Genomic DNA, 57671 nt, shown 5'->3' with positions numbered 1-57671 from the left:
TTTTTGGAGAATTGCTATTTTAATAGTATTATTCGCATCTTTAGCCACTCCAATGTGGTATATCGGTAGTTTGATAGTCTCCATAGCGGGAACTTCTTAAGGATAAAGGAGACCATTTTAGTAAATAAATGTGTGTTTTTCAAGAAAAAGACATTTTAATTAAAATAAAAGTGTAAGATCTAATGCTATCTTATTTTTTAAGAACAGCAATTAATGTTTATAGTTTCTTAATTTTGGTATATATTCTAGCATCTTGGGTTTCGGATTGGCAGTATACTTCGTGGTATCGGTGTATTTTTTCGTGTGTGGATCCCTATTTGCGTCTTTTTAGAAGGTTTATCCCTAGAATCGGATTTATTGATATTAGTCCAATGATAGCACTTTTTTGCTTAGAGGCTGTGCCATTTGTTGTATTAAGAACTCTACGTTTTATTATTCTTAATATTTTTCAGTCTCCATGGCTTCTCCAGTATATATAAGGGATCTGCTACTTAAGTCTCCTGTAGTTTATGCTCCTTTAGCGGGCTTTTCTGATTATCCCTATAGGAGAATGTCGGCTCTTTATGCTCCTGCGCTAATGTTTTGTGAAATGGTGAAGGTAGAGGGGCTTCTTTATTCTCCCCAAAGGACAATGAAGCTTTTAGAGTATTCTGAGGAAATGCGTCCCATTGGGGGACAGTTGTGCTGTAGCAATCCTGAGATTGTTGGAGAGGGGGCGAAGATTTTAGAAGATTTGGGTTTTGATCTGATAGATTTAAACTGTGGATGCCCTACGGATAAAATTACAAAAGACGGCAGTGGCTCTGGGTTGTTGAAAACCCCTTCTTTGATAGGAGTCCTTGTAGAAAAAATTGTCAATACAGTTTCTGTCCCCGTCACGGTAAAGATTCGTTCTGGCTGGGACTCGGAGCATATTAATGTGGAAGAAATTGTTAAGATCCTTCGGGAGGCAGGAGCGAGTGCAGTTTTTGTCCACGGAAGAACCCGAGCGCAAGGATACCACGGTCCAAGCAATCGAGAATATATCGCGAGAGCCAAAGTTGTAGCCGGAGAGGCTTTCCCTGTGTTTGGCAATGGCGATATTTTTTCTCCAGAGGCGGCAAAAGAGATGTTCGCGACAGGGTGCGATGGGCTTTTAGTAGCACGGGGGACAATGGGAGCTCCATGGATTGGAAAGCAAATAGAGGAATATCTTACCACAGGAAGTTACCAACCTGTACCATTTACTATGCGCAAACAAGCTTTTGTTCAGCATTTACAATGGGTTGAAGAGTATTACCAAAGTGAAGCAAAGTTTTTATCAGAAACGCGCAAGCTTTGTGGACACTACCTTATCTGTGCTTCTAAAGTGCGCTTTCTTCGCGCATCTTTAGCAAGGGCGTCTTCATATCATGAAGTGTATCAACTTATAGAAGCTTACGAAGAAGAAGATCCCGCCTAGCCCTCTTTCTTTTTTAGATGCGCACTTAAAAGCTTAGGAAGCGCAAACATATCGATGGGGGCGTTTCCAATGATTGCTGAAAACTTCTCATCCGGAAGCAGTAACTTTTTGTTTTCTGGGGATTGGAGATTGTGAGCTTTGATATATTCCCAGACTTTCTTTGTTGCCTCTCCTCTAGAAAGGGGGGCGTCTCCGATCATGCTAGCTAGAGCCGGAGAAGGCACAAGCAGAGGGGAGTTTTTTGTGGAGGCGGAGGCCTTTTTAACAGCAGGGGCTTTTTTTATTGTTTTTGTGGATTTCTTTGCCTCTTTCTTAGAAGGCTTTTTTTCATAGGGAGTTTTAGGGGTGCCTGTATATTTCGTTAGTACTGCATCTATGGAGTTCCCAATCACGCTACAGTGAGGATACTCAGAACAGGAATAAAAATTCTTGTTATAACGAGAGCGCTTTTTAAGGAGCTTCCCAGAGCACCCCAGGGCAGGACAGGGAACGGGATCCTCTTGCTCTGCTTCTTCTCCATGTTTGCGCAAGGTAATAGTCCCCCGACATGTTGGATAGTTTTCACAACCTAAGAAGCTTCCATAGCGGCCATGGCGGACTTTCATAGGACTTTGACAAATAGGACAGGGGCTGTCCCAGGGGGTGTCTGCAGCATAATCTTCCTTTTTAAAGGAGAGCTCTTCCTCTGAGGTGCGGTGATCGCAATCAGGATAGGCAGAACATCCATAAAAGTAGCCGTTTTTCGACCAGATCTTTATTAATTTACCTTGATGACATTTGGGGCACTCAATATCTGTGGTGATTCTTGGAATTACAGCTTCTTTTTCTGCTGTAGTGACTACAGGGAGAAATTGCTCCCAGAACTCTTTAAGAAGCAGCTTCCAAGATTTCTTATTATCTGCAATGAGCTCCAGCTCATCTTCCATAAGAGCTGTGAAACCAATATCCATAATTCTAGGGAAGTTAGTTTCTAAAAATTGAGAAATAATTTTTCCTAATTCTGTAGGGCGGAGGCGTTGGTTTTCCTTTGTTGTATATTCGCGACTTTGGATTTTATTCATAATCGTCGCATACGTAGAAGGGCGGCCAATCCCAGATTTCTCCAGTTCTTTCACTAAGGATGCTTCCGTGAACCTAGGAAGAGGACGAGTAAATGCTTGCTCTGCAGAAACGCGTTCTTTATTTAAGAGGTCTTGAGCATGTAAAGGAGGAAGAGGATGGAGATCCTCTTGATCATTCTCATCATCGCTTTTCTCTTCATAGACTACCAGGAAACCTTTAAACTTTAATAAGGACCCTGAGGCACGTAAATCTATATGGACATCTGTAGAGATCTGTACTGCCAGAGTATCATAAATGGCTGGAGCCATTTGTGAAGCGACAAAGCGCTTCCAAATCAAGCTGTACAGTTTATGTTGATCTTCTGAAAGCTTACCTGCAAGACTCTCTGGAGAGAGATGGATATCCGTAGGGCGGATCGCTTCGTGAGCATCTTGCGTCATTTTCTTCGTAGAATATACATTAGCTTTTTCTGGTAAATATTCTGAACCAAAGGCAGTGTGAATATAGCTTCTTACGCTATGGAGGGCTTCAGGATCAACACGCACAGAATCCGTACGCATATATGTAATTAACCCTACAGTGTCTTCATTGATGTCAATGCCTTCATATAGCGTCTGCGCTATCGACATCGTTCTCGATGCAGAAAAACGAAAATGCCTGCTAGCTTCTTGCTGTAGCGTGGAGGTAATAAAAGGAGGAAGAGCATGGCGGCGTTTTTCTTTAGCTTCTATGCGGACTACTTTATAGGAAGCAGACTCTAGAAGATCCGCGTATTTTTGTGCTCTTTCCTTAGAGTTAATCAAGAGCACATCATTTTCTGTTTTTTCTTTAGGGAGCTCTTTTTCTAATTTTTTCCCCTCTACAGAGTAGAGATGCGCCCAAAAGCTTTTCTTGGTTTTAGGATCTTGGAGAAGAACTTGAATGTTCCAATATTCCGTAGGAACAAAAGCTTCTATGGCTTTTTCTCGGTCCACAACAAGCTTAAGAGCAACAGATTGGACTCTACCGGCAGAGATCCCTGAGCGTTGTTGTAACTTGCGGCTAAGAATAGGGGAGATTTTGTAGCCCACAATGCGATCTAATAACCTTCGGGCTTGCTGGGCATTCACAAGCGCCATATCAATTTCTCTAGGGTGCTTTAAAGCCTCTGTTACGGCTCTTTTTGTAATCGCATTAAAAGACACTCTTTGTACAGAAAGATGTGCAGGGAGCTGATTAGCAATGTGCCAGGCAATTGCTTCTCCCTCTCTATCTGGGTCTGGGGAAAGGTAGACTTTATCACATTGTTCCGCAAGTTTTTGGATTTGGCGAATGACCTCTTGTTTTTCAGGAAGCACTTGATATAAAGGCTCGAAATCATGGTCTACATCAATGCCAAATTCTTTTGCGGGAAGATCAACAACATGTCCTATGGATGATGCAAAAACAAAATTCCCACCCAAAAATTTTTTTAGGGTTTTGATTTTTGCAGGAGATTCCACAATGATTAAGGACTTCTTCATGAATTGTATTTGGCGTGACACTTCGATTTTTTATTTCGGAGAGACGACGCGACTCCTTTTTATGAATTTTAACGCTAATATCTAAAAGTTTTTCTCATGCAAACAAATATTATTTAATGCAAGCTTTCGCTAGTGTGAGAGATTTATATGCTTCTATTAAAAAATTAAACCCAATAAGTTTGGCAGGATGAAATCATGAAAAAGATGCCGGATTTTATCCTATTTTTATGATAGAGCTAAAAATTTCTGAGCAAATTAGAATTAAATGTGTACAGCGCCATGTTTTCAGGCGAGGCTTCCAAAAAAATACTCACATGCCCCTATGGTTATTGAGTATGATGAGAATTCTTTTCAAGGGAATAATAAGACATTAAAAAGCTTAGGCATGAGTTTTTTAAGCTTTTTTATTTTTTCTTGTGAATGATTTGCGAGTACTTTAACAAGGAAAAACGTACTGCTTGTGTAGAACTTCATTTGAAGAGAAACATTTATGGGAAAACTAGAATTCACCTTACCCTCCGTAGATGTGAATGAGGATATCATAGAGCTCAATAAACAAGGTATGATTGCTGGCCCTCAGGAAGAGAAATATTCGTTTTTTTCGCGTGTAGCAGATATTTTAGAAGAGCAGCTAGACACCTCGACATATTTCCCCCCGCGTTTGCAAGAGCTCTTTGATATTTCCCCTACGCATCTTAAAGTATTATATACAAATGAAGGCTTAGATGTATGGGAGGCGGGGTGTACATGGATCCAAAATAATCGCGTCACGATTCAACTACGCAAGCCCTTATATAAAACCTCGCGATGGCTTATGTATTCTCGAGATGAAATTCTTGCTCATGAGGCTGTACATGCTGTAAGAATGAAGTTTTACGAGCCTATATTTGAAGAGGTCCTTGCGTATCAAACCTCTTCTTGGGGATGGCGAAGATTTTGGGGGCCTCTATTTCGAACTCCTGGAGAAAGCTATTGCTTTTTGTTGTTTGTTGTTATGGGTTTGGGCCTTTCTTTGTGGCAGCCTTTATTAGGATGTGCTGTGATGCTTTCTACGCCGCTATATTTTTCTGCTCGTCTGTGTATTGTCCAAAGTTATTTCCATCGTGCCAAAAATAAAATCAGAAAAATGTTAGGAGTTCCCCCTTTATGGATTATGTTGCGCTTAACAGATAGAGAAATCAAAATGTTTGCTACGCAACCCATTCCGGTCTTAGAGCATTACGCCAAAAAACGAAAGCTCGATAATATCCGCTGGAGACAAATCTACCTTTCCTATTTTGTGTAATGTAAAGCTGCTTTACATCTGCAGGATTTTGCGTTTATGCGCAGGAGGGATTTTCAATTGAGAGCGGTATTTCGCCACGGTTCTTCTCGCACAGGGGATTCCTTTTTCTGCAATTTTTTCACTAAGGCTCTGATCGGAAAGAGGAGAGGTTTCTGTTGCGATCCATTGGCGGATCCAGTGCAAAATAGTTTCTTTGGATAGGGGAGACTCTTCGGTCACCACAGCACGTGGAAAGAGGAGCTTTAAGGGAAGGATCCCAATAGGGGAAGCTAGGCTCTTATTTTGCACAGCCCGGAAAATTGTTGTTTCATGACATTCAAGCTCCTCTGCTATCTTTTTAATCGTAAGTGGGCGTGGAGAAGAGACTCTTCCTAGGAGAAACTCCTCTTGGTAAGGCAAAAGTTTTTGTACAAGGGAAAATAATGTGTGCTCGCGTTTCATAAGATTTTTGATGAGCCATTTTGCAGACAAGATTTGCTGGGTAAGGAGCTTTTTGTCTTCTTTAGGGAGGTCGTCGTACAGTTGAATAGCCTGCGTGTTGAGCTTAATGGCAGGAAGACCTCTGGAGTTAACTCTGATTTCCCAGCCTTGAGAATACGTGACATATATATCAGGAGGAGGAGGAGAGGGGAGATGAGAGGATGCGTGATATCCTGCAGCAGGGCACCAAGGGATACTCCCCAAGGCTTGTTTTAGTATTTCTCGTAGCTCTTTAAAAGTTATGCCAAACCGTTTCATAATAACGGGAAAATTGCATTCCGTTAGTGCGGAATAACATTGGCTGATGATTTGGTAGGCTTTTTGGTGAGGGGTATCCTGTAATCTCATGAGCCAGTAGCTTCTTAATGAGGGGGAGCAGATTCCTGGGGGGTGGAATTTTTGCATGTTTCCCCAAACAGTATAGATGCGATTTTCGGAGACGTGAAGTTGCTCAGCAAGAAGATCTACAGGTTCTAAAAATAGCCCTTCGTCAGAAAGGTTCCCCGCGATGTGGTAGGCAATGCGGATATCTTCTTGGGTATGGAATGCTTGATGAATTTGAGAGAGAATATGGGAGATCAGGGATTCAGGTTGTGAAGGCGAGGATTCTAGATCTGCAAAGGAAGAGCTGTATTGTGATCTCTCTTCTTCTTCCAAAGAAGAGAGATCAAAGAAAGGATTATCGATAAGTTCTTGAATTACATACGAAGAGAGTTCGGCAATCGGTGCTTGTAGCATATGTAACCCCTGCTGCATCCGCAGTAAGGGGAGGGGACGTACAGATATTTGTTGCCTTTGTTGAAACATAACTTAATGCACGTGAATCAAGTAGTCCCTGGGGATTTCCTTTAGAAATCTGCTAGGTTTCATTACTCGAACGGTCCCCCAAAGAAGTCGGGTTTGTGCAGCTGTGAGGTACAGGAGGTCTTGAGCTCGTGTGATCCCTACATAGCATAGCCTTCGTTCTTCTTCAAGATTTTCATAGTTTCCTTTGGAGTTTGCGTGGGGAAAAAGATTTTCTTCCAAACCTACGACAAAAGCAATGCGGAATTCCAAGCCTTTCCCATTATGGAGAGTCATTAAGTTCACGCGATCAGAAATGAGATCTTCTTCATCTGTAGAGCTTTTCAATGCAAGATCATCTAAAAATGCTTCTAGAGATCCCTCAGGATTTTGCTGTTCCCATTCAAAAGTTTTAGAAATGAGCTCATCAAGGTTGTTTTTGCGATCTTCAAAAGAGTCCGGGTCTTCCTTAAGGATGTTCAGGTATTGGGTGATTCTTAAAAGAGAGATCATAAACTCGCTTAGGGGTTGTGTCTCATAGGCAACTTCCATTTGCTGGAAGATGCTAAGGTAGTCTTTCAGCCCTTCTTGCTGTTTTTTTGACAGCTTTACATCTTGGGTTTTAAGAGTTTTTTTGCATGCTTCTAGTAAGGAGAGTCCTTCTGTTAGGGCATAGTGATTAAGAGAAGAGATTGCTGCGGGACCTAAACCTCGCTTGGGAAGATTCAGAGTTCTTTCAAAAGCGATAAGATCATTTTTTGCTGAAAACATTCTTAGGAAGGCAAGAATATCTTGGATTTCTCGGCGTTTATAAAAAGATAACCCTCCCAGAATTTCATAGGGGATTCGCCGACGCAATAGCGCATCTTCAAACGTTCTAGATTGGAAGTTCGTCCTGTAAAAAATACAAAAGTTTCTCAAGGCAATTTGAGATTTCCGATGGATCTTAAGAATCTCCTCTGCCACAAAATCTGCTTCTTCTCTATCTGTTTTTCCTAGGAAAAGGCGGATTTTTTCTCCAGGTCCCCTTACGCTGCGTAGCTCTTTTTTTAACCGTGAAGCGTTATTCTGGATAAGAGCATTTGCTGCGTTTAAAATGTTTCCATAGCTGCGGTAATTCTCTTCCAAGCGCAAAACTTGCGCTTGGGGATAATCCTGCTCAAAGTTCAAAATATTGTGGATATTAGCTCCTCGCCAAGAATAGATTGATTGGTCGGGATCTCCAACTGCAAAGATATTTCGATGTTGATCAGAGATGATTTGCGCCATAGTATACTGTGCATGGTTTGTATCTTGGTACTCATCTATAAGTAGGGCTTTCCATAATTCCTGATACTCTTGGCGTGCTTCTGCGCAAGTTTTAAAAAGTTTTACCGTTAGAAATAGTAAATCATCAAAATCTAACGCATTGGTTTCTTCCAGTTTCTTTTGGTATTCTTTATAGATAGTCACTACGGGATCGACATAATCTTGAGGATCTAAATCCTCTGGGGAAAGTAGGCGATTTTTCGCTTGAGAGATGTGGTATTGCATGCTGTCAACAAGATTTTGTTTGAGGTTGTGTTGTTGTAGACAGCGTTTTATAAGTTTTTCAGCATCTCCCTGATCATAGATAATAAAATTATTTTCCCGATTTAAGAGATGGAGAGAGCGTCTAAGGATAAATACTCCGAGGCTATGGAAGGTGCAGACCATAGGGAGATCGTATTGCGCTTGGGGACATTGATGCATAATACGCTCTTTGAGTTCTTTTGCGGCTTTGTTAGTAAATGTTACTGCTAAAATTTCTCTGGGGGCGATTCCTTGATGGATCAAGTGAAGAATGCGATAAATCACCACACGAGTTTTCCCAGCACCAGCACCTGCAAGTACCAAGACGGGACGTAATGGGGAAGTAACAGCAGAGAGTTGGGCGTCATTTAATTCAGCAGAAATTATCATAGAGTCCTAATTGTTAATTGTTATCCTTTGGGGGAATCTTAAAGTTTGCATAATATAAAGGTGGGGGATTTCCCCGAATAAAGAAATCAAGGTTGTTGTTATGCAGAGAGTTCCCACTATAGACCAGATCCCTAAGACTTGGCAAGATCAGCTTCCTTCTTGTTGGCAAGAGCAACTGAAAGAGGAATGGTCGCAGCCGTACATGCTGAAGCTGAAGCATTTTTTAGAAACAGAATATGCGCAACATACGGTCTATCCCAAGCAAGAATACATATTCTCTGCATTGAAAAGTACCCCTTTTGCTAAGGTGCGTGTGGTCATCTTAGGTCAGGATCCTTATCCTGGAGAAGGGCAAGCTCATGGATTGAGTTTTAGCGTTCCTCCTGGGATGTGTCTTCCTCCCTCTCTTAAAAATATTTTCTTGGAGCTGAAAGCGGACCTAGGCATAGAGAATCACTCCGGGTGTTTGCAGGCATGGGCGGATCAGGGTGTGCTTCTTTTAAATACTGTTCTTACAGTTCGTGCGGGTCAGCCATTTTCTCACGCAGGCCAAGGGTGGGAGAAATTTACAGACGCCATTGTGCATAAGTTAATCCAGGAAAGAACGCATCTTATTTTTGTTTTGTGGGGAGCGGCTGCAAGGAAAAAATGTGACATTCTTTTTCATTCCACACACAAACATGCGATTTTATCTTCTCCCCATCCTTCACCTTTAGCTGCACATCGGGGATTTTTTGGGTGTTCGCACTTTTCAAAAATTAATTACCTGCTTAATACGTTGAATCAACCGATGATTAACTGGAAGCTCCCATGAGTGGCCATGAGTGATAGTATTCAAACTGTTGTTTTTAATAAAACACACCGATTAACTGCAAAGCCTTTGGTAAGTTTAGAGATGCCTTTGGCAATTCAGCAATTTCAACCCAATGAAGGGATGCCTGCAGTCGCTCGGCTCGAGGAGGATTTTCTTCGGGCAGAAGCTCTCCTTGTAGAGATGAGAGAGATTCGTGAGTGTTTAGAAAGCTCCCTGCATAAGTTAACTCCGAGAAGCTGAAGATTTCTCCTCGAGATTTTGCAAGTAGGGGATAAGTTTTTGCAAAGCCTTTGCTTTGTGAGAAACTTGGTTTTTGATTTCTTCTGAGAGCTCTGCAAATGTCTGCTTGTAGTCAAATTTCAAAAAAATAGCGTCATAACCAAATCCTGAAGACCCTTTTTCTTGATGGCTGATATAGCCTTCGCAGATTCCTTGTGTGATATGCACCTCCCCGTGGGGGGAAGCTAATACTACGGAACATTCAAAATACGCAGAGCGATCTACAGGAGACTCCAAAGCAGACATGCTCTTCAACAACTTTTCTCGATGCTCTTTATCGTAAGCGTGTTCTCCCGCAAAGACTGCAGACTTTGGGCCTGGAAGACCATGAAGAGCAGGAACGCGCAACATAGTATCATCGGCAATTGCCCAAGCATTGAGCTGTTGCGCGGCATGCACAGCTTTTGCTAGGGCATTTTTTTCTGTGGTCTCTCCTGATTCTTGCGGGGGGTGGTAGTGGGGGAAGTCTACTAAGGAGAAGATATCAAAGAAGGGAAAACGTTTTAAAAAAGCTTTTGTTTCTCTAATTTTATAACCGTGAGAACTGGCAATAATAATGTCCACAACTTCCTCCTAAACACGCCTATGAGGTTTTCTATGAAACCACGAATCTTCCGTTACGTAGTGTCAGGGAATCCTTAGCTTATCGTATCTTGGGGAAAATTCTCGAGTTATTTGTATTCATCATGTATCAAAAAGTCATGAGATTGTGGTTTTTATTTTTGTTTTTAGGATTTAGCTTCTCCCCTATGAGCTTTGCTCAGGTTCTCGTAGGTTTGGATCGCCTATTTGTTGAAGAGTGCTTTACACAGCATATTGCTGGGAAAACAATCGTTTTAATATCGCATCATGCAGCAATTAACGCTCAGGGGGAAGATGCTCTTTCTCTTTTCCTCGCAAAGCGATCTCTCTGTTCTTTGGTGCGCTTGTGTACGTTAGAACACGGCTATTATGGTTCTTCTCCAGCCGATACAATTACTCGTCTAGAACCCCAGGGGATCCCGGTGACGTCGCTCTATAATATGCAAGATATCCCTCCTGAGGTAGTCCAAGATAGTGATCTCTTGGTTTATGATGTGCAAGATATCGGAGTGCGTTCGTATACTTTTATTTCTGTGCTGTTTCGTTTAGTTAAGGCCTCAGAAACCTATCATAAGCGTTTATTAGTTCTAGACCGGCCAAACCCTATGGGAGGGGAGATTATTGATGGCCCTATAGCGAAGTTTGGAGATCATGATGCTCCTGCAATTCCCTATTGCTATGGAATGACCCCTGGAGAGCTGGCATTGTTTTTTCAGCGTGTTTATGCTCCAAAAGCTGACGTATGTGTTGTCCCTATGAAGGGCTGGAAACGTTCAATGTCCTTTGAAGATACAGGCTGTATTTGGATCCCCCCTAGTCCACAAATTCCTGATGCACAGTCAGCTTTTTTTTATGCAACCACGGGAATTCTTGGAGCATTGTCTATAACAAGCATCGGTGTGGGGTATACATTGCCTTTTAAGGTCCTAGGTGCCCCTTGGATGGATGGGGAGCGTGTTGCAAGGGAGCTGAACCGCCACAAGCTTCCTGGAGTGGTGTTTCTACCTTTTTATTATGAGCCTTTCTTTGGAAAGTATAAGATGGAACTATGCTCAGGGGTGCTTCTTGTCCTTAAAAACCCCAGGGTATTTCTTCCTGTTGAAACCCAATGCACGATTTTAGGAGTGCTGAAGAACCTTTATCCCAAGGAAATCGCCGCAGCATTTCTAGCGATAAATAAAATTCCTGTAAGAAGAACTTCTATTTGCCGGATTATTGGAGACGAGAGATTCTTGCATATATGCCAAAATGAACGCTATATTATGTGGCCTTTACGTAAGCTTTGTGTAGAAGCTAGAACAGCGTTTCATTCTTTGCGCGCTCCCTCTTTAATTGCGGATTATGCTGAGGAATAAAGACTCAGCGCGATTTGACAGGAAAGATTGTTGTTCCTAAGATGACTTTTTTGTAGATCGGCTGCAGTTGCTAGAAAAATTCTATGGCTAAACTATCGCGTCAGATTGAAGGGTTGCGAGCGTTGCATCGTGGAGTGAGCTGTTTAGCCAGAGCCGTGCAAGGCACTTTAGGAGGAGGCCATGTTGTGGTCTCTCGCCTTTATGAAAAACCGATAATTACCAATGATGCCCTAACAGTTGTTAAAGAGCTTGCTCTTGAAGATCCTTTTGAGAACTTGGGCATAAAAATCCTTAGAGATGCTGCTATGCGCGTTGTCAGTCATGTAGGCGATGGCGTAGCAACAACAATACTTCTTGCCGAGGCGATTTTTTCCATGGGCATGGAAGGGATCCTTTCTGGGATGGATCCTCAAGAAATCACCCAGGGGATCCTTCTGGCGTCTCAGAGCATAAGTCAAAAGCTTGAAATGCTCTCTACTCCTGTGAGCTTTGAGGAGATAGCACATCTTGCGATCTCTACAGCTCAGGACGAAGTTTTGGGAACAATGATTAGCCATGCCATAGATAAGATTGGCCCCGAAGGGATGTTTGTCGTGGCAGAGAGTCAAAATGCAGAGTCTTCTTTAGAGCTCATTTCAGGGATGAGCTTAAATACAGGATACCTTTCTTCCTATTTTGTGACGCGTCCCGACACAATGGATATCTTTTGGGAAGAAGCCTATCTGCTGCTTTTAGACTGTAAAATCCATACAATATCTTCCTCCTGCATGGGCTTTTTAGATTTTGTCCTTAGGGAAAAAGCTTTCCCTCTAATTCTAATCGCTAGGGACTTTAGTAAAGATGTTTTGAATACGCTGGTTCTCAATAAGTTGAAGCGGGGGTTCCCCATGTGTGCATTGAAAATCCCCGAATCGGGAGAAAGTGCTCAAGCTTTTTTGGAGGATCTTGCGATTTTCTCCGGAGCTTCTGTAATTCATGAACCAGAGACAGCCTTTCAAAACATTTCTTTGGATGCCTTGGGGAAAGTTCACGGTGTGAGTATACAACATGATGCTGCGGTGTTTTTACATGGCTGTGGTGAGATAAAAGCTAAGGAGTCCCGAATTCGCTACTTTCGCTCCGCCATCTCTCAGAGCAAATCGTGTGAGGAAGCGCATACTTTAAAAGAACGCCTCTCACGATTTCTTGGGGGTGTGGCAAAGATTTCCCTGGGAGCAGAGACAGAAACCGAACTGAGAGAAAAGAAGGTTAAGATAGAGAACGCCTTACAGGTTGTGCGATCTGCGTGTATACGAGGTGTAGTTGCTGATAGAGAGGAGGCGCTACTTCGAGCTGCAAGAGAGATCTCTGTGCCTAAAGGGCTTTCTTTAGGCGCAGATTTTGGGTTTCAGGGGGTGTTGCGAGCAGTATTGTCTCCATTGAGGGCGTTGGCAACACATTGCGAGTATGATCCCGAGCAGGTAATAGAAGCGCTCTCCCATCCCGAGGGGGGAGATCAGGATTATAGAAGAAAAGACTCCTTTGAAAATCTTTTTTTATCTAGGGGATGTACTCCTCTTGAGGTAACAACTTCTTCATTAAAATATGCAGTTTCTGTATCATCCCTTCTTCTCACGAGTTCTTTTTTCGTTGCAAATTCCCCCGTGGAAATAAAGGATGTGTCCTCAAAGAAAGAGGGCCGCTTTCGTCAATTGCGCAATGAAGATGAAGGGTAAGTGTGAAGTAGTTATAAAGATTTAAAGCTCTTGCTTTGGTAAGAGCTTTTGGGATGAGCACCAGTAGCTCAGTGGATAGAGTGCCTGGCTACGAACCAGGTGGTCAGAGGTTCAAGTCCTCTCTGGTGCGTTATTAAGGAGAAAACATGTCAGCATTTTTAATTGGAAAATCTGCCCCTGATTTTGTTGTTCAAGCTGTTGTTGATGGCGAGGAAACCACAATTTCCCTGAAGGATTACTTAGGGAAATACGTTGTTCTTTTCTTTTATCCTAAAGATTTTACTTATGTATGTCCTACCGAGCTACACGCGTTTCAAGAGGCTTTGGAAGCTTTTCAGGAGCGTGGGGCTGTAGTTCTTGGCTGTTCCGTAGATGATATAGAGACCCACAAACGCTGGTTGAATACAGAAAAGCGAGCAGGAGGGGTCGCAGGAATTACCTATCCTTTACTGTCTGATGTGGAGAAGACCATGTCTGCAGATTATGGTGTGTTGCTCCCTAAAGAGGAGTTATCATTACGTGGGGTATTCTTAATAGATAAGGAAGGAATTGTTCGTCATTTAACTATAAATGATCTTCCGCTTGGGCGTTCTATAGAAGAAGAGCTTCGTGTTTTGGATGCATTAATTTTCTTTGAGGCTCATGGTCTTGTCTGTCCTGCAAACTGGCGTGTAGGAGAAAAAGCTATGGCTCCTAATGAAGCAGGGTTGCAGAGCTATTTTGAAACTTTGGATTAAAATAGCACATTAAAAGTGAGCAGATCGTAGAAGTCTTGATCGGAAAAGAGCAGAAGGCTCTTGTGCTTTTGGCATAGGGATAGAGAGGCTTCTATGATGTGTTGATCTCCGACCCCGGGCAAAGCAATTGCAATGATGTTATTTAAGGTGGTCTGGGTATTTAGGAAATGCAGGCCGAATAAGTAGCTATCAATGCAGTAACCTTCTTCTTTTACTCTGAAATATACCACATTAAAGTCATGCAAGAGTGTTTTAATGGCTAATGTCATTCCTATGCCATTGATATCGCCTAAGTAGTGATGTAAATCTACTAAACAACGACAGTAATAGGCTGTATCATAGCTTCCTTTTTCTGCTTCACCAAATAAAGCAACTGCTGGTTTCATTAGGGAATAGAAGGGCTAGCATTTATTTCGCATCCTACAAAAGATATTTTTTATTATCTAGAAAAGTATTTGTGAATAAAAAATAAAAAAACCTATTTATTGCGTGTTCATTGGTAAACATAGCCTTTGGCCAGTATAAATAAGGTCGGAGTTTAATTTATTAATTTTTTTTAATTCATTAACTGAAATTTTATATTTTTTTGCTATGGAGCTTAAATTGTCCCCGGGAGAGACGATATAGATATGGCTGGGGACGGGATCAGAGAAGTCTGGGAAAGCTCCTGGAGTGGAGCCGTCAACCAAAGCTTGTAGGGAGCGACGAAAAAACTTCAGATCTTGAGAAAGGAGTTTATAGTCTTTTTGGAGGTCTTGAAGCTTGCTCTGCAAGGAGTTTTGCATTTCTTTTAGAGAGCTCGTTAATGTTGCTAGCGTTTTTGCGAGTACCTTTTGGTCTTTTTCCAATTGTTGGATCTTTTGTGAGAGCTCTTCAGGCTTTGCCGAAAGTAGCTTATGCAAGCGTGTGTCATATTCATCTAAGCGCTCTGTAAGTAAGAGAAGCTCAGATTCATGAGAGTGAAGTTTTGCTGCAGCATCCTCAACTTCAGCGAGAACAGCCTGCAATGAAGGTGTTCTTGCTGAGGCGCTTATGGCTCCAAATAAGGCGTAGCAAAGCACGGCATAAAAATTAACGCGCATAAATCTTAAACTCTGTTCTGCGGTTTTGCTGCCAAGCGAGCTCATCATGACCAGGGTTGCGAGGGTGTTCTTTCCCATAGGAGATAGTAAATAAACGCTCTGCAGAAATTCCCTGTTTGATAAGGTAGTTTTTCACGGCATTTGCCCGACGGGAGCCTAAAGCAAGATTATACGATGCCGCCCCACGCTCATCCGTATGTCCTTCAATATATAGCGTAACCTTTGGGGACTTTTTCATGTGGTGGACAAGAGTAGTTAAAATAGACAGGTTTTCTTCTCCTTTAATCGAGTAGCTATCAGTTTCAAAGGTGATATTACGAAATGTTGGTGTAGAGGCACTCTTATAATTTTGCTCTTCCTGAGAGTCTACAGCTTTTAAGGAGAAGGGCTGGTTGAGCTCTTCATCAGTATATAGAGGAACAAATCCAAAGGAGCAGTTCTTCTTTTTTGTATGGCATTCTCGGCATGTATCTTCCCAATAGTCATAAGGCCGACTACATGAAGAGAGCATTAATACAGGCAAAAATACACACAACTTAAGTAGAGAACAAATCTTCATAAATACATCTTATTTGTTGTGGAGGAAAGCTCCCCATGAAGGAAAACGCTTTTCTCCTGATCCTATAACAATTTTTTTAGTTTTTTTAGTAATCAGACTTAACAGGTACAGCTCTGACTCTTCTGCATTCCCAGAACTAAAGACTAAATGGCGGCTATCTGCAGCCCACGAAGGTCCTTCTTTATCTTGTGGGGAGGTGGTTAACTGGGAGCCTTCTCCAGAAGTTAGATCATAAACACAGATCTGCCGTGTCCCCTTGATGACAGAACAGAAGGCTATTTTTTTACCATCAGGAGACCATGTTGGGCAACTGCAATTTCGATATTTTTTTGTCAGCAGTCGAGGTGATTGAGGTTCGGGATCGAGGTTCATGATGTAAAGGCGAGGGCGCCCATCACGATTTGAGACAAAAACAAGCTGAGAGCCTTGAGGATTAAAGCTAGGGGAGCCTTGCGTCCCGAAGGTTTCATTTAGAAGCCTCCGAGGTCTCCCTAGAAATCCAGAATATGGAGAAAATGCCTGAATAAATAGATCTGGATTTCCATAGGTATCTGCAATAAATGCGAGGAGTTTCTTTTTTGGAGAATATACCGGCATGAGCTGATTCCCCGTGAGAGAAAGGGCTTTTTTCCCCTCTGTGTTCTTTAGGGAACCTAAGAAGATCTTTGGCACGCCTAGTTTGTAGGATACATAAAAGTAGGGAGAATCTGCAGAGAGGTCAGCCCATTTTGGTGTAACGGATAGGGAGGCTTCTTTAGTAAGTGGCACAAGATTGCCTCCATCGTAATCTACTGCCCAGAGCTCTCCCTGCTTTAGTTCTTGAGTTTTCCCTCCTTTGCTTCGGGAAAAAATAATACGTCCAGAGCTAATCCCTGGAATTCCCGTGAGGGCATGATGGACAATATCTGCAGCTTGGTGAATTTGCTGTCGGTCATGGGAAAGGTCTTGAGAAAGGGTCAGGGAATGTAGTGTTTGAGGGGATTGTTTGGGGCGGAGCAAGATTACTGAGAGGGTAGGATAGCGAAGATGCAAGGAGAGTTGTAATTCTGAAGAAGGCGGTGGGGAGGGGACAAGTTGTGGCAGCAGGCGATCTCCTAGGGCTAAATCGCTTTGGAAAATGTCTATAAGGGAGCGGAGATATTTTTGGTGTTTAGTATCTTCTACACTGTAGGAAATCTTTAGAGGAAGGAGGGCAGACTCTGTAGCGACGACAACTTCTAAATCATGGGCGTGAAGATGAGAGAAGCATAGAAATACTCCCAAACATAGCCTTCGCAGCATACGAAAACCTCCTTTTAATGAAAAGAAGCTCTAGATCTCGTTACTGAGGAGTTTAATATGAAAAGAGATATTTTTCGAGAGTTTGTATTTTGAGAAAAACTTTTGAAAAGGAAGCGAGTGGATTCTTTGCATGAGGATGTGTTTATCTGCAGGGCTTATAGGGGAGAGGAAGATACATTCTTCAATACTTCCTGAGGGGGAAAGAGTAATTTTGATGCGCACTTCTCCAGGAGAGGGGAGAGTCAGGTATTTACGGAATACCTCGCACAATTCGTTTTCTTGAGTTTCTTCGAGGGAAGAGCTCATAGTAAGTTGGGATGGCGTACACAATGAGAATGTCTCCAGGGAGGATTCTGTTTTCTCTATGCGTTGTGATAGCGTCTCAGCAAGCTGTGCTAAGGCATGGAGTTGCTCAAAAGAAGAGGGTTTTTGCGGGGAAGTCTGTACCTTAGGTTTTGGAGGAGCTTTTGGTTTATGCTGGATTTTTTGTGTTTTTGGCTTTGGTTTGGGGGCTAGTTTGTATTGCGAAGGGGGTTGTGGTTGGAGAATAGGCTGGGAAATGTGAGTGGAGATAGTCTGTGGAGATGTAGAAGAAGGTAAGGGGGCGACGAATTTTTCTTTAAAGGGGACTTTGCTTTGGGATTGTTTAGGTTGATGAGGGGAAATACAGACCCCGAGGAGGATAGCAGTATGCAGGAATAGGGAGAAGAGAAGATAACGCAGATATCTGTGCATAAGCTTAATTTTGTAGGGCGACATGAAGCTCATGAAACCCTGCGGATTCTATTGCTGTTTTTACTTGCTGGTAGAGTTTGAACGGCGTTTCTCCATCTTGAAGGAGTAGGGGGATATGTTCAGGGTGGTGTTTATGCACAAGGGCAAGTTGTGAGGCGAGCTCATTTAAGGAGAGCGTACGATCATTTAACGTTATCGTATGGTTTGCGAAGACTTTAATCACAGTAGCAGTATGCTCTTCAGTTTCGAGTTTTTTCTGAGCATTTCCCGAAGCTAAGGCTATGGAATCCAATCTAACCATAGGCACAGCAATCATAAATGTCATCAAGATGACAAAGACAATATCGATTAATGGAGTGAGGTTTACCGAGGCATCTTCCTCGGGATCTTCAGCGAAACTGCGTTTCATAAACTATTTTGCCGATATTTGACTTCTATAGAATTTAATAGCAAGTACGCCGTCTGCTCAATTTCTGAAATGAGTTGGGAAGAGTATGCTTTAAGATAGTTAAACATGATTAATGAAGGGATCGCAACAAATAGCCCCGCAATCGTTGTGCCTAGAGCTGTCGCTAGTCCCTCCATTAGCATAGAGTTTCCTGCATTCCCAGAGCTAATTTGCGAAAATGCTACCAGAATTCCCCAGACTGTCCCTAAAAGTCCTAAAAATGGCGCCAAACTAATTGTTGTTGCAGGGATAAAATTATTTTTATGTAAAAGCGCGCGGTATTTTGGCATCACGGCCCCTAAAAGGGTCTCTAAAGATGAAATATCTTCGGGAGCCAATACGGGACCACGATCAGGAGCGCGTTGGCGATTCTTATCCAAAAGCTCCAAAGTTCCCCTCTTGATCGTGAAATACAAATCCGCAAAAGGACTTGGCTCTGGAGTGACATCTAAAGATAAAGGCGCATGCCGATTTTTTATTAAGAATTCTTTAAGATTCTTCCCTGATTTTAAAAATTTTTTTTGTATGGCAAGTTTTTGGTGGAGTACTGTCCAGGTGCATAGGGACAGAAGGAGGAGGCTAAAAAAAATTCCCTTACCGAAGATATCGGCTTCCCTGTAAGCCTGAATGATGGGGTTTTGCGCAAGTCGTAACATCGTAAAGTTTTTTACTAATACACGTGAGGGAGGTTTGAAAAATGATCCTAGCAAATTTTTAGTATAGAGCCAAGCAGCTTTTGTTAAAGAGATTTACTTAAGCAATTATAAAATTATATTGATAAATAGTGTATAATTATTGCCTTAATGTAGAAATGCATGGAGTTATTTTGAATAAAATCAAAACGTGTTTTCATACAGTACTTATTGCGTTGCTTTTTTCCTTTCCAGTCCTTTCTGGGAAGTTCTCGCCTCTTCATGCTGAGGAGGCGCATGTAGAAAACTTCTCTTCTGAGGCGGAACTTCTTTCTGAAGTCTCGCATCTTGCTCCGGGGGAAAAGACGTTGCGCGTAGGGGTAAGGATCACAACGAGCAGAGGAAATCATATCTACTGGAAAAACCCTGGGGATATGGGGAGTCCTTTGAGCATTTCTTGGAAGCTGCCGGAAGGCTTTAAGGTTCTTGAGGAGCACTGGCCTGCTCCTAAGGTTTTCGAAGATAATGGCATGACCTTTTTTGGTTATGAAGATTCTGTTCTTATTGTTGCAGATGTATCTGTTCCGGAATATCTCTCTGTAGATGAGGAGATTGTTTTAGGGGCTCAGGTAGAGTGGCTTGCCTGTGGTAGGGAGAGTTGTCTTCCGGGATTTGCAGAGTTGAACTTGATCTTGCCTTATAAACAAGGGGGAGCAGAGGTTTTTCCTGAGAGGAGTCGGGAGTTTACAGAAACCTTGTTTTTGCAGCCGCGTCTTATAGAGAATCAGGAAGCGGTTCGTGTAGCTCGAGGAAAGGGAAATGAAATTATTGTGAATCTTTCTGAAAAGCTCAAAGAGCCTACAGATAGGGTATGGTTTATCTCAGAAACAGAAGACTTAGCGTTTTCTCTAGCAAAACGCATGGATTCTCCTAAAGGGGGCTTCGCGTGGAAATTGGCTTCTTTCCCGAAGCTCCGGGAGATTCGTGGGGTGTTACTATTTGCGGATTCTTCAGGAGCTCCTGTGGAGTCTTTAGAGATTCGTAGTGAGATCTTGACTGATGAAGAGGGGACTTCGTTATGGCAGTTTGCTGCGCTGCTTGCTATGGCGCTTCTTGGGGGAGTTCTTCTTAATGTGATGCCTTGTGTTCTTCCCTTGGTGACTTTAAAGGTTTATGGGTTAATCAAGTCTGCTGGGGAACAAAAGTCCTCGGTAATTGCTCATGGTTTGTGGTTTACGTTTGGGGTGGTTGGTTGCTTCTGGGGATTGGCGGGAGTGGCGTTTCTCTTAAAATTTTTGGGCCACAACATTGGCTGGGGATTTCAGCTTCAAGAGCCGATGTTTGTCGCAACATTGATTCTGATTTTTTTCCTCTTTTCCTTGAGTTCCCTTGGGTTGTTTGAAGTAGGAACAATGTTTTCTAACCTTGGAGGAAAACTGCATTCCTCGGGGATGCGCTCCTCTTCGGGCTCTTCGGCATCATTTTTTAATGGGGTGTTGGCAACTCTTGTCACGACTCCTTGTACGGGGCCGTTTTTAGGTTCAATTTTGGGATTGGTGATGTCGTTGTCTTTTCTTGAGCAGCTCTTGGTGTTTTCATCTATCGGCTTAGGCATGGCAGCACCTTATCTTTTCTTTTCGATTTTTCCTAAGATGCTTTCGCTATTACCAAAGCCGGGAAGTTGGATGCATACCTTTAAGCAAGTCACTGGCTTTATGCTTTTGGGGACAGTGATGTGGTTACTGTGGATATTTGGGGCAGAAACGAGCACGAATGCTGTTGTTCTTCTTTTGGTTGGGTTATGGTTGGCTGGCATTGGCGCATGGATGTTTGGACAATGGGGGACACCTGTAAGCCCTAGAAAACAAAGAACTGTGATCTCTTTAGTTTTTCTCTCTTCAATTTTGGGAGCATTAACTTTGAGCTTTGCAGCGACACGTTTTTCTTCCTCCTCAACTGTCGTAAGTGAAGGATGGGAGCAATTTTCTTCACAGCGGTTGGAGGAATTACGCAGTCAGGGGAGAGCTATCTTTGTAAACTTTACTGCAAAATGGTGTGTGACATGCCAAATGAACAAGCCTCTTTTGCACAGTGCAGGCGTACGCAAGATGTTCGAAGAGCAGGGGGTTATCTTATTAGAAGCCGATTGGACTCGTAAGGATCCAGGAATTACCGAGGAGCTTGCTCGTTTAGGCCGTGCGAGTGTCCCTTCTTATGTTTTTTATCCTAAGTATGGGGACCCTGTTGTTCTTCCTGAGAAGCTCTCTGTACAAGTGTTAGAAAAAGCTGTAGCGGGGGCTCTCCTTCCTTAATCCAGAAGTTTACAAGGAGAGACGAAAACAATAGTTTTTGTCTCTCCTTGGTAGAAGATATTCCTCATAGGGAGTAACTTTAAAGGCAGCATTATTCATGTATTTAAGGAAAAGGAACTATGTCTTTAACTGATGCCCACACTCACCTTGCTGACGAGGTTTTTTGTGACAATATTGATGACGTCTTAGGTCGTGCTCAAGATTCTGAAGTGTCATTACTTGTGAACGTCTCCTCCACGGTTGAAGAGTTGGGAAGATCTTTTGCTTATGCAGAAAAGTTTCCCAATATACGCTTTTTCCATGTCGGTGGAACCCCTCCCCAGGATGCCCAGGAAGATATTGAAGCTATGGTGAGTTATGTCCGAGATCTTGCCCTCGGGGGAAAGCTCGCTGCTGTTGGCGAAGTAGGGTTAGATTATAGCCCAAGAGAGACCGATGCTACAATCCGTAGGCAACATGAGGTTCTCAGGAGGTATTTCGAAATTGCTTTAGAAGCTCGGCTTCCTTTGGTTGTACATTGTAGAGGGGCGTTTCGGGATTTCTTCCAAGCTTTAGATGCTTACTATATCAATGACCCTAGAGCGCTTCCTGGGATGCTGCATTGTTTCACAGGATCTTTGGAAGAAGCTCAGGAGTTAATATCTCGGGGATGGTTTATTTCAATAAGCGGAATAGTCACATTTAAAAATGCTCAAAATCTTCGGGATCTTGTTACACAGATTCCTGAAGAGCATTTGCTGATAGAAACTGACGCGCCGTTTTTGGCCCCCACACCGTATCGGGGAAAAAGAAACGAGCCTGCATATATTGTGCATACTCTTCAGGTTCTTGCAAATCTTAAGGGGGAATCTGAAGAGGAACTAGCTGCGATTCTACGTAGGAATACCTTGCGTTTTTTGCAACATACGTAGGATTGATTTCTTTGAAAAAGCACTTTCCAGAATAGTGTGAGAATCTCTATTTTAAGTCGAAAAGGGTTCTAACGAAAATCTTGCTCATGTCTCACAAAAAAGAGAGTTCTTACGAAGATCTTCCCTCGTGGTCGTATTATCTTCCGTTTATTTTGCGGTGTGTGCACTCACTTTCGGGATTGGCATTTACGTTATTTTTATGTGAACATCTTCTTACAAACCAGCTTGCAGCATCTTATTGGGGTTGGGGGAAAGGCTTTATCGCCATGGTGGATCGTTTCCATACCATCCCAGGACTGAAGGTTATCGAGATAACGTGTTTAGCGCTGCCCTTTCTTTGCCATGCCATTATTGGGATTGTCTATCTTTTACAGGGAAAGAGTAATTCTTCCAGAGGGGATGGGAGTGTCCCCTCCCTTCCTTTCGCAAGAAATTATGCTTATACCTGGCAACGAGTGACAGCATGGATCATCCTGTTCGGATTGCTTTTTCACATTGTGCATTTGCGTTTTGTGCGCTACCCTCTGCATATTCATACTTATGGGCAGTCATACTATGTTGTAGGCATAGAGCCCTCACACTATTCTAAAGTCATTCAGGGCACGAAAGATTTTTTCGTATTGTATGAAAAAGATCTTCCTGTGCCCCAAATAGGTAAGAGTGATCTTTCAGAGCAAGATCTTGCTATGCTTCCCGAAGGGAAGGTCTATCTGTTTACTCGTAGTGCGGGACAAGCATTTCTTTATGTTGTAAGGGACTCTTTAAGTTCCTTTTGGATGGCGGCTCTGTATACACTTTTAGTATTGGCGTCGGCATATCACGGCTTTAATGGTTTATGGACATTGTGTTGCCGCTGGGGAGTCGTGGTTTCTTTTCGGGCTCAGTTACGTCTGCGGTATATCTGTTATGGGATGATGGTAGGAGTCGCTGCTTTGGGAGTGAGTGTGATTTGGGACCTATATCGAGTGATGTGATGGGAAATCGTAGAGTTATTGTTGTCGGTGGAGGATTGGCAGGGTTGGCTGCAGCAATTCAGCTGGCAGATCGTGGTGTTCTTGTAGAGCTTGTTTCTCTCACAAAAGTAAAGCGTTCCCATTCTGTGTGTGCTCAGGGAGGGATTAACGCAGCACTCAATCTCAAGTCAGAAGAGGAAGACTCTCCCTATATACATGCTTACGATACAATAAAAGGAGGGGATTTCCTTGCAGATCAACCTCCTGTTTTGGAGATGTGCCTCACAGCTCCAAGGATTATCCGCATGTTGGCGAACTTTGGCTGTCCCTTTAATCGTAGTGCTTCTGGGGATTTAGATGTCCGTAGGTTTGGAGGGACTTTATATCACCGTACAGTCTTTTGTGGTGCCTCTACGGGCCAGCAGCTGATGTATACCTTAGATGAACAAGTGCGCAGGAGAGAAAGTGCAGGGAAAATCATAAAAAGAGAAAACCATGAGTTTCTTCGTCTTGTGACTAATGCCGAGGGAAGGGCTTGTGGGATCATCTTGATGAACCTGTTTAACAACCGCTTAGAGGTGCTTAAGGGAGACGCTGTGATTGTTGCTACAGGAGGACCTGGAGTTATCTTTAAGATGTCTACGAACTCCACGTTTTGTACAGGTGCAGCGAACGGGAGGCTCTTTTTACAAGGCATGACTTATGCAAACCCTGAGTTTATTCAGATTCATCCTACAGCTATCCCTGGTCGGGATAAGCTTCGGTTAATCTCTGAGTCGGTTCGTGGAGAAGGAGGGCGCGTGTGGGTCCCTGGAGATGCTTCTAAGAAGATCCTCTTCCCTGATGGCTCAGAAAGACCATGTGGAAAGAGTGGAGAGCCTTGGTATTTCCTTGAGGAGATGTATCCAGCTTATGGGAACCTCGTCAGTAGAGACGTTGGAGCACGGGCGATTTTGCAAGTTTGCGAGGCCGGATTAGGCGTGGATGGCAAAATGGAGGTCTTTTTGGATGTGACGCATTTGCCTAAAGAAACTCTGCACAAACTAGAAGTCGTTTTAGATATTTATAAGAAGTTTACAGGTGACGATCCCGTCACAACTCCTATGAGGATTTTCCCTGCGGTACATTATTCGATGGGAGGGGCTTGGGTAGATTGGCCTGCTGCTGATGATCCTGATCGAGAAGGGCGGTTCCGACAGATGACTAATCTCCCAGGTTGTTTTAACTGTGGGGAGTCTGATTTCCAATATCATGGAGCGAATCGTCTAGGGGCGAATTCTTTATTATCATGTATTTTTGCTGGGCTTGTTGCTGGAGATGAAGCTGCACGCTATATAGAGGTGTTTGGTCCTGCTTTAGGGAGCTCTAGAGTATATGAAGAGGCTTTACATATAGAGAAAGAAGAAAATGCCAAGATCCTTTCGAGAAAAGGAAAGGAAAATATCTTTGTATTACACGAGGAAATTGCCGCTATAATGGTGCGGAACGTGACAGTAAAGCGTAATAACCATGATCTTCAAAAAACTTTAGAGCATCTTAAGGAGTTTCGTGAGAGGCTTTCTCGTGTTTCTGTTCATGACTCTTCGAAGTTTGCAAACAAGTCTTTTCATTTCATCCGTCAGATGCGGCCGATGTTAGAGCTTTCTTTAGCGATTACCAAGGGAGCTCTCTTGCGTAATGAATTTCGAGGTTCCCATTATAAGCCGGAGTTCCCTAAGCGTGATGATGAACATTGGCTAAAAACGACCTTAGCGTCTTATCATCCTGAAGAGCCTGAGATTACCTATTGTCCAGTGGATACACGCCATGTCGCTCCCTCTTTGAGGGACTACACTAAATCTTCAACAGGAAAGATTGTTTTAGACAACCTTCCCAAAAACATTCGCCTGCCCATATAAGGAAGAGACTTATGGAGCCTAAAAATACGTTTATTTTGAAGATTTATCGTGGCATGCCTGGAAACCAGTATTGGGAAAGCTTCGAGCTTCCCCTACATCCTGGGGAAAACGTGATTAGCGCCCTTATGGAAATCGAAAAACGCCCGATAAATACCCAAGGAGAAGTAGTAGATCCTGTAGTGTGGGAACAGGGATGCCTCGAGGAGGTTTGTGGTTCGTGTGCGATGTTGGTTAATGGTGTTCCTCGTCAGGCATGTACTGCATTGATAAAAGAATATATAGATACTACACAGTCTCGAGAGATTACCCTAGCGCCTCTGACGAAGTTCCCCCTTGTGCGGGATCTTATCGTGGATCGTTCTGTAATGTTTGAGAACCTTCAGGAGATCCAAGGGTGGGTAGCTGCAGACGTTGATGGGGAGACCTTTGGCCCTAAGGTCACTCCTGAGCAGCAGGAGCTTCTCTATACGTTATCTATGTGCATGACATGTGGGTGTTGTGCTGAGGCCTGTCCCCAGGTAAATGCACATAATGATTTTATCGGCCCTGCAGCGATTTCCCAAGTCCGTTATTTTAATTCTTACCCTGGGGATAAGCGCTCTGAAGAGCGCTTGCGTAGGCTCATGGGGAAAGACGGTATTCGCGGTTGTGGGCAAGCATATAATTGCGTAAGGGTCTGCCCTAAAAAGCTCCCTTTAACAGAGAGCATTTCTATTATGGGGAGGGAAACCTCGAGATTTTCTTTAAGGAAGGTTTTCTCTTCACTCTTTGGGAAAAAGAAAAAAACCTAAGGGGACTTAGAAAAACCCTTTTGGCATTTGGCTGCGGTATCCTGGAGGGGGAGGCATGCCGTAATCTATAGGGTTGGCATAAAGAGTCCATGGACGAGTTACAGCAAGAATTTCCTGGAGATTTTCCAAAGGAGAGGCTTTTAGCCCTGCGTAGTTACATTGCCATAAGTCGATATGACCGGTTCCCGGATGGAGCAGGAAGCCGAAGTAGCTGTAAGGCCAATTGCTATCACCGAAGAGCAAAGGTGCAGGGTAGGCAAGTTTATGATGTCTCATAGCACTGGCTACGCGCATATAGAGATCTTCCTCAACATAGACCTTTTGGTAACTTTGCATAAGCAAGCCTAGGTAAAGATGCCGCAGATCAGAAGAGGACAGTAGAGAGAGTTTGGGGATGTGGCGTTCTATAAGCTCTTGAAATTTAGGAAATGCCATGCGGGAGGAAATTCCCAAGTAGGAGGAAATCATCTCTAGGGTTTCTGGAAGCTGTTGTTCTGAGACATAGGGGGGTTCCTGAACGAGGTGGCGCGCGAGCCTACGTTGGTAGAGCTCTAGGGAATGGGCATCTTGGAGGGCTCCTTGTAGAAAGCGAGAACTTTTTTCGTAAAGCTCTGGGAGAGACTGGGAGGGTTCTGCACAAAAATCATATAGTTCTTGAGTTAGAGAATTTAGAGAGTATTTCGAACAGAAACTCCCTAAACAGGCATACACTTCCGGTTGTGAAAGTAAGGTGTTTTCTAAAAAAGTCTTGTGCTGCTTTACCCAGACATCTCGTAGCCATGTGTAGCTGTACCAATCATTATCCCAGGCTTCTCGAAATAAAGGAGAGCCTGCTGTTAAGGAAAATACGTGTGTTGGAGAGGCTGTCAGGAGGGAGTGGTCCCCTTCTTCTAAATAGCTTTTTATGCCTTCGGGGAGGTCTTTGAGGGCGTCTGAGAAAAAAGCAGCGAGCTCATGAGCATTTTCGGGGCGCTTTTGTATTGTCGTGATGGGAGTTGTAAGTTCAAAGTAATCCGTAAGTAGGGATTCTACAGAGCCTCCTGAAATGTAGACCCATGGGGTGATGACAAGCGTGTCTAAGTGATCAAAGAGGGGGGAGGGGACAGGAAGGTTGTAGGTATTTAGGATGCGAGTAAGTGCGGCCTCTTGAAAGTGCTCTGTGTGTAACAGAGAAATGAGATGATGAATAAGAGAAGAGGTTTCTTTTTCGAGATCGACGATTGCGTGTTTTCCCATGAGATCGACTTCTGTTAAGGAGAAGAATTCTGAAAGAAAGCGGATAAATTCTTCTATAGAGTATACCGGAGACCATGCGTGGGGATGGGCTCTTCCATGGGTAAAAAGAAGCCGGAATCCCGCGGGAGTATCTGTATGGATATGGGAGAACTCTTGGATATAAGCATCGTACGCACTGCGGAAGTATTGTGGGATAGCTTTGGCGTAAAAAGAAAGCAGATAGTCAGGGAGATTTAAGAGTTTCTTTACTTTTTCTTGGGCGGCATCCCAATCATAGAGAGCTTTATTTAGCTCTTGGCGGAAGCGTATGTGATCCATAGTAAGGATCTGGCTATCTTGGGTATTCAGAGGGTTTTTCAAGCGATTTTCGATATAGTCCAGCTGGGAACGCGCTTCTTGATAGGTTTGCTCACACTTAGACACTACAGAACGGAGTGATTCAATTTCCTGTTCTATAAACTGTTTCATTTGTGTAGCAATGCTATAGGAATCGTTGCTGTTCCACCCTAAGGAGATGCGGATGTGGTTTAGGGTTGAGGAGGAGTTTGCATCTGCAAGTGTTGCTAGGGAGTACTCCCAAGATTTCAACAGGGGATTTTGCGTGTCGTGGATAAAGGCTCTCCTCGCCTGTTTATAGGCAAAGAGGTAGCCATATACCCTTTGGTTTTGGGAGAGCTCTCGGGGATCTTGGGAGAGGAACAGAGCAGGATTTTTGCTGAACATGCCCTCTTTGCAGAGAGTGGCTTTTACCGTAGTTTCAGAGAGCTGATAGAGGTTAAGAAGCGTGGACTGTAGGATCTCGTGAGCGGAAATGGTATCATGCTCTTGGGAGAGTTTCTTGAGGAGATATTCATGAGCGAGCAGTTTTTGTACTTGGATTTGAGGGGCCTCTAAGGAATGAAGAACACCTGCAGCTTCAAAAGCTTTCTGTAACCCTGGAGAGGAAGAAAGAGTTTGTATAGGATCGGGATGGAGGTCTAAAATTCTTATGCGCTTGAATAGCTCTCCAATGCATCCTGAGAGATTTATAGGAATAGTAACTTCTCTTGAGCCGATGATTCGCGTGAGCTTCCCAGAGCTAAGTAGGTCTTCAAGGTCTTTGAGAAAGCGGTGAGGATATTCCTGATGAATAAGAATAGCCGGCGCTGTAGCGAAACATGAGCCGACATCTTGACGTAAGTAGGAAAACATTGCTGCAAGCACCGCTTGTCGGACATGGAATGTAGATATAGAAGCAGTTTCTTCTAGAGCTAGAGTATCGCGGATGAGATTTTGGATAGAAACATAGGAAGGAACAAAAAGCTTTTTTATGCGGTCTTTGAGCTCGGAAGATTCCTTTAGGGCCTTGAGCATGCGTAGGAGATGCTCTCGGATTTGTGTTTCTTCGTGGCGATATGGCCCTAAAGGATATAAACAATGAGAGAGATGTTCTATAGCTTCTACAAGCCTTACGCTATCTATCTCCCCATTGTCGGAGAGGATATAACGCGCGGTTTCCCTTGCCATGCGGACAGTTTTTGCCGCAAGAGGAGACTGTAACGCTGTCGTGCGATACGCCTCGAATCCTGCTTCATCATCCCTACAAAAGATCTCTTCTAAGGCATGAGGCTGCGGCTCTTGGGTTAAGGAATGAAAAACAGATTCATCTAATCGTGGCATAAAAAAAAGAAAAAACTTTACTATCTTGCTTCTTTATCATGAATCCTAGGTTTATGTCAGTAGGGGACTCTTCGAGAAAAACCAAAGGAGGATGTAAGGTAAGGCTGTGGCTATGCAAGTGACATCTTTAATTTCTCAGGGAGAAACGTCTACATGTACAGAGAGGCTTCTTCCCTATAGAACGTGTTTGTATACGGTTTCTAAGGTGAGCTTTGTTCTTGCCTTAGGTTTTGCGGTAGCCTCTGCTTTCATTGCAGCATTATCAACAGTCCCTACCCCGATAGCATTGATTGCCTGTGCTTCTTTATCCATCGGTTTTTTGATAATTTCTGCAGTGCTTGCGCTATTGTTGGATTTTTACTTCCCGCTGTCTCAAAAAGCTTTAGAGTCTAAGGAAGAAGGAACAGCGCCTTTCAAAGAGAACGAGCTAAATTCTATAAAGAGCGCTCAGTGACTTGGTTTTGCATAGGCGCTTGAAGGGAAAACTTCAGGATAGTCAGGGTGCCTTCTGTTTCCGTAAGGTTTTGAGAGTTTAGGAGTTCCACTAAAGAGGAAATGAAGTTGTCATCGTTTACGGGAGAGAGCGAATCTTTAAGGAGAGCTTCTAGAGGAAGTGTAGAGAGATGTTGTATGAGAGCTTGGCTTCCCGTGACGAAAATTAGGAGATCCCCTGGAAGTATGGGGAGAGAGCTTGGTGAGGGGAGATGTGAGAAGGTATCTTTGCGTTTGAGAAATACAGTAGGAGCATGCCCCCCAGTAGAGAGGAAGGAGAGCTCTTGAGTTTCTGAGGAGTATTTTAAGAATGTCATGGAGACAGAAGCTTCATTTCCTTCTGTTGTTGTGGAGAAGCTCTTTGTAGTTTCTTCGCTGACCTGTGTCAGTGAGGAGTAAAGCGTAGCATAGGCAAGAAAGAGACTGCGGGCAGATAAGGCATAGAGGTAGGAGGGGAGTCCAACATCGCCTGCGAGGCCAACGACACCAAGGAGAATATGGGGATCTTTGGGGCTCCATCCGTAAAAGTGCCCAGAAAGTTGTTTTCCCTGAAGGTGTTTTAAGAAGAAGGTGATCCCCGGAAAGGTAGGGAAAGCAGGGCTTAACAGAGAGTTCTGCAGGGATTCTAAAATGGTGAGTTCTTTTTGTAGCCGCGTTCCGAAAGCATATTCGATATCAGCTTTTTCTATAGAGTTTAGCAAGAGCAGATGGGTGCAGTTAAAGATATTGCCAAGTTCGTTGATTTCGTATCCGTAGGGTTGGGGTTCAAAGCGGACATTGTGGTTCCCTCGCCATGCAGACTCCATACAGAGAGTGAGCTCTTGTAGAGGCTGGTTAAGCTTCTTGTTAATTTTGGAAAAGATCCACCCCATAAGGCAGAAAGCTAAAACATAAAATATGAAGATATTTAAAGGGAGGGTGAGGCTTTCTCGAATCAGCTCCCTAAGGGGAATTAAAGAGAGCGTGTAAGTCCCTTGAATCGGGATCTTATTTAGCAGCAGCCCTAGGTAGCGCTTGCCTTTTATGGTGATGCTGACAAGGTTCTTTTCTCGTAGAACTTTAGGAGGAGCAGAGATCTTTAATGAAGAAGAAACCTTTGGAGAGATCTTTGGGAGGTTCGGAAGATCTAAGGAAAAAATAGGGAGCTCTTCGTCTGGTTGGGAGGAGAAGAGAGTTTCACCATATTTGTTTAGTAAGTAGATGTTCCCCTGGGTGATATGCAAGGATTGAAAGAGGTCTTTTTGTAAGAATGCCATAGGGTAAAATCCTACAAGAAGGCCTGAAATTTGCGGGGAGTTCCACGGGGTGATATCTTCAGTGAGAACAAGGTAGTGTTGGGGTTTGGAGCTTTCGATAGTCAGAAGAAGAGCTCGGCCTATGTTTGCGCTGAGTTTCTTTTTTAGTTCGGGATGTTCCTTAAGATAACGGATAAATGGGTCTCCAGGATATTTGGTGTGTATAGAACCATCCAAGACGTTAATTAGGCAGAGAGAAACATCCGTATCTGGAAGAACATGGAGTTCATTTGCAGCAAAGGTGTAGCCTTCAACTGCAGAGGCATAGGTTTTTAAAGATAGGGTGTTGGCAAGTCTGTCGATGAAGAGCTTGTGGATGGACAGTCTTTTATCGAATTCTATGCTGAGGTTTGTCGCGTGGGAGTATAACGTTTGGACGCAGTTGGTTTTTGCTGCAGAAAAGGAAAAATAGCTAATCACTATAAGATTCAGAATAAGAGGAATCGGAATGACTAAAAATAGAAATAGAAGAATACGCTTTGTGAGTGTTTGCTTCATGATGCGAGTATCTTAAGAATAATCAGGGTAATATCGTCGTGTTGGGGCTGGTTGCCTACAAAAGTTTTTACAGCAAGCATAAGAGCATGAACTGCTTCTTCAGCGGTTTTGTTTGTCAGTGTGCGAGCGAGAGCTAATAACCTCTCCTCTCCGAACATTTCTTGCTGGGCATTATGAGCTTCAGTAATCCCATCAGAATAGAGAATAAGAAGAGATCCAGGTTGGGGGTGGAAGAGGATGGATGAAGCTTTAGCTATGGTGGGGAGGAATCCTAATGCCATGCCCTGATGAAAGAGCAAGCAGGATTCTCCTTGGGGGGTGACGTAACAGGCGGGATTGTGGCCGCAGGAATAGTACTCTAGAGTTTGCGAAGCGTAGCTGTAGCTATAGACACATAGGGTGACAAACATCCCGGAATCTGCGGTATTTTCATAAAAAAGAGAGGAAGTTTTTTCAATAGCTTCTTTTAAGGAGGAGGAATGTGAAAGAAAAGTTCGCAGCATATTTTTCAGGAATAGTGAATATCCACAGGCGTTGACACCCTTCCCCGAAGCATCTGCAACGATCAAAAAGAGTTTAGCATTATGCCCTTCCCCTAGGGTAAATACATCGAAGAAGTCTCCCCCTACAGTAACCGCGGGAATGTAAGCTTTAGCTATTTGTACATCTGGAGCTGAGGGAAGAGCATTAGGGAGAAGCCTTTGTTGGGCTTGTTCTCCTAGCTGAAGAGCATTTTGGGCATTTTCTTTAAGGAGGAAATTTTTTTTTGCGAGCTCTTGCTGTTTTTCTAAATTATCCACCATAGCGTTGAAAATCTCCCCTAAGCGATTAATCTCAAACCCTAGGGAATCTTCAGTGTAGGGGGGATATTTTAGGGTTTTTCTTGTGGCAATCATGGTTGTTGCGAGCTTGCGGATAGGTAAAGAGAGCCTCTTGGCCACAAGGAACGCTAAGAAGCTTCCAAAGAGGATAAAGAAAAAGTAGGCAAAAGACACGACTACTTCTTTCCATAAGGGGGAGAAGCTTAGGCTTTTTTGGCTGTAAGATAGAATAGAAATGTCCATACTAGGGAGGTCTTCCATGTAGCCCCACATTTCTTTATTTTTGATGGTAAAAGAGAAAAAATTTTCTCCAATGGAAGGAAGAGGGTGAAGCTGAAGAGGCTCTAAGTACAAAGTTTTCGTGCAGAGATCATGATTCAGAAACCCCTGGCAAAACTCCTCTTGGGAAATGTTGGGAGAGATCCTTCTAAGATTTAGAGCAGGATCTGAAGCTTTGAGGATCACCCCATGCTTAGATAGGATCGCAGTTTTTATTGTAAGGTAGTCCTGTTGGTTGATCATGAAGTTCTTTAAGAGATCTTTAGCATTAAATGTAGTATATATAATCCCTTGAAGATCTTGAGTTTTAGGATCGAAGAGGTTCAATTGCATCACAGTAAACATCTCATCAGAAGTCTCCCCACGCTTAAACGAAGCTAAGAGCGTTTTGTCTGGAGTGATGGTGATGTTGTCATTGTAATTTTTCCCCAAATGCTCGGGGAGACTCGACGCAACAACGATTTTCTCTCCGTTTTCTTGAATTTTGATCAGGGAGATCTCATCATAGGTCTGATGAAAGATCTTTTGCATTTCATTGCTTAAAGCCCAATCTGGAGCGTTAGGAACACCTTTATTTAACTGCAATACCTCGGAGAACAAAGAAAGGACATCCGAATTTAAAGGGACAATTTGCATGAAAGTATTGGCTTTAAATGCAGTATTTTCCCTTAGTGCCGTGGAGATGGATTTTACTGTAGAGTGGTATTGCCCTAGGTTAAGCAAGACAATATTGATCCCCAAGGGAACAATGATTGCAGTTACGCACGCTAACCATAACCGGAACCCAATAGTTTTAGTAAAAGGAATCATTTATATAACAACTAAACCATCTTCTTTAAGAAGCACAAACTCTTTTTAAAGAATGGATTTTTTCGTAGTATATAAAAATTCTGTTTCTTTTCTATTCTTCGTAAGAGGCAAAAATATTGGAATCTTTAAAGAGACTTTCCTGACCGAGCTCTTCTTCTATTGCTAAGAGCCTGTTATATTTGGCGATGCGTTCAGAACGTGATAAAGATCCTGTTTTTATCTGACCTGTGGAAAATGCTACAGCAAGATCTGCAATGGTAGTATCTTCAGTTTCCCCAGAGCGGTGTGAGAGAATAGTGCTATATCCATGAGAATGGGCAAGCTGTATCGCCTCAGAAGTTTCTGTGAGTGTTCCGATCTGATTTGGCTTAATCAATACCGCATTGGCAAGATTTTTACTGATCCCTTCGGCTATTAAACCAGGATTGGTTACAAATAAATCATCTCCAACAAGTTGAACTTGATCGCCGAGCTCTTGGGTTAATTTCTCCCATCCTTCATAATCTTCCTCCGCTAAGCCATCCTCAATAGAGTCTATAGGAAACCGTTCGCAAAGCTCTTTAAGAATCTCTATCTGTGCATCATAAGGTCTGCCGTGATAGGTTTTTGTCACTGCTTCGTAAAAAGAAGATGCTGCGCAATCTAGAGCTAAAGAAACTTCCTCCCCAGGGACAAAACCTGCGGCTTCTATTGCAGTCATGAGAAGCTCTAAAGCTTCTGCATTGGAGCGTAAGTTCGGAGCAAAGCCTCCTTCATCGCCTACTCCTGTAGCTAAATGACGTGACTTTAAGAGGTTTTTCAAAGCATGGAATACATCCGCCCCCATAGATACCGCCTCGTGCATAGAGTGCGCCCCAATCGGACGGATCATAAATTCTTGAAATTCCAGGCCATTATCTGCGTGCATCCCGCCATTGATAAGGTTCATCATAGGGCAAGGAAGGGTAGAGGCAAAGCACCCTCCGAGATAGCGATATAGAGGACGCTTCAGAGTTGCTGCTGCTGCTTTCGCTGACGCTAAAGAAACCCCTAGAATCGCATTGGCTCCTAATTTTGATTTATTTGGTGTGCCGTCAGCATCTACCATCATAGAATCCAAAAGGATCTGATCAAAGACGCTATAGCCATGTAGCAGAGGAAGAAGAACTTCTTTAACATTTTTTACTGCTTGTAGTACTCCCTTCCCTTGATATCTAGAAGCATCGTGATCGCGCAGTTCCAAAGCTTCATGGACTCCTGTAGAAGCTCCAGAAGGAACGCATGCTTCTCCAAAAGTTCCCAAGTTGGTAATGACTTTAACAGCTACTGTCGGGTAGCCTCGAGAATCTAGAACTTCTCGCGCTTGGATATTGGAAATGGTGGCGTCACACATAATACGTCTCGTTGCACAATCCTTAAGAACAAGGAAGCTTATAGAAAGCCAATAACTTCCTGGGGGAATCCCTCCTTGGCCATATTAGATTTTGTCCTTACAAAAAGTAAATAAGTTTTGTTAGGAGAGCTCTAGAAGTCGCTTTTTGTACGAGTGGATGAGATCACGGTATTTTGCTGCATCTTCGAAACGAAACTCTTCAGCAGCAAGAAGCATGAGCTTTTCATTTTTCTTAATGAGTTTCTCTAGCTCCTCTTGGGAGAGCTCTTGTTCTTGGGGAAAAGGATCTTTTTTTGTTCCTTGAGGAATAGGATTGGAAAAGACTGCTTTGATGATGGGGCGGGGGGTGAGGTTATGTTTTTTGTTGTACGCAATTTGGATCTGCCTGCGGCGGGCAGCTTCTTTCAGAGTCGCTTCGATAGCAGGAGTTTTTTTATCTGCGTAGAAAATTACTTTCCCATGAACGTTCCTTGCAGCTCTGCCACAAAACTGAATGAGTGAGGAAGTGCTGCGCAAAAAGCCTTCCTTGTCTGCATCTAAAATGGCAACTAAAGATACTTCAGGAAGATCCAGCCCTTCACGAAGGAGGTTGACTCCAATGAGCACGTCGATTTTCCCTGTGCGTAGATCGGCTAAGATGTGGGTACGCTCGGCAGTTTCTATATCTGCATGGAGGTAGGCTGCGGGAATCTCCAGCTCATTGAGAAACACTGCGATCTCTTCTGCAAGCTTTTTTGTTAGGGAGATTACTAAGATTTTCTCATGTGTTTTTGCTAATCTTACGCGGATTTCCTCTAGGAGGTCATCAACTTGCCCTGTAGCAGGCCGAATTTCCGGAAGGGGATCTGGGATCCCTGTAGGACGAAGAATTTGTTCAACAATATGCCCTTGGCTTTTTTTGAGCTCTGTGTCTCCAGGAGTTGCAGAAACATAGATCACCTTGCGGAAGTATTTCTGAGCTTCTTCATAGGTAAGGGGACGGTTATCAAATGCGGAAGGCAAACGAAAACCATATTCTACCAAGGCTTCTTTTCGAGATCTATCTCCTCTATACATTGCACGTATTTGTGGAAGTGTTTGGTGGGACTCATCCACTATGAGTAAAAACTCCTCAGGGAAATAATCCAGCAGGCATGCTGGCGGTGCTCCGGGGGGAGCTCCCGTGAAATGACGAGAGTAATTTTCGATCCCTTTACAAAAGCCAATTTCCTTGATCATTTCGATATCATGCGTGGTTCTTTGAAATAACCGTTCTTGTTCTACAGGGCGTGTTTCGAAAAACTTCAGGCGTTCTTCCAGTTCTTCTCGGATAGAGCGTACAGCATATTCTCGAATTGCTTCAGGTGTAACATAATGTGATCCGGGGTAAAGTATTGTTTGTGTCGTTGAGCTCTGAGGGAGCATTGTCAGGGGATCACAAATATCGATAGAGACTAGAGTATCGTTAGCAAACTCTAGCCGAAGAGCTTGATTTTCATAGGCAGGGAAAACATCTAGTACACTTCCGAGTTCTCGAAAAGCACTGCGCTGGGGAAGAGGAGAGGCTTGATAATGCATTTTCGCTAATTGTGAGGTAAGAAGATCCCTAGGGTATGCCTTTCCGACCTGTAATTCTAACGTCATAGAAAGATAATTTTCGGGAGAGCCTATACCATAAATACAGGAAACAGAAGAGACTATTAAGGTGTCACGACGCTCTAAAATTGAACGTGTTGCAGATAAGCGCAACTTATCAATCTCATCATTGATTAATAAGCTTTTTTCTATATAGGTGTCACTACGGGCAATATACGCCTCAGGCTGATAATAGTCATAATACGAAATGAAGTATTCGACAGCATTCTCAGGAAAGAACTCCCGGAACTCTTGATAGAGCTGAGCTGCTAGTGTCTTATTATGGGCTAATACCAGTGTAGGGAGGTTTGCTTGGGCAATCACATTCGCTATGGTAAATGTTTTCCCTGAACCTGTTGCTCCTAGAAGCACTTGAGCACGAACATTCTCCTTTAACCCAGAGCATAGCTTTGCAATGGCTTCAGGTTGGTCTCCACATGGTTGAAAAGGAGAATGAAGGTGAAACGTCATAGAGAGGAATTCAGCAAAGCCCGCCATTTATGGCTAAGTCCTAATTTCTCGTGGACCTCTTCCATTGTGGCTTTTGCTACCTCCCGCATCCGTAACGTGCCCTGTTGTAGGGCCTCTTGAAGGAGCTGAGGATGAGCTAAGAATTCCATCCGTCGTTCCCTAAAAGGCTTAAGGAAAGACAAGATCTCTTCAGCAAGGCGAGCCTTAACTTCTGTATCTTTGATATTGCCTTGACGGTAGCGAGTCTTGAAATCCTCTACCTCATCTTTATTAGGATTAAACAGATCATGGTAAATAAACACAGGATTGCCTTCAACGCGACCTGGCGTTGTCGCATGGATACGACTGGGATCCGTATACATTCTGCGGACTTTTTCTTGAATGGTTGCTTCATCGTCAGAAAGATAAATCGCGTTATTTGCAGATTTGCTCATCTTCCCCTGACCATCAATTCCAACTAAAGAGGTCAACTCTCCTTGGAGAACCTCAGGCTCTGGGAAGATCTCCCCATATAAACGATTGAAGTTTCTTGCGATATCTCGGGTGAGCTCAATGTGGGCTTCGTTATCCTTCCCTACAGGTACCAGCTGGGCTTTTGCAAGGAGGATATCCGCACTTTGTAATACGGGATAGCCAATCAGACCATAAGAAAGTCCTCCCTCTTCTATTGAGGCGTTTTTCGCCATCTCTTTCAGACTAGGGATCCCCATAACGCGATTTATAGAAATCAGCATAGAAAAGAGTAAATGAAGCTCATAAATCTCTGGAATAAGAGATTGAAGATAAATTGTAGATTTTGTGGGATCTATCCCTACACTTAGCCAATCTGCAAGAACTTCATATACATTGTTATCCACGTCTAAAACTTCTTCTTTGCGGACTTTTGTTGTCATTGTATGCAGATCCGCAATGATAAAGAAACATTCGTATTCAGGATGATTTTGAAGTTCTAAGCGATTCTTTATAGAACCTATCCAGTGACCCAAATGAAGTTTTCCTGTAGGACGATCCCCAGTAAGTATACGCTTTTTTTTATTCATAATTCTGATTATTGAAGGGCTTTTGAAAGCTCCTCAAAGTGATTTTTCAAAGATTCAATTTCTTCTTGAATTTCTAGAAGGTTTTTTTCCCCAATGGGATTCTTCTGTGCTTCTAAAAGTCTAGCAAGTAAATGACGGATAAGGTGGCAGGTATTTTGTACATCTGTCATGAGGAGGAACTCTTGCCCATCTACACGAGCTAGGCGATTTAAAAAAATACAGCGTTCTTGCTGCGCTAGCATATCTGAAGTGATGAAGTTAATAAATTCCCCACGTTCATGGATGTCTTTAGAGACACGAATTGGCATCATGAACTCTGCAATGAGCTTTTGCGCAGCTTGTTTTTGGTGAGGAGTTACCTCTTGTGTCAGCTTTCCATTAATTAGCATTTCAAAGAAAAAGTTCGCAGCCTCTTGCTGGCCATTGGCACAATTAAAGACTACATTTTGAAACTCTCGGAATGTCGTATAACCAATTGGGGTCGCAAAAATCCTTTTTAAATTTCCCTCAAGAAGGAAAAATACATTGTCTTCAAGTTCGAGTGTTTTTGCTTTCGACGCCATAGTGATCATACCTTTGTATCAGGAAAGAGGTTATTTTTAACTTTTTTAAGTTTTTTTAGCAATTTTTCCAAAGTGCCTTTTTCTTCTAAGGATAGTGTAGAGCACTTACTAAGAAGCTGTGTTCCTTTTACAAGAAACGCGAGTGCTTGTTTGGATACAGACGTCTGACGACAGTCTGAAGCAATTAAAGGAAATTCTTTGCGGATAATGCGAAGAAGTTCGTCTTTATTTTCCCCTTTATAATTGCGGATAATCTCTTCTTTTTTCTCTTGAGAGCCCTGTCGAGACGCTAGTGTATACATTGCTTGTCGAGGCATCTTTTCTGCCTCTATTTTTAAAGCATCTGGAAGCAAAGAAAACAATTCATAATATACGAGGAAGTTATACGGGGTTTGTCGGTTTCCGTAGGTGAGCATCAGCCAAGAAGAAAAAGCCCCTTCACGGTAGCTTTTGAGAAGATCACGGACTTTCTTAATCCGCTCTCCATGTAACAGGACAGCTTGGTGATGGATTTGTTTGATCTCTGCTGAAAGGACACAAAGATATTGGACGTCTTGTTGTTTTACCTGTTTCTCTAGAGAATAGTGTTCCAATAATTTTTGAAGCCTATCTTGCTCCTGAGAAGAGAGAAGATGTTGCGTAGTTTTTCTTGGCATGGGAGAAAGCTCCCCTTCCATGCGCTTGCGGGCTAAAGACTCTACCTTATTTGGCGAGGTTTTTTTAAAGCGGTTCTCTAATAGAGTTTTTAAATTCCCCATCGAATTACACGTCTTTTAATAAGGTTAGTAGCTCTTTTGTCAATTTCAGGTAATCTTCGGAAGCTCGCCCACTCGGTGCTGTGGCAAATACGGGCTTTCCATAAATTGCCGCTTCAGAAATCGTAATATCCCTGCGGATTTTGGTTTCGAGAAGTTTTCCAGGGAAAGTTTTTTGGATCAGTTGAGCAAACGTTGCATTGTTTTTTCCTCTACAGTTCCAAAAAGATAATGCCACTCCCAGAACTGTTAAAGGATGGCGTGCAGCGATTCCTTGAATGAATCCTGCTAGCCGTTCTAAACCCTTTACACTATAAAATTCTGGGGTGGCACAGATTAATGCATGATCAGCAGCAATCAACGCGGATTCTGTAAGCCAGCATAAAGAGGGAGGAGTGTCGATTATGACATAGTCATAATCGCTCTCCACCTCTTTAAGAATGTGCTTTAGGCGTTCATGAGAGTAGCGGTCTGCAGCAAGATTTCCTGAGACCTCAACCCGCTCCAACCACGTATCCGCAGGGATTAAATCCACATCGGAATCCTCAATCGGGCGGATCACTTCATGAATGTCCTTTTCGCCTTGCAATACTACTGCCAAGCTATCATAACAGTCAGGGTCTAAGCCTAGCCCTGAGGTAAGGTTCGCTTGGGCATCAAAATCAATAAGCAATACTCTAGCGTGATGATATTGAGCTAAAGCTGCTCCTAGATGCAACGTGGTTGATGTTTTGGCAGTTCCTCCTTTAAAACTGTTTACAGCAATTGTTTGCATACTAAGAGCTATCCCTAAATTTTTTGACTACAATAATGCAGTTAAGCTTAAAGAATTCTTTTCTTCAAGTATGGCGTTTAGGAATTTTTCTTCAGACACATCATTAATCACACGATTGTCCCGCGTACGTATAGCTAGAGTATTATTGGCAACTTCTTGGTCTCCAAGCGTAACCATATAATTCACCTGCATTGTTTGCGCATTGCGAATTTTCTTGCTTACAGATTCACTTGCATCATCCACGGTGACTACAAGGCCGAGATTTTGCCATTTTTGTGCTAGCTCTCGCGCACGAGGAATATGCCTGTCCGCAACGGTGATCAAACGAACCTGCTCAGGGCTTATCCATAGAGGGAACTTTCCTTTGAAATGTTCGATAAGGATGCCTAAGAACCTTTCTATGGAGCCAAACAAAGCTCGGTGAAGCATAACCGGAATGCTTTTCCCTCCTTCTGCATTGGTATACTCAAGATGGAAGCGCTCAGGCAAGAACATATCTAATTGTATTGTCCCACATTGCCACGTACGGTTAATAGCATCCTTGACGTGGATATCAATTTTTGGCCCGTAGAAAGCACCTTCTTCAGGAGTAATGATAAAGGAAGAGCCAGACTTCTCCAAAGCGCGTTGAAGCGCTGATGTGGCGTGTTCCCAGAGTTCATCACTTCCTATAGTTCCTGTTTTTGGCCGCGTGGAAAGCTCTAAATGATATGCCAAACCGAACGTGTGATAAAGTTTGGCAACCAAATCAAGAATATTCAGCGTTTCTTCTTCAACTTGCTCGGGAGTTAAGAAGACGTGCGCGTCATCTTGATGAAATGCTCGCACTCGCATCAATCCAGAAAGCGCTCCAGAAACTTCATGACGGTGCACATGACCAATTTCTGCTACCCTTAAGGGGAATTCCTTGTAGCTATGTAGATGTGTTTTGTAATACAACATACAGCCAGGGCAGTTCATTGGCTTAATGGCGTAGTTTTCCTCATCTAACGTAAGGGTATACATATTTTCCTTATAGTTTTGCCAGTGCCCTGAGATCTCCCAAAGACGCTGATTCATTAGTTGAGGCGTTTTGATTTGCTGATAACCAGCACGGGCATGCAGCTCTTTCCAGAAATTAATTAAGGCATCCCAAATGATCATCCCTCGAGGATGGAAAAAGGGCATACCAGCAGCATATTCTTGTTGTGAAAATAGATCTAATTTCACTCCAAGAACCCGGTGGTCTCTCTTTTTCGCTTCCTCAAGCTGATGAAGATGCTCTTTGAGTTCTTGCATTGTAGGGAAAGAAATCCCATACACGCGAACCAAAGATTCTCTCGATGGGTCCCCACGCCAATAGGCAGCGGAAGTTCGGAGAACTTTAAAAGCCTTTACGGGAGCTGTCGAGGGGAGGTGAGGCCCTCGGCACAGATCCATAAATTCACCTTGAGCATAAGCAGAAATCTCTTCGTTTTCTGGGAGCTCTCGGATCAATTCCGCTTTAAATGGGTTATTAGAGAATTTCTGCAAAGCTTCATCTTTAGTTTTTAACACCGATCTTGCGATAGGAAGTTCTTCCTCTACGATTTTTGCTACCATTTCTTCAATGGCAGGAAAATCTTTTTCGCTAATGGAAAGATTGGCGAAATCATAATAAAATCCTTGATCAATCACAGGGCCAATTGTTGGCTGTGCATCAGGCCAAAGACGAAGGACCGCCTGCGCGAGCAAGTGAGCAGAGGTATGAAGAAAGATTTCCCTGCCATGAGAATCCTCAGAGGTAATAAAGGTGACGGTATTTCCCTCTTGTAATGGAGTTAAAAGATCTTTAGGCTGCCCATCGATTAATACGCCAATAAAGTTTTGAGAATCTTTCATTTTACTAGCGAAATCTGCAGCAACTGTTCCTTCCGGCAGTTCATGCTCTTCTTGATTGCAATTTATGCGAATCATTTTTTCCTCGTAAAAATGGGTTTTGTTTGTCTGATTTGACACCTTTCCTGATCAAATATTTTAATACTTTTTCTGATCAAAGCAAGAGACTTTTCCTAAATGTTTTACTTTCTTTCATAGAGGGGGAAATTCTAAAAATTATTTGAGTTGGAGAGTATAGATTTTTCTTTTAAAATGGATCAAATTTTATGCCTTTTAGGGGTTCTTGTGTCGTTATTTCTCGTCTTTTTTACCGCATTCATTTGGTCTTCATCTTTTGCAATTAGTAAACTGGTGATGAGTTCCGCTGCGCCTTTGTTTGTGACAGGAGCGAGGATGCTTCTCGCTGGGGGGATCCTTGCTGGGATAGTATGGGCTCGAGGTGAGACATTGCGTTTCCCTAGAAAAGTGAGCATGTACATTATCCTCCTAGCGTTTACGGGATATTATCTTGCAAATGCCTGTGAATTTTTAGGACTACAAAAACTCAGCTCTGCAAAGGCGTGTTTTATCTATGGGTTGTCGCCGTTTGTTTCTGCTTTGTTTTCCTATCTTCAACTTAAAGAAGTGCTCTCTTTGAAAAAAGTCGTGGGGCTATGTTTGGGCCTTGTAAGCTACTTTGCTTACTTGATATTAGGGGGAGAGGATTTAGGGGAGGCATGGACATGGAACTTTGGCTTCCCTGAAGTGCTGGTATTGGGTGCCACATGTTTTGCTGCTTTTGGGTGGACGTTATTAAGAAAGATTGAGATAACATCTTCATTATCTGTCATGGCGATTAATGCTTTAGCCATGCTGGTTTCCGGGGGATTTTCCCTTATGCATTCCTTGTGTACAGAGCCTTGGGACCCTACTCCTATACAGAATTTCCCTATGTTTTTAGGGGCTGTCTGTGCGTTGGTGTTTATTTCAAATTTGATTTGCTACAACCTGTATGCCAGACTTTTGAGGAAGTTCTCCTCAACATTTCTTTCTTTTTGTAATTTGATCATGCCACTTTTTGCTGCATTTTACGGATGGGCTCTTCTCGGGGAGAGCTTTCCTTGGGGACTCCTCCCTGCAACAAGCTTTATGATTCTTGGCTGTTGTTTAATCTACCAAGAGGAGTTTCTTCAGGGATACATCATTTCTTAATGTAAAGCGGCTGTACATAGCCGCTTTTTAAGAGGCTTTAGTTAAAGATCGCAGAGGTTGTCTGTGTTTGGCTGTCTGCTACGTTCTGTATAGTTTGCAGTGCTTCTCTAAATGCACTGTAGGCTTGTTCCTGAAGCTGTCCAGCCTGTCCTGCATATTGGCTGTATATGGAGGACATTTGTTTGAGTTCCTCAGCTCTGGCTTCTGCCATACCAGCATCTCTTTGGTGTTGGGCGACCTGAGCTCCGATAATCCCTCCGGTGATCCCTTCGATACCTGCAGTGACAGCATGCATCATTTGAGCGGCTTGCATAGAGGCCCCTAGAACTTTGGAGCCAAATTGTGCTGCGCGCGCACCTTGTTGTTTCACTACATTTAGTCCTCGAACAGCCTTCTCTGACCATTTTGGTGTATTTAACATTTTTCCGAAAATCCCTCCCCCTGAGGTTGCGGATTTCGTTGCTGCTGCTGCCATATCATCGGTAAGGTTTGCTGCGGTTTTTGCTGCAGCGCCTCCAATCCCTCCTCCTAGAGCAGATGCTGCAGCGCCTCCTGCAGATGCTGCCGCAGCAGTTGCTGTTTGTTGTGCAGATTGTGTTGCTGAAGAGAGGGCAGAACTTGTTGCTGCTCTTGCTGCTCCTCCTGTTTCTTTCGTAAAGGAGGCAGCTTTAAGGCTGGAGGCTCCGGATTTAAGAGCACTAGCAGCCCCAATTCCAACGGTTAAGCCAAATCCTACAATGTTGACAATTCCAGAAATTAAACTTTGCTTAGCTTGAGCTTCTGTTGCAGCAGCTTGACTATTCGCTTGGCTTCGGATTGCTTCTCCAATTAAAGGAGCCATTTCTGCCTGGCTGCTAATCGCCTGGTTTTGTTGTTGGAAGGAGGCAGACCAACTTTTTCCTGAGGCTTCTGCGAGCAAGGCCATAATTTGTCCAAGTAAAGCTAGAGTTCCCTTCCCTTTTCTTAGGATAGCTCCGTTGATCATAGTGCTTTCTGGAGAGGGAAGTTGGGGAAGTTCATAGTTGCTTGTACCGAGCTTTGTCGCTTGGATTGCTTGGTGAGTCGCAGTTTTTGATGCGCTTGTTACTGTTGAGCTGGATGAGGCTCCTGAGGTCTTTTCACTTTTAGAAGTTTTAGAGCTTTTAGATGACTGAGATGTTTTTTCTTTTTTCCCTGTTCCCTCAGTAGTGATTTCTTGGATGAGATCCTCGAATCCTGCAGCTTCTTCAGCTCCTGCTTTCTTTGCATCTTTAGTCCTCCCTGCGGCAGCTTCGCTTGCCCCACGGGCATTTTGTGCGAGCTGAGCGGCTAATGATGGGTCTTGACTTGGTGTTCCACTAACTCCAGATGTCATAGAAAAATACCTCTTAAAATATGGGGTTATACTGCACTGGCAAGACCAGCACTGATAGCAGCAAAGGCTTTACCTATTTGAGCACCGAGCTTTGTCGCTTGTTGTGTCATTTCTTCGGATTGGCTAGTTTGTTTTGCAGCGATTTTGCTCGCCTGCATCCAAAACTGTGTAAACATTTTTAGCATTTCTGATTGTGCTAAGAGCTTTCCAACTTCTTTCTGTAGCTGAGCTAATTCTTGTTGTTTGTTGGAGATATCTATTTGCCCTATCCCTTTGATTAAACTTGGGACTGCTGTTGCCATGCTAATGCCAATACCTACCCATTTATTCCCTAGGGCATTCATAACTTTTGAGAGTTTTGGGAAGGATTTGGAAATTATACTTTTCCCCGATGAAAAGATCCTAGTAGCTGCTTTTACGGCAGCTTTTGAGAGGGTCTTTACGAGGAATTTAATTGCAGCTTTAATCCCTTGTTTGATAGCTATTTTGATCGCTTGTGTGATAGCCTGTTTGATGGCTTCAACAACAGCAGTTTTTATTGCTTGAATGACTGCCTGCATAGTAATCTGTGTTGCAACTGCAGTCGCTGTAGACGTTGCAGCAGCAGCTCCTGCTCCTACAGCTGCTGTTGCGGCTAAGCCGATCAATCCTGCTCCGCAAGTGAAGCAGGCAACAACAACAGAAACCACAGCTAGCGTTACAGAGATCGCAATGCATGCTGTGTTTACAGCATCGAGAGTTTTTGTATCTTTAGCTTTTGCCTCAAGCTCTTTCATTTTTTGAAATTCTTTACGCTCGGCTTCGATTTTGAGGCCTTGTTTTTCTAGGGAGATTTTGTTAGAGAGGTCAGCTTGTGCCTGTGTGCTCATATAGTTGGACACAGCAGCAGCAGTGGACTCTCCTAGGGCAGAGATCGCCTTTGCTAGAGCCATAGCAATCTCTGAGACATCTTGGCGTGGGGTGATTTTTGGAGGTGTGAGTTCAGGAGTAGTTAAATTAAACTTAACACTGCCTGTTCCCGAAGTGGCCTCGCTAACTAGGGATTGAATCTCTTGTAGTAGGGCTCGTTCTTCGGTAGACAACCCAGAAACTTGAGTTTTAGCCAGCTCTTTAATTCCTGAGGTCTCAGTTCTCGCCCCAGCAGAGGCCTGAGCTGTTCCTGAAAGTTGTGCTGTGGCATTTCCCCCAAGGCCAATCCCCTCAAGATTCTCTGAATCTGCGGTAAGACTTGCCGTTGCAGCGAGACCTTGTCCTTCAAGGGCAGCTACTGCTGTCCCCTTGCCTTCAACGCCTGCGAGCTTAGCGTCGCTTTGCATCTGAGTATCGAACCCTGCGCGTGTTTGCTGTACTTGTTTGTTTTCTTTCCCTGTAAGTTTATCTTGATCAGGGACTCCTTGAGGAGAAGAGGCAAGCGCTTGGCTGATAATGTTTTTATTGCTTTCGGGTCCTGAAGTAGATGAAAGAGACATTAAGGTTCCTGGGTGTCTGAGATTTAGAGCAGTTTACTCAACACTTTCTGATATGTTGTCTTGGACCAGTGAGGAAAGATTTTTTAAGCCGTGAAGAACTGAGGAGAGGTTTTTTGCGAACATTGCATCTTCTTTAGGATTAGGAAAGAGGCCTGCGGTGAGATCTTCAATATGTAAGGAGTCTAATGTTCCAGATAGCGCAGCGATCATTTTTGCCATTTGCTTATTATCATTGATATTGCCAAATGTCTGAGTTAAAGGAAGATCTTGGCAAAATTCAGCAACAGCATTTTCTAAATCATGGATAAGAGCTTCTTGCTGATTAGGATGGGAAATTTCTACTGGTTTTACTAACTTCGTAGATTTTTTAGTTTTTCTTGGTTTTTTTTGCATTGGGGGTACCTTCTGATGCTATTTTTTCTTGCCTTTCTTAGAATCATTTTTCTTTTTGCTAGGAGCTTTGGCTTTTTTTGTTGTTGTTGAACTTGCTTTTGTTGAAGAAGCTGCTTTTTCTTCTTCTTCCCGCTGTTTTGCAATGGATTGCTTCATAATATTGCAGCGCTCTTTAAGTATTTTATACTCGGGCTTGTCTTTACAAATATCTGTAGTGATATCTAAGAAATTTTGTGCTTCGTCTAATTGGTCGAGCTTAAGAAGACTATCTGCAATGTAATAAGGAGGAATTGGGTTTTCAGGTTGTGCATCAAAGGCTAGGAAAAATCCAAAGGCAGCCTCATTATACAACTTGAGTTGATGGAAGCATGAGCTTAATCCTAACATGTACTTATAGCACTGCGGCTTTGATGCAACAAGTACTTGGAATAACCCTACAGCCTCAAGGTACTTTCCTTGGGAATACAGACTGTAGCTAATAGTGTAAATTTCCTCTAAGAGAACATCAGAAATCCCCAAGATCTGTTGTAAGGTTAACCCATTGCTCAAGCCTTCTAAGATGTTGACCATCGCTTGCTTCGTCTCTTCTTCTGTAGGAATCGGATACTTTTGCTCTAAGTTGTCCTCATTCGCTTTTTTCTGGGCCGCAAGCTCCGCTAACCGACTGCGGTTTTTTTTGTTAAATGACGCCGAAGGTTTGTAAGTCTGGTTCGATTTGCCGCTCGATTTGCCAGTAGGATTGCTCATGAATATAATTCCTAAAAATAAAAATTACTGTTTATAACAAAAATGTTAGTTTCATTTTGTTTCAAAAGCAAGCTAATAATTAATAATTGGAACATCTTTTAATATAATAACTTTTTAAGTTGTTAAGTTTTAGTTTATATAAGAGAATTCCCTTGTCTTGACTTTAGCGCGGAGGTTCTTTTATTTTTTTTGCTTAGATGAGATTTGGGTTAGTTATGTCTCAAAGAAGTCCGATTCAGCTTTTGGATACAATTACTGTGAACCAAATTGCTGCAGGGGAAGTGATAGAAAATGCGGCTTCTGTGGTTAAGGAGTTAATAGAGAACGCCTTGGATGCTGGAGCAGACGAAATCGAGCTTGAGACTCTAGGAGGTGGGCAGGGGCTGATCATTGTAAAGGACAATGGCTGTGGGATGACGCAAGAGGATGTTTCTTTAGCGTTGCAACGTCATGCGACCTCGAAAATTCGTGATTTTTCAGATATTTTTTCTTTACATAGTTTTGGTTTTCGTGGTGAGGCTTTGCCTTCCATAGCCTCTATCTCTAGGATGGAGATCCTTTCCTCTTTGCAAGAGGGAGAGGGGGTGCGCTGTGTGATTCAAGGGGGGGAGAGTGTATTATGTGAGCCCGCAGCGAGGCGGCGAGGGACTACAATAACTGTGGACTCTTTATTTTATAATGTCCCTGTGAGGAAGGGGTTTCAAAAGAGTCCTCACGTGGATCGCATGTTGATGCGGAAGATGTTAGAGAATCGCATTTTAGCTACAGAAGCTGTGGGTTGGTCTTGGATTAGTGAAAGAAGCCAAGAGTTGCTAGTGCTCAAGCATCAGGGATTTGCGGATAGGGTCGCGTTAGTGATGGGAGAGAATTTTATGCAGGAGGCTCTCGAAATTGATACGCATGATGGAGATGTTCGCATTAAGGGATTTTTTGGTTCGTTAAACTTTCATCGTCCTTCCCGACAAGGGCAAAGAATCTTTGTAAATGATCGTCCCGTAGAATCTGGATTTATTTCTCGCAAGGTAGGGGAGATGTTTTCTGTCTTGCTGCCTGTACAACGTTATCCTGTATTTGTATTAAAATTATATCTGCCTCCCGCAAGGTGTGACTTTAATGTGCACCCACAAAAAACAGAAGTGAGGATTTTTCAAGAGGAGCTCGTGGGGGAAAAACTTAAGATATGTTTATCCGAAGTGCTCATGCGTTCACAACAAATCCCAAGGGAGCCTCAACCTCCTTCTTGTATCTCAGAGGTTCCTTTTCCTACGCCTACAATTTTTGAGCCTAGAGACCTCTCTGAGGATCTCCTAGAGAAGGAAGTGGGGGGCTTTTCTCTAGAAGAGGCGCTCCCTCCAAAACAAGAATTTGCACAGGGACAAAAAAATTCTTTGCAAATAGATTGGTTAGAAGCGTGTAATGTTCGATTTTTAACTTCTTTAGGAAAGGTAGTCTTAGCAGAAGATTTTGAGGGTGTGTATGCCATTTTCCCCGATGTGTTACGGAAGCATTTGTTTTATTTGTCTTTGCAAGAACCGCAGCAACATAAAAGCCAAACGTTTTTGATTCCACTTACTTTGCAGGTTACGCCTCAGGAAAGCCAAGTGCTTTTGTTATATATGGAAGAGTTGTGTCAGTTTGGGATAGAACTTTCTCAAGTAGGACCCCAGGTATTTATCATCGAAAGTGCTCCAGAGTTTATTGAAGAAGAGGAACTGAAGGCATGGATGTTATTGCTCGCTTCAGAACAGCGTGAGAGGGTAGGTCGTGAAGCATTTTTGATGTTTATACGAGAAACGCTGTCTCGTGGGGTCTTTTCTAAAAGTCCTCGCGTTTTTGATGCTTCTTGGTTAACTCTTCTTTGGGGCTTGGGGAAGCCAGAACGAGCTTTTGATGGGACACAAATTTATCGTCGACTTTTAGATACAGATTTTCTTGGAGGATAGAATGACGCAAGATCGGATTGTACGCGCACAACAGGCACTAAAGACACAAGGGATAGACGCAATATTTATCGAAAGAGGAGAAGACATCGCGTATTTTCTTTACGATGAAGCTGTATCTGGAGGACTATTGATTGGGCAAGAAGAAGCGGTGCTTTTTGTCCAAAGGATGGACAAGGATCTTTATGCAAAAATCCAATGCGTGCCGCTAGTTTTTTGCCGTCAAGATTATACCCAGGAGTTGTCTCAGTTTATACAGTCGCGCGCATATCAAAGTGTGGGATTCGATAGTCAGCATACCTCTTATGAGAGCTATGAAGCAAAAAAACAGTTCTCTTGCCATTGGGAGCCTTTAAAACTATTTGTTGAAAAATTGCGAAGCATAAAGTCTGCCCAGGAAATTACACAAATGCGTCAAGCTGCAGCTTTAGGATCCTTAGGATATGATTATGTACTCTCGATCCTAAGAGAAGGGATAACAGAAAAAGAAGTCGCAAGAAAATTACGCACATTTTGGGCTGAGGCTGGAGCTACAGGCCCCTCCTTTCCTCCGATCATTGCTTTTGGAGAGCATGCAGCCTTTCCCCATGCTATTGTCACAGATCGTCCTTTATGCAAGGGAGATATTGTCCTTATAGATATTGGAGTGCTTCTGAATGGATACTGCTCCGACATGACTCGTACTATTGCTTGGGGGACCCCCCATCCACAACTGATAGAGAGTTATCCCATAGTTGTAGAGGCGCAGAAAGCTGCAATTGCTCTATGCAAAGAAGGCGCCCTTTGTGGAGATATTCATGAGGAAGTCATACGAGTTTTAAGAGAGCAGAACTTAGACCCCTACTTCTTCCATGGGACAGGACACGGTGTAGGAAGAGACGTCCATGAGTATCCACGTCTTTCTCCTGCTGGGAAAACCCTTGTTTTAGAATCTTCTATGACTGTAACTGTAGAACCCGGAGTCTATTTCCCTGGCATTGGAGGCATCCGCATTGAAGATACTCTAGCGATACAAGGAAGTAAAAATTTTAATTTAACGGAGAGGCCTGTATCTCCAGAGTTAATTTGTTTATAAAATACTCTGGATCTTTTTAATTGTTAAAGTGTTGGTTTTATTTCTCTTTGTTTGTATAAATTGATTTTTTTTCTCTAATTCGTTATCTTTTTTCTTATTTTTAATTCGCTTCCACTATGTATCTGTTTCTCTCGGTAGGCTATAGTTTTCTTAGTGTTTTGCTGGTCTGCTCAATTGTAGGGAGTACGTCTCATTGCGATGAGGATATGTATACCTTTTTATTGGAAGAGGGGGAAGATTCTCATGAGCGTATCTTGCCTTCAGAAGATTTTTTTTCAGGGGGGTGGGAGTTAAGTTTTCCTGAAATTCAAGAACAGCTTCCTGATTTGCGTCAGGAGGTGGTGTTTTTGGGGAGCAACGATCGGCCAGATGCCTTAAAACATAAGTTTTCTTTAGAGCTTGCTTCTTCTGGGGAGCAGTATATGGCTGCGGCTGGAGAGAAGGTGTTTTTATGTGTGGGTTCTTCTTCTTCGGGTCCTGTGTATACGTTTAGTTCTTCCCCGACCGATTTGTGGTTGGAATGTCGCCCTGTAGGGAAGGAAGGAAGAGTGGAAATTAAGGTACGCCTGCTTGGCGTCAATAAGACTTTAGTAACCTCTCCTAAGGAGAGGGAAACCTTATTTCTAGGCCCCTCGATAAAAAATGTTTCTTCGTGGGAGATAGGGGGAATTAAAGTAGATCCTAGCTTTCCTATAAAGCAAAAGATGCGGCGCGTGGGTGCGGATAAATTCCTTTTGATATATGGAGGGCCGGAGTTTGCGGATAAAGCGGCTAAAGAAAGAATAGATTTTACTACAGCTAAGGAGGAAAATTACAGTCGGTACCTTGCTGTAGGAGAGATTTTGCTTTGGGATGGAGAGTGTTGGCAATACTGTGGGGCGTTTTCCGGTGAGAGCGCATCGGCACCTCTTTTAGAAGTGAAGAAGATTGATGATAAAGTTGTCGTGATGGAGTTGTGGAATGTGGGGGGAACCGCACATCAGTCTGTAAGCCTTGCGAAAACAATTAGCTCCCCAATAGAAATCACGGATATTTTGCGAGAACTCGCGTTTATAGGAATGCGGTCATGGTCCCGTCCTATTGTGATGCTTGGTGAACAAAGGATGATCCTTTCTCCTAATGATTGGGTGGTAAGAACTGCATCTGGATGGGAAAAGCTCTCATCATTACAGCAAGCGCAAGATTATGTTTCCGGGAAGCTGTTAGGACCGCTATTTGTTTTTGAAAAGTTAGAGAAAGAAGGCCAGAGTTTCGTTCTTCATGGGCGTATATTTAATTCTTCAAGAACTTTGAGTGAAGTTGTAATTCTCCCCTTAAAGCAAGGAGGAGAGGCACAGCTTGAGTCTCAAGAGAAGCCTACAGTTTCACGATCTGCTTCAGAAGGGCTGGGAAACAGGGGAGAGCATAGATGAGATTTTTTTATAGCTCTATAGCCTATATTTTAGGGATGACTGGCTGCGTGTCTCCGTTGGCTGCGCTGACGATTGCAGAGAAGATGCACTCTTTAGAAGAGCATGAGGTCTCCACAGATGCATATGCAGGGATGGCTTCTTTTAATCTTGATATGAAAGAGAGTTCTCTTCGCTTAAAACAGATTTATGAAGAGGCTGCAAACTTAAGAGCAGCGGGATGTGAAGAGGCTCAGGTATGGCAGGAGCTTTTATCTAGGCTTTCTCAAGTAAAGCGTCACCTTCGAGAAATTGAAATGCTTTGGGCTGAAGAAGTCCGAGACAAGAATGAAAATTTCGAGGAGTATGCTTTATGGCATCACCCCGAAGCCACGATTTATAATCTTGTTGCGGATTATGGTGAGGAGTGTATCTACCTTGTCCCTCAAGATATTGGTATGATGAAAGTCTCAGCATTTTCAAAGCTTGTCGTTCCTAAAGAGAGCTTTGAGCATTGTCTGACTCTGATTCTTTCGCGTTTAGGCATTGGAATACGTCAGGTAAACCCATGGATCAAGGAGCTTTATTTTCATAGGGAGGGCTCTGGAGTTGCTGGAGTGGTAGCTTCTAAGCAGGAGCTAGAATGTTTGCCTTCCACTGCCCGCATCGGGTTTATCTTGGGTTCTAAGAATATCGATGTACGCGCAGAGCTACAACTGTTACGTAAGTTTATCAATATAGATACGACACAAATTGAGATTATTGCTGGGCATCTGTGGGTTTTTGGAACTGTAGGGGAGATTACAGAGCTTCTGAAGGTGTATGAGTTTATCCAAAAGGATAACGTTCGGCAGGAGTACCGCATTGTTCCCCTAAATAAGATTGACGCGAAGGAAATGCTAGAAATTTTAAATGCGGCCTTTCGTGAAGATGTTACCAAAGAAGATAGAGAAGATTCTGTAGGGTTGCGTGTAGTTCCCTTGCAATATCAGGGAAAAGCGCTTTTCTTACGAGGTTCTGCAGCTCTCGTACAGCAGGCCGTGACGTTGATACGAGATCTTGAGGAAGGCATAGAAAGTCCTTCGGATAAGACTGTGTTTTGGTATCACGTGAAGCACTCCGACCCTCAGGAACTTGCAGTGCTGCTTTCTCAGGTCCACGATGCCTTTTCTGGAGAAACCTCTTCCTCACAAGGAAAAGCGGAAATCTCTATGGCGAAGGCGTCTCCGCTAGTGCAGATAGATACTTCTTCGGGGGTTCCTATGAAAGAGGGGCCTGTAAAGTATGGAAACTTTATTGCGGACTCAAAGACAGGCACGTTAGTCATGGTGGTAGAGAAAGAGGCTCTATCGCGAATTCAGATGTTGCTTAAGAAGCTCGATGTTCCGAAGAAGATGGTCCGTATCGAAGTGCTGCTTTTTGAAAGAAAGCTTTCTCACGATAGGAAATCCGGATTAAACCTGCTGCGTTTAGGGGAAGAGATTAGCAAAAAAAGTTTAACCCCCACGGTTTCTTGGGGTTCGGGAGCAGGGATTTTAGAATTTTTACTCAAGGGTGCAACGGGATGTTCCATAGTCCCGGGATATGACCTTGCCTATCAATTTTTAATGGCTCAAGAAGATGTCCGTATTAACGCGAGTCCTTCAGTTGTGACGATGAACCAAACGCCGGCAAGAATTGCCATTGTGGATGAGATGTCTATTGCGGTGTCTGCGGAAAACGACAAAGCTCTGTATAATCGGGCGCAATACGGAATTATGATTAAGATGCTTCCTGTGATTAACGTCGGGGAAGAGGATGGGAAGAGCTATATTACCCTGGAAACGGACATCACCTTCGATACAACTGGGAAGAACATGGATGACCGTCCCGAGGTGACGCGTCGTAATATTACTAACAAGGTGCGGATCGCAGATGGAGAATCTGTAATTATTGGAGGTTTGCGCTGTAAACACATGTCTGACTCTCAGGAGGGGATTCCTTTTCTTGGAGAGATCCCAGGGCTTGGGAAGTTGTTTAGCATGAATGCTGTCTCGGATAGCCTTACGGAAATGTTTGTTTTCATCACGCCGAAGATCTTAGACAACCCTATGGAAAAGCAAGAGCGCTATGAGGAGGCTTTGCTCGCCTCTCGTCCAGGGGAAGATGAAGAGTTCTATCAAGCTTTAGTTGCGAGTGAGGCTGTAGCACGTTCTGCACAGCAGAAACTAAAGATGCGCTCCATGATGGGCTTCCCTTCACCTCTAGTGGAGGACTTAGAGTACGATGGCCGATGATCTCCTGAATTATAAGCTTTTAGACCTTTTCCCCTATACGTTTCTAAAGAAACACTGCTGTCTTCCTCTTGAAGAAGAGGGCGATGTTCTTGTAATTGCTCATGCACCGACGACCTCCCTTGTAGCTTTAGATGAAATTCGGTTGTTATCGAAAAAGAACGTACGCTTTCTTATAAAAGAAGAAGCTGAAATCCTACAGAGTCTGCAAAAGCTTTATAGCACAAGAGGCGGAAAAGCTTCTGATATGCTGCTAACGATGGAGCAGGAAACCTCCCCCACAATGGAAGCTCAGGAAGATCTCCTTGAAAATACGAGTTCGGCTCCTGTTGTCCGGCTGTTAAATTTGATCTTAAAAGAAGCGATCGAAGAGCGAGCTTCAGATATTCATTTTGAGCCTTCCGAAGAGGTATTGCGTATCAGATATCGTATAGATGGAGTTCTTCATGACCGCCATTCTCCTCCGTCACATCTACGCTCTGCACTCATCACGCGGCTTAAAGTTTTAGCTAAGTTGGATATTGCGGAGCATCGCCTTCCCCAAGATGGTAGGATAAAGCTGCAGCTTGGTGGACAGGAAGTGGATATGCGTGTCAGCACAGTGCCTGTGATTCATGGGGAAAGGGTCGTTTTGCGGATCTTAGATAAGCGAAATGTGATTTTAGATATTGCAGGGCTCTGCATGCCTGAAGCAATGGAGAGGGAATTTAAAGAAAATATTAAAGCTCCAGAAGGGATTTTGCTAGTTACGGGCCCTACGGGAAGTGGGAAAACTACGACGTTATATGGAGTGTTGCAGGAGCTCTCAGGACCGTTTACAAACATTATGACAATCGAGGATCCTCCAGAATATAAACTCGCAGGGATCGCACAGATCGCTGTAAAGCATAAAATCGGTCTGTCGTTTTCGCGTGGGTTACGGCATTTGTTGCGTCAAGATCCGGATATTTTAATGGTGGGAGAAATCCGAGATCAGGAAACAGCAGAGATCGCCATACAGGCAGCTCTAACGGGACATTTCGTAGTGAGTACCTTGCATACAAATGATGCCATCTCGGCTGTATTTCGTTTGATAGATATGGGAGTGGAGCCTTATTTGCTTTCCGCAACCCTTGTTGGAGTGGTGGCACAAAGGTTGGTAAGAAAACTTTGTCCCCATTGTAAAAAAACCTGCTCCCCAGATGAGCATGAAAAGGCGTTTCTTCTTTCCCTTAAGGAAGACCCTCATCGCCAAGTATACCATGGACAGGGATGCTCGGCGTGTTTTCATTCTGGATACAAAGGCCGACAGGGAATCTACGAGTTTTTCCGTCCAGATGCGCATCTGCGCTCAGAGATTGCTCAGAGGCAAACATATCAGGCGTTGCGAGACCATGCCTATACCAGTGGTTTTTGTCCTTTGTTAGAGCATGGTGTTGCTTTAGCCCTTTCTGGGCAAACCTCATTATCCGAGGTTTTGAGGGTAACAAGACACTACGATTAAAGTAGGAGGGGATGATGCCAAGATATGCTTATACCTATCTTGACTCTAGGGAAAAAAAAAGACGGAGTTTTTTAGAGGCTGCTCATCTTCAAGAAGCACAGGAGAAGCTTATGCAGCAGGGAGTCCAAGTATTAGGTATACGAGAAGCTCCCCCCAGTCGTATCCGTATTAAGAATACGGAGTTGATTGTCTTGACGAAGCAACTTGCGTTACTGCTGCGCTCGGGATTGCCTCTATATGAAAGCTTAGCTTCCCTGAGAGATCAATATCAAGGGCAGGGGATAGCAACATTGTTATCTTCGTTTATGGATGTGTTGCGCTCGGGAGGAGCATTATCTGAAGCTATGGCTGTACATCCGGAGATATTTGATAACTTTTATTGTAGTGCTGTCATAGCTGGGGAGAACGTCGGAGCTTTGGAAGAGTGTTTGAATAACGTTGTTACTGTATTGGAGGAGCGCGCGCATATCTCAAAAAAGCTCTTGGCAGCCTTGAGTTATCCCCTGATTTTATTGAGCTTCTCCATTATGGTGATTTTATTTTTTCTCCTAGGGGTGATTCCTTCGTTGAGGGAGAGTTTTGAAAATATCGAGCCCAACAGGTTAACTACGATTGTATTTGGTTTGAGTGAGTGTTTATGTACTTATAAGCTCACAATAGCTTTGGGTTTAGGAGGCGGAATAGGGATCGGCATGGCATTTCGCAGAAAGATCCCCTGGAAGAGGTTCTTTGAGAAGTGTTGTTTTGCCTTCCCCTTTGTGAAGAAGTTCTTAGTCAAGGTAGCTTTGATACGCTTTTGCTCTGTAGCTTCAGCAATTTTAAAAGGAGGAGGCACCCTAATAGAAGGCTTGGAGCTGGGCTATGGAGCCATCCCTTACGAAGGGATTCGTGATGAAATGAAGTTGATGGTAAAGGCAGTGACCCAGGGGAGTTCTTTGAGCGAGGAGTTCGCACAAAGACCTTGGGTTCCAAAACTTGCCTTAGGCATGGTATCCCTAGGGGAAGAGTCTGGAGAGCTTGCTGAAGTATTGGGGTATGTTGCCCGTATGTACAATGAGGATGTGCAAAAAACCCTTTCTTGCCTAACCTCATGGTGTCAGCCGGTCATTCTTATACTTTTAGGGGGGATTATTGGGGTAATCATGCTGGCGATCCTCATTCCTCTCACAAGTAATATACAAGCGTTGTAATTATGAATGTAGGAGTAGGCGTATGAAAATTCAGAAAAGGAAACAGGCAATCACATTGATCGAGATGATGGTTGTCATCACCCTCATAGGGATTGTTGGAGGGGCATTAGCGTTTAATATGCGTGGAAGTATCCATAAAGGGAAAGTATTTCAGTCCGAGCAGACATGTGCGAAGGTGTATGACATTTTAATGATGGAATATGCCTCAGGAGGAGCATCCCTGAAAGATATTCTTGCACAAAAGGAGAAAATCCTAGAAGAGGCAGCTTGGTGTAAAGAAGGCAAAAAGCTTTTAAAAGATGCTTGGGGAGAGGATCTTATCGTTCAACTCAATGAGCAGGAGGACGACCTAGTTATTTTTTCCAAGAGAGCCAAAGCTTCTAAGTAGAGATCCCCATATTGAAAATATAGGTAGAAGATGGCTTCTCAAAGTAGACATAAGCGAAGCTTTTTTCTTGTAGAAATTCTGATGGCGATTTCTTTGACCTGTGTGGTGCTTTTGCCTTGCATACAATTTTACTCAGGAGTGCGCAAATCTTTTGAAGAGAACATCTTGTTGCTGCAGCTTCCAGCAACTATAGACAGCTGCTTTTTCGCTATAGAGGAGGACATGCGCATGCAGATGTTGGCGGGGGAGTTTCCTTCTTCGGGATCTGGAACTCTTTCTTCTCCCATGTACACAAGCCTTGGGAAGGAAATCCTAGTTCCTTATGCCTACAAGGCGGATATTCGCAAAGGAGTACGTATGGATAATAATATTGTCAAAGTTTGTCTTGCAGATGTTTCTGTGGAGCTTTTCCCAAATCAAAAACATATGGTTTTTGTTCAAAGATCGCTATGTGTTACTTCATAACCTCCCCTCATAAGAAAAAACAAAAGCGCCAATTTTTACTTATGGAGCTTTTTATATCTCTGACGTTGCTGGCGTTTCTTCTTGGGGCATTAGGATTTTGGTATCGAAGGATTTACTGCCTACATAAGCAGCAAGAGAGAGCATACGCATCATTTTTAGAAGATTCCCGAGCTTACAAGCAGCTGCGTATTCTATTTAGAGATGCGCTCTCCTTATCGGAAGATCCCGGGGCTCTCTTTGCCTTAACCTTTGATCGAGGCGTGTACCGTGATCCCGAGCTTGCTGGGGAAGTCCGCGCTGCTTTGCATTATAATGTGGATACCCACCGCTTAGAACTACGGATGTATAATTTGAAAAATTCCCAAAAGATGGAGCGGCACCTTTTGCTCTCCCATGTCAAGAACATCACAATCTCTTCTTTAGGGAACATCGAAAACCAAGAGCTGCCAGAAAAAATTTCTCTAAGCATCACTCGAGAACTTCCAAAACAAAATGCTCGTACATTACACTATGTATTCTCTTTAGGGAAATAGCTATATGCAGCCGTATATTTTTACTTTACTATGTCTTGCATCGCTTGCTTCTTTGGTTGCCTTTGATGCTGCTAACGCACGTAAATACTCTGCATATGCACAGACTATAGAAAACCATGAGAATTTCTTAACAGTACGGCGTGCTGCTTGTGCCGAGGTAGAGTATCAGGAAAAGCTAAAAAAGCTTGCACCGATACAAAAGCTCCCTAAGGATAAAGAAACTTCTACTCCTAACAAAGTAGCACAAGTTGCCACAAGGAAAAAACAGCGCTATCGCTTATTAAAAGTGCCCTTTTCTAGACCTCCAAATAACTCCAGATATAACCTATATGCTTTGCTTACAGAATCCCCCGAGGAGTATAACAACCCCTCATCATGGTATGCGATTTTTGTAAGGCTTTTGAAACGAGCTTATGTGGACCCTGGGATCGTTCCTCAGGGAGCAGAGTATGCCATCACGAACCTTCTTCTGAGCAAAAAAGAAGAAATCCTAGAGGGGGCCTCTAAATATGGCCCTGATATTCTTGAGACCCTAACACTCCCAACCGAAGAGGCGGAAATCTTTTATACGATGTTAAAAGGATCTCCGCATGCGCAGTCTTTATTGAACTTCCTCCATTATGAAGAGAAAAGCTTGGGGGAGTGCAAGCTCAACCTGATTTTTATG

At 43.3% G+C, this 57671-nt stretch carries 51 protein-coding genes and 1 tRNA gene (2 of these 52 only partly in view); 26 read left to right on the top strand and 26 right to left on the bottom strand.

What is annotated here, in order from left to right; genetic code table 11:
* A protein-coding gene (locus G5S_RS01255) for a hypothetical protein (protein WP_013712365.1) crosses the window boundary here: on the bottom strand, nt 1–84 show its beginning. Its footprint begins 1314 nt before the window's first position; only the first 84 of its 1398 coding nucleotides appear in the window; it begins with the start codon at nt 82–84; the stop codon falls past the left edge of the window.
* Nucleotides 85–182: 98 nt separating this feature from the next.
* Between G5S_RS01255 and G5S_RS01250 the strand changes: the two genes are divergently transcribed.
* Both G5S_RS01250 and dusB read left to right on the top strand, forming a co-directional pair.
* Nucleotides 183–479: a YggT family protein gene (locus tag G5S_RS01250; protein WP_021756985.1), complete on the top strand. Its 297-nt coding sequence runs from the start codon at nt 183–185 to the stop codon at nt 477–479.
* On the top strand, nt 458–1441 hold the full coding sequence (dusB, locus tag G5S_RS01245; RefSeq protein WP_013712364.1) for a tRNA dihydrouridine synthase DusB: 984 nt from the start codon (nt 458–460) through the stop codon (nt 1439–1441). Before G5S_RS01250 ends, dusB begins: the two co-directional genes overlap by 22 nt.
* On the opposite strand, the gene topA is transcribed toward dusB, so the two are convergent.
* Nucleotides 1438–4005: a type I DNA topoisomerase gene (gene topA, locus G5S_RS01240; protein WP_021757590.1), complete on the bottom strand. Its 2568-nt coding sequence runs from the start codon at nt 4003–4005 to the stop codon at nt 1438–1440. The two genes, dusB and topA, sit on opposite strands and share 4 nt — an antisense overlap.
* Nucleotides 4006–4495: 490 nt before the next feature.
* Between topA and G5S_RS01235 the strand changes: the two genes are divergently transcribed.
* Entirely contained in the window at nt 4496–5290 is a 795-nt protein-coding gene (locus G5S_RS01235) for a hypothetical protein (protein WP_013712361.1), read from the top strand.
* A 12-nt stretch (nt 5291–5302) separates the two neighbouring features.
* Here G5S_RS01235 and rpoN read toward each other — a convergent pair whose 3' ends face one another.
* Both rpoN and G5S_RS01225 read right to left on the bottom strand, forming a co-directional pair.
* Complete coding sequence (rpoN, locus tag G5S_RS01230; protein WP_013712360.1) at nt 5303–6577, bottom strand: RNA polymerase factor sigma-54; 1275 nt, start codon at nt 6575–6577, stop codon at nt 5303–5305.
* A 3-nt stretch (nt 6578–6580) separates the two neighbouring features.
* A complete protein-coding gene (locus tag G5S_RS01225) occupies nt 6581–8491 on the bottom strand; it encodes an ATP-dependent helicase (protein ID WP_041467065.1) in 1911 nt (636 codons plus the stop codon).
* 103 nt (nt 8492–8594) lie between these two features.
* On the opposite strand from G5S_RS01225, the gene ung reads away from it, so the two are divergent.
* Both ung and G5S_RS01215 read left to right on the top strand, forming a co-directional pair.
* Entirely contained in the window at nt 8595–9308 is a 714-nt protein-coding gene (gene ung, locus G5S_RS01220) for a uracil-DNA glycosylase (protein WP_013712357.1), read from the top strand.
* 6 nt (nt 9309–9314) lie between these two features.
* Nucleotides 9315–9548 carry a hypothetical protein gene (locus G5S_RS01215; protein ID WP_013712356.1) on the top strand — a complete coding sequence of 78 codons (234 nt, stop codon included), beginning with the start codon at nt 9315–9317 and terminating at the stop codon, nt 9546–9548.
* Here the strand turns inward: G5S_RS01215 and rdgB are convergent.
* On the bottom strand, nt 9531–10151 hold the full coding sequence (rdgB, locus tag G5S_RS01210) for an RdgB/HAM1 family non-canonical purine NTP pyrophosphatase (RefSeq protein ID WP_013712355.1): 621 nt from the start codon (nt 10149–10151) through the stop codon (nt 9531–9533). The two genes, G5S_RS01215 and rdgB, sit on opposite strands and share 18 nt — an antisense overlap.
* A gap of 137 nt (nt 10152–10288) precedes the next feature.
* On the opposite strand from rdgB, the gene G5S_RS01205 reads away from it, so the two are divergent.
* The 4 genes from G5S_RS01205 (at nt 10289) to G5S_RS01190 (ending at nt 13976) form a co-directional block, all read left to right on the top strand.
* The gene (locus G5S_RS01205) at nt 10289–11524 is read left to right on the top strand and encodes a DUF1343 domain-containing protein (RefSeq protein WP_021756977.1); all 1236 of its coding nucleotides are present in this window, start codon (nt 10289–10291) and stop codon (nt 11522–11524) included.
* Nucleotides 11525–11607: 83 nt separating this feature from the next.
* Nucleotides 11608–13239, top strand: coding sequence for a chaperonin GroEL (groEL, locus tag G5S_RS01200; protein WP_013712353.1), 1632 nt, complete (start codon nt 11608–11610; stop codon nt 13237–13239).
* A 57-nt stretch (nt 13240–13296) separates the two neighbouring features.
* Nucleotides 13297–13369, top strand: a tRNA-Arg gene (locus tag G5S_RS01195).
* Between the two features lie 16 nt (nt 13370–13385).
* The gene (locus G5S_RS01190) at nt 13386–13976 is read left to right on the top strand and encodes a peroxiredoxin (RefSeq protein WP_013712352.1); all 591 of its coding nucleotides are present in this window, start codon (nt 13386–13388) and stop codon (nt 13974–13976) included.
* Here G5S_RS01190 and G5S_RS01185 read toward each other — a convergent pair.
* The 7 genes from G5S_RS01185 to G5S_RS01155 form a co-directional block, all read right to left on the bottom strand.
* A complete protein-coding gene (locus tag G5S_RS01185; protein WP_013712351.1) occupies nt 13973–14362 on the bottom strand; it encodes a hypothetical protein in 390 nt (129 codons plus the stop codon). The genes G5S_RS01190 and G5S_RS01185 overlap by 4 nt on opposite strands.
* A 96-nt stretch (nt 14363–14458) precedes the next feature.
* Nucleotides 14459–15058, bottom strand: coding sequence for a LysM peptidoglycan-binding domain-containing protein (locus tag G5S_RS01180; protein WP_013712350.1), 600 nt, complete (start codon nt 15056–15058; stop codon nt 14459–14461).
* A complete protein-coding gene (locus G5S_RS01175) occupies nt 15048–15617 on the bottom strand; it encodes an OmpA family protein (protein ID WP_013712349.1) in 570 nt (189 codons plus the stop codon). Before G5S_RS01175 ends, G5S_RS01180 begins: the two co-directional genes overlap by 11 nt.
* A gap of 9 nt (nt 15618–15626) precedes the next feature.
* Nucleotides 15627–16898, bottom strand: a complete 1272-nt coding sequence (gene tolB / locus G5S_RS01170) for a Tol-Pal system protein TolB (protein WP_013712348.1) — start codon at nt 16896–16898, stop codon at nt 15627–15629.
* 30 nt (nt 16899–16928) lie between these two features.
* Nucleotides 16929–17633 (bottom strand): inclusion-associated protein, encoded by a 705-nt coding sequence (locus G5S_RS01165; RefSeq protein ID WP_041467063.1) that lies wholly within the window; start codon nt 17631–17633, stop codon nt 16929–16931.
* A 4-nt stretch (nt 17634–17637) separates the two neighbouring features.
* Nucleotides 17638–18042: an ExbD/TolR family protein gene (locus G5S_RS01160; RefSeq protein ID WP_013712346.1), complete on the bottom strand. Its 405-nt coding sequence runs from the start codon at nt 18040–18042 to the stop codon at nt 17638–17640.
* Nucleotides 18039–18737: a MotA/TolQ/ExbB proton channel family protein gene (locus G5S_RS01155; RefSeq protein ID WP_013712345.1), complete on the bottom strand. Its 699-nt coding sequence runs from the start codon at nt 18735–18737 to the stop codon at nt 18039–18041. Before G5S_RS01155 ends, G5S_RS01160 begins: the two co-directional genes overlap by 4 nt.
* Nucleotides 18738–18907: 170 nt before the next feature.
* Here G5S_RS01155 and G5S_RS01150 point away from each other — a divergent pair, with 170 nt between their 5' ends.
* The 5 genes from G5S_RS01150 to sdhB all read left to right on the top strand — a co-directional run bounded on the left by G5S_RS01150 (nt 18908) and on the right by sdhB (nt 25578).
* The gene (locus G5S_RS01150) at nt 18908–21025 is read left to right on the top strand and encodes a protein-disulfide reductase DsbD family protein (protein WP_041467062.1); all 2118 of its coding nucleotides are present in this window, start codon (nt 18908–18910) and stop codon (nt 21023–21025) included.
* 119 nt (nt 21026–21144) lie between these two features.
* Complete coding sequence (locus tag G5S_RS01145) at nt 21145–21936, top strand: TatD family hydrolase (protein ID WP_013712342.1); 792 nt, start codon at nt 21145–21147, stop codon at nt 21934–21936.
* Between the two features lie 86 nt (nt 21937–22022).
* Nucleotides 22023–22910, top strand: a complete 888-nt coding sequence (locus G5S_RS01140) for a succinate dehydrogenase cytochrome b558 subunit (protein ID WP_013712341.1) — start codon at nt 22023–22025, stop codon at nt 22908–22910.
* Nucleotides 22910–24787, top strand: a complete 1878-nt coding sequence (gene sdhA, locus G5S_RS01135; protein WP_013712340.1) for a succinate dehydrogenase flavoprotein subunit — start codon at nt 22910–22912, stop codon at nt 24785–24787. Before G5S_RS01140 ends, sdhA begins: the two co-directional genes overlap by 1 nt.
* Nucleotides 24788–24798: 11 nt before the next feature.
* A complete protein-coding gene (gene sdhB / locus G5S_RS01130) occupies nt 24799–25578 on the top strand; it encodes a succinate dehydrogenase iron-sulfur subunit (RefSeq protein WP_013712339.1) in 780 nt (259 codons plus the stop codon).
* A gap of 6 nt (nt 25579–25584) precedes the next feature.
* Here sdhB and G5S_RS01125 read toward each other — a convergent pair whose 3' ends face one another.
* Nucleotides 25585–28473 (bottom strand): hypothetical protein, encoded by a 2889-nt coding sequence (locus G5S_RS01125; protein ID WP_013712338.1) that lies wholly within the window; start codon nt 28471–28473, stop codon nt 25585–25587.
* Nucleotides 28474–28579: 106 nt separating this feature from the next.
* Between G5S_RS01125 and G5S_RS01120 the strand changes: the two genes are divergently transcribed.
* The gene (locus G5S_RS01120) at nt 28580–28927 is read left to right on the top strand and encodes a hypothetical protein (RefSeq protein ID WP_157858686.1); all 348 of its coding nucleotides are present in this window, start codon (nt 28580–28582) and stop codon (nt 28925–28927) included.
* On the opposite strand, the gene G5S_RS01115 is transcribed toward G5S_RS01120, so the two are convergent.
* The 9 genes from G5S_RS01115 to thrS all read right to left on the bottom strand — a co-directional run bounded on the left by G5S_RS01115 (nt 28908) and on the right by thrS (nt 41193).
* On the bottom strand, nt 28908–30758 hold the full coding sequence (locus G5S_RS01115) for a PP2C family protein-serine/threonine phosphatase (protein WP_013712336.1): 1851 nt from the start codon (nt 30756–30758) through the stop codon (nt 28908–28910). The genes G5S_RS01120 and G5S_RS01115 overlap by 20 nt on opposite strands.
* Complete coding sequence (locus tag G5S_RS01110; RefSeq protein WP_013712335.1) at nt 30755–32668, bottom strand: PP2C family protein-serine/threonine phosphatase; 1914 nt, start codon at nt 32666–32668, stop codon at nt 30755–30757. Before G5S_RS01110 ends, G5S_RS01115 begins: the two co-directional genes overlap by 4 nt.
* A gap of 91 nt (nt 32669–32759) precedes the next feature.
* Entirely contained in the window at nt 32760–34040 is a 1281-nt protein-coding gene (gene eno / locus G5S_RS01105; RefSeq protein ID WP_013712334.1) for a phosphopyruvate hydratase, read from the bottom strand.
* Between the two features lie 120 nt (nt 34041–34160).
* A complete protein-coding gene (uvrB, locus tag G5S_RS01100; RefSeq protein ID WP_041467060.1) occupies nt 34161–36125 on the bottom strand; it encodes an excinuclease ABC subunit UvrB in 1965 nt (654 codons plus the stop codon).
* Nucleotides 36122–37165 carry a tryptophan--tRNA ligase gene (gene trpS / locus G5S_RS01095; protein ID WP_013712332.1) on the bottom strand — a complete coding sequence of 348 codons (1044 nt, stop codon included), beginning with the start codon at nt 37163–37165 and terminating at the stop codon, nt 36122–36124. The genes uvrB and trpS overlap by 4 nt, the downstream gene beginning before the upstream one ends.
* Before the next feature lie 8 nt (nt 37166–37173).
* Nucleotides 37174–37728, bottom strand: a complete 555-nt coding sequence (locus G5S_RS01090; protein WP_013712331.1) for a CT584 family type III secretion system tip protein — start codon at nt 37726–37728, stop codon at nt 37174–37176.
* A gap of 5 nt (nt 37729–37733) precedes the next feature.
* Nucleotides 37734–38486: a pGP6-D family virulence protein gene (locus G5S_RS01085; protein WP_041467001.1), complete on the bottom strand. Its 753-nt coding sequence runs from the start codon at nt 38484–38486 to the stop codon at nt 37734–37736.
* Nucleotides 38487–38490: 4 nt separating this feature from the next.
* On the bottom strand, nt 38491–39258 hold the full coding sequence (locus G5S_RS01080; RefSeq protein WP_013712329.1) for a ParA family protein: 768 nt from the start codon (nt 39256–39258) through the stop codon (nt 38491–38493).
* Nucleotides 39259–39285: 27 nt separating this feature from the next.
* Nucleotides 39286–41193, bottom strand: coding sequence for a threonine--tRNA ligase (thrS, locus tag G5S_RS01075; RefSeq protein WP_013712328.1), 1908 nt, complete (start codon nt 41191–41193; stop codon nt 39286–39288).
* A 207-nt stretch (nt 41194–41400) separates the two neighbouring features.
* On the opposite strand from thrS, the gene G5S_RS01070 reads away from it, so the two are divergent.
* A complete protein-coding gene (locus tag G5S_RS01070; RefSeq protein ID WP_013712327.1) occupies nt 41401–42306 on the top strand; it encodes a DMT family transporter in 906 nt (301 codons plus the stop codon).
* Between the two features lie 37 nt (nt 42307–42343).
* On the opposite strand, the gene sctE is transcribed toward G5S_RS01070, so the two are convergent.
* Genes sctE through G5S_RS01050 form a run of 4 tightly spaced genes read right to left on the bottom strand, consistent with a single transcriptional unit; the run spans nt 42344 to nt 46269 of the window.
* Nucleotides 42344–43660 carry a type III secretion system translocon subunit SseC family protein gene (gene sctE / locus G5S_RS01065; RefSeq protein ID WP_013712325.1) on the bottom strand — a complete coding sequence of 439 codons (1317 nt, stop codon included), beginning with the start codon at nt 43658–43660 and terminating at the stop codon, nt 42344–42346.
* 26 nt (nt 43661–43686) lie between these two features.
* Entirely contained in the window at nt 43687–45129 is a 1443-nt protein-coding gene (locus G5S_RS01060; RefSeq protein WP_013712324.1) for a type III secretion system membrane protein, read from the bottom strand.
* 33 nt (nt 45130–45162) lie between these two features.
* The gene (locus G5S_RS01055; protein ID WP_013712323.1) at nt 45163–45522 is read right to left on the bottom strand and encodes a hypothetical protein; all 360 of its coding nucleotides are present in this window, start codon (nt 45520–45522) and stop codon (nt 45163–45165) included.
* 18 nt (nt 45523–45540) lie between these two features.
* Complete coding sequence (locus G5S_RS01050; protein WP_013712322.1) at nt 45541–46269, bottom strand: SycD/LcrH family type III secretion system chaperone; 729 nt, start codon at nt 46267–46269, stop codon at nt 45541–45543.
* A gap of 215 nt (nt 46270–46484) precedes the next feature.
* Here G5S_RS01050 and mutL point away from each other — a divergent pair, with 215 nt between their 5' ends.
* The 10 genes from mutL to G5S_RS01000 all read left to right on the top strand — a co-directional run.
* Entirely contained in the window at nt 46485–48212 is a 1728-nt protein-coding gene (gene mutL / locus G5S_RS01045) for a DNA mismatch repair endonuclease MutL (protein WP_013712321.1), read from the top strand.
* 1 nt (nt 48213) lies between these two features.
* The gene (locus tag G5S_RS01040; protein ID WP_013712320.1) at nt 48214–49284 is read left to right on the top strand and encodes a M24 family metallopeptidase; all 1071 of its coding nucleotides are present in this window, start codon (nt 48214–48216) and stop codon (nt 49282–49284) included.
* A gap of 206 nt (nt 49285–49490) precedes the next feature.
* Complete coding sequence (locus G5S_RS01035; protein WP_013712319.1) at nt 49491–50696, top strand: hypothetical protein; 1206 nt, start codon at nt 49491–49493, stop codon at nt 50694–50696.
* Nucleotides 50693–52948, top strand: coding sequence for a secretin N-terminal domain-containing protein (locus G5S_RS01030; protein WP_013712318.1), 2256 nt, complete (start codon nt 50693–50695; stop codon nt 52946–52948). Before G5S_RS01035 ends, G5S_RS01030 begins: the two co-directional genes overlap by 4 nt.
* Nucleotides 52938–54428, top strand: a complete 1491-nt coding sequence (locus tag G5S_RS01025) for a GspE/PulE family protein (RefSeq protein ID WP_013712317.1) — start codon at nt 52938–52940, stop codon at nt 54426–54428. The genes G5S_RS01030 and G5S_RS01025 overlap by 11 nt, the downstream gene beginning before the upstream one ends.
* 14 nt (nt 54429–54442) lie before the next feature.
* Complete coding sequence (locus G5S_RS01020) at nt 54443–55618, top strand: type II secretion system F family protein (protein WP_013712316.1); 1176 nt, start codon at nt 54443–54445, stop codon at nt 55616–55618.
* A gap of 22 nt (nt 55619–55640) precedes the next feature.
* A complete protein-coding gene (locus tag G5S_RS01015; RefSeq protein ID WP_013712315.1) occupies nt 55641–56006 on the top strand; it encodes a type II secretion system protein in 366 nt (121 codons plus the stop codon).
* A 30-nt stretch (nt 56007–56036) separates the two neighbouring features.
* Nucleotides 56037–56471 (top strand): membrane protein, encoded by a 435-nt coding sequence (locus tag G5S_RS01010; protein ID WP_013712314.1) that lies wholly within the window; start codon nt 56037–56039, stop codon nt 56469–56471.
* A gap of 41 nt (nt 56472–56512) precedes the next feature.
* Nucleotides 56513–57004 carry a DUF1494 domain-containing protein gene (locus tag G5S_RS01005; RefSeq protein WP_042280639.1) on the top strand — a complete coding sequence of 164 codons (492 nt, stop codon included), beginning with the start codon at nt 56513–56515 and terminating at the stop codon, nt 57002–57004.
* 4 nt (nt 57005–57008) lie between these two features.
* Nucleotides 57009–57671, top strand: partial view of a hypothetical protein gene (locus G5S_RS01000; RefSeq protein WP_013712312.1) — the 5' portion only. 342 nt of this gene lie beyond the right edge of the window; 663 of the gene's 1005 nt are visible here — the first part of the coding sequence; its start codon is at nt 57009–57011; its stop codon lies off the right edge, out of view.

The organism is Chlamydia pecorum E58, from assembly GCF_000204135.1.
Lineage (GTDB): Bacteria > Chlamydiota > Chlamydiia > Chlamydiales > Chlamydiaceae > Chlamydia > Chlamydia pecorum.
Note: the sequence above shows the minus strand (reverse complement) of the source record. Positions and strands in the feature narration are given on the sequence as shown.

Coding starts and splice junctions, on each gene's coding strand:
- sdhA (WP_013712340.1), top strand. CDS start 22,910: ATGGGAAATCGTAGAGTTATTGTTGTCGGTGGAGGATTGGCAGGGTTG.
- G5S_RS01190 (WP_013712352.1), top strand. CDS start 13,386: ATGTCAGCATTTTTAATTGGAAAATCTGCCCCTGATTTTGTTGTTCAA.
- eno (WP_013712334.1), bottom strand. CDS start 34,040: ATGTGTGACGCCACCATTTCCAATATCCAAGCGCGAGAAGTTCTAGAT.
- groEL (WP_013712353.1), top strand. CDS start 11,608: ATGGCTAAACTATCGCGTCAGATTGAAGGGTTGCGAGCGTTGCATCGT.
- thrS (WP_013712328.1), bottom strand. CDS start 41,193: ATGATTCGCATAAATTGCAATCAAGAAGAGCATGAACTGCCGGAAGGA.
- ung (WP_013712357.1), top strand. CDS start 8,595: ATGCAGAGAGTTCCCACTATAGACCAGATCCCTAAGACTTGGCAAGAT.
- G5S_RS01085 (WP_041467001.1), bottom strand. CDS start 38,486: ATGGGGAATTTAAAAACTCTATTAGAGAACCGCTTTAAAAAAACCTCG.
- G5S_RS01160 (WP_013712346.1), bottom strand. CDS start 18,042: ATGAAACGCAGTTTCGCTGAAGATCCCGAGGAAGATGCCTCGGTAAAC.
- G5S_RS01040 (WP_013712320.1), top strand. CDS start 48,214: ATGACGCAAGATCGGATTGTACGCGCACAACAGGCACTAAAGACACAA.
- G5S_RS01165 (WP_041467063.1), bottom strand. CDS start 17,633: ATGCACAGATATCTGCGTTATCTTCTCTTCTCCCTATTCCTGCATACT.
- G5S_RS01030 (WP_013712318.1), top strand. CDS start 50,693: ATGAGATTTTTTTATAGCTCTATAGCCTATATTTTAGGGATGACTGGC.
- G5S_RS01215 (WP_013712356.1), top strand. CDS start 9,315: ATGAGTGATAGTATTCAAACTGTTGTTTTTAATAAAACACACCGATTA.
- mutL (WP_013712321.1), top strand. CDS start 46,485: ATGTCTCAAAGAAGTCCGATTCAGCTTTTGGATACAATTACTGTGAAC.
- G5S_RS01115 (WP_013712336.1), bottom strand. CDS start 30,758: ATGAAGCAAACACTCACAAAGCGTATTCTTCTATTTCTATTTTTAGTC.
- G5S_RS01015 (WP_013712315.1), top strand. CDS start 55,641: ATGAAAATTCAGAAAAGGAAACAGGCAATCACATTGATCGAGATGATG.
- sctE (WP_013712325.1), bottom strand. CDS start 43,660: ATGACATCTGGAGTTAGTGGAACACCAAGTCAAGACCCATCATTAGCC.
- G5S_RS01020 (WP_013712316.1), top strand. CDS start 54,443: ATGCCAAGATATGCTTATACCTATCTTGACTCTAGGGAAAAAAAAAGA.
- G5S_RS01080 (WP_013712329.1), bottom strand. CDS start 39,258: ATGCAAACAATTGCTGTAAACAGTTTTAAAGGAGGAACTGCCAAAACA.
- G5S_RS01090 (WP_013712331.1), bottom strand. CDS start 37,728: ATGGCGTCGAAAGCAAAAACACTCGAACTTGAAGACAATGTATTTTTC.
- tolB (WP_013712348.1), bottom strand. CDS start 16,898: ATGCTGCGAAGGCTATGTTTGGGAGTATTTCTATGCTTCTCTCATCTT.
- G5S_RS01235 (WP_013712361.1), top strand. CDS start 4,496: ATGGGAAAACTAGAATTCACCTTACCCTCCGTAGATGTGAATGAGGAT.
- G5S_RS01205 (WP_021756977.1), top strand. CDS start 10,289: ATGAGATTGTGGTTTTTATTTTTGTTTTTAGGATTTAGCTTCTCCCCT.
- G5S_RS01060 (WP_013712324.1), bottom strand. CDS start 45,129: ATGTCTCTTTCATCTACTTCAGGACCCGAAAGCAATAAAAACATTATC.
- G5S_RS01140 (WP_013712341.1), top strand. CDS start 22,023: ATGTCTCACAAAAAAGAGAGTTCTTACGAAGATCTTCCCTCGTGGTCG.
- G5S_RS01180 (WP_013712350.1), bottom strand. CDS start 15,058: ATGCGCGTTAATTTTTATGCCGTGCTTTGCTACGCCTTATTTGGAGCC.
- topA (WP_021757590.1), bottom strand. CDS start 4,005: ATGAAGAAGTCCTTAATCATTGTGGAATCTCCTGCAAAAATCAAAACC.
- G5S_RS01005 (WP_042280639.1), top strand. CDS start 56,513: ATGGAGCTTTTTATATCTCTGACGTTGCTGGCGTTTCTTCTTGGGGCA.
- G5S_RS01185 (WP_013712351.1), bottom strand. CDS start 14,362: ATGAAACCAGCAGTTGCTTTATTTGGTGAAGCAGAAAAAGGAAGCTAT.
- G5S_RS01035 (WP_013712319.1), top strand. CDS start 49,491: ATGTATACCTTTTTATTGGAAGAGGGGGAAGATTCTCATGAGCGTATC.
- G5S_RS01250 (WP_021756985.1), top strand. CDS start 183: ATGCTATCTTATTTTTTAAGAACAGCAATTAATGTTTATAGTTTCTTA.
- trpS (WP_013712332.1), bottom strand. CDS start 37,165: ATGAATAAAAAAAAGCGTATACTTACTGGGGATCGTCCTACAGGAAAA.
- G5S_RS01125 (WP_013712338.1), bottom strand. CDS start 28,473: ATGCCACGATTAGATGAATCTGTTTTTCATTCCTTAACCCAAGAGCCG.
- G5S_RS01110 (WP_013712335.1), bottom strand. CDS start 32,668: ATGATTCCTTTTACTAAAACTATTGGGTTCCGGTTATGGTTAGCGTGC.
- G5S_RS01050 (WP_013712322.1), bottom strand. CDS start 46,269: ATGAGCAATCCTACTGGCAAATCGAGCGGCAAATCGAACCAGACTTAC.
- sdhB (WP_013712339.1), top strand. CDS start 24,799: ATGGAGCCTAAAAATACGTTTATTTTGAAGATTTATCGTGGCATGCCT.
- rpoN (WP_013712360.1), bottom strand. CDS start 6,577: ATGTTTCAACAAAGGCAACAAATATCTGTACGTCCCCTCCCCTTACTG.
- G5S_RS01175 (WP_013712349.1), bottom strand. CDS start 15,617: ATGAAGATTTGTTCTCTACTTAAGTTGTGTGTATTTTTGCCTGTATTA.
- dusB (WP_013712364.1), top strand. CDS start 458: ATGGCTTCTCCAGTATATATAAGGGATCTGCTACTTAAGTCTCCTGTA.
- G5S_RS01025 (WP_013712317.1), top strand. CDS start 52,938: ATGGCCGATGATCTCCTGAATTATAAGCTTTTAGACCTTTTCCCCTAT.
- G5S_RS01155 (WP_013712345.1), bottom strand. CDS start 18,737: ATGTTACGACTTGCGCAAAACCCCATCATTCAGGCTTACAGGGAAGCC.
- G5S_RS01055 (WP_013712323.1), bottom strand. CDS start 45,522: ATGCAAAAAAAACCAAGAAAAACTAAAAAATCTACGAAGTTAGTAAAA.
- G5S_RS01145 (WP_013712342.1), top strand. CDS start 21,145: ATGTCTTTAACTGATGCCCACACTCACCTTGCTGACGAGGTTTTTTGT.
- uvrB (WP_041467060.1), bottom strand. CDS start 36,125: ATGACGTTTCACCTTCATTCTCCTTTTCAACCATGTGGAGACCAACCT.
- G5S_RS01010 (WP_013712314.1), top strand. CDS start 56,037: ATGGCTTCTCAAAGTAGACATAAGCGAAGCTTTTTTCTTGTAGAAATT.